Raw genomic sequence first — 57,671 nt, 5'->3', positions numbered from 1 at the left:
TTGAGGTCGCGGCCATAGAGCCGGTTGAGCCCCGCCTGCAGGCGATCGATCTGCGCGCTGGTCAGCGGACGGGTGACGCTGACCTTTGCGATCCATCGCTGCTGGCGCTCGGCAACCAGCTCCGCGAAGCGTTCAATCAGTGCCGTCGGCCGCAGTCCGCGCGGCTGGGCCACAGCCTGGCGGATCAGCGCCTGCGCCTCCTCGGAGGCGTTCGGAACCAGCTTGAGCGCCAGCTCCGTCTTGGCGGCAACGCTTGCCTGCGGTTCTACCAGGGCACGCTGAAGTTCGTGGTTCCCCTCAACGATGCGGGTGAACTTGAAGAGATCATTTTCCAGCTCTTCGAGCTCAGCCCGGCCCCGGTTCTCGGCGACCGCGATGGCAACAGTGGCAGCCAGCGACTCCAGGGCGTCACCGAGATCGCGCGGTGATGCCCAGCGGGAGGAGGCCAGACCGGCGGCAATGGCTTCGGCATCCGACGAAACCTTCCCACCGACCAGCTGCGACAGCAGCGCAGCCTTGTCCTTGCCTTCTCGAGCCGGGTCAGTCAGGGCGCGGCGGAGGCCCGCGGAGCTGTCCAGCGTGCCCAGGATTCCAAAGAGGTCCTCAGCCAGGGGCAGCGAGGCGAAGGGAAGCTTTGCTTCGAGCTCCAGCCGCGCCGCTGTCAAAGACTCGCTCGATACACCTGCCATTACTTCGCAGCACCTGCGCTCTGTGACTCAAGGTCAGCCAGGAAACGATCCACCACGCGGGCCGCACGTGCATCATCGGAGAGGGCTTCGCCAACGATCCGGCTGGCAAGGCTGGTGGCCAGGGTGCCGACCTCGGACCGCAGCGACGCAACAGCCGCCTGACGCTCCGCTTCGATCTGGACATGGGCCTGCTCGGTGATGCGTGCCGACTCGGCGGCAGCCTTCGCCTTCAGATCCGCCAGGATCTGGGCACCTTCGGCACGCGCTTCCTCACGGATGCGGTTTGCCTCGGCGCGCGCGTCGACCAGCTGCTGCTTGTACTCTTCCAGCGCCGCCGTGGCCTCGGCCTGCGCGGCCTCCGCCTTGGCAATGCCGCCTTCGATGGCTTCCGAACGCTCCTGGAAGGTCTTCTCGAACGCCGGGGAAACCTTCTTCATAATGATGAAGAGAAGGATGGCGAAGCCGATCAGCGTTACCAGGATCTCCCACGGGTTGGGAATCAGGGGGTTGGCCCCTTCGGTGGCGGCGAGGATTGCTACGTTGTTCATATCTCACCCGTCCTATCTAGTCGATGTGGAATCTTGCGCGTTCCTTAGAGAACGAACGCGAACACCAGACCAAGGATGGCGAGGGCTTCGGTCAGGGCCAGGCCCAAGAAGGCGATGGGCTGCAGTACGCGCTGTGCCTCGGGCTGACGGGCAACTCCGTTGATGTATGCGGCGAAGACCAGGCCCACACCGATGGCACCGCCGATTGCGGAGAGACCGTAACCTACGAGGTTGAGATTGCCTTCCATTGTATTCCTTTCAAGATGCCACCCACGTTGGTGTGGCAGGTTGTTGGTTCAGGAGTTTCCCCGACGGGGAATTCTAGTGTTCCTCGGCGATCGAGCCTTGGATGTAAATAGCGGTCAGCAGGGTAAAGACGTAGGCCTGCAGGACCTGGATCAGGACTTCGAAGAAGTACATGGCGACGCCGCCTGCCAGCGTCAGCGCGCCGAGGCCCTTGATGATGCCCTCACCCTCGAGAATCAGGAATTCCGTGCCAGCGCCGGCCAGCATGATGATGAGGTGGCCGGCCAGCATGGTTGCGAAGAGACGGAGGCTGTGCGTGACCGGACGGACCAGGAAGTTGGAGATGATTTCAATCGGGACAACGACCGGCAGGATGTACCACGGCACGCCCGCCGGGACCACGGCGAACTTGAAGTAGCCGGGGCCGTGCTTCTTCAGGCCCAGGACGATCCACAGGATGTAGACAATGGCGGCCAGGGCGTAAGGAGTCGCGACGTGGGAACTGGTCGGCAGCTGCAGGAACGGAATTGATCCGAAGAGATTGTTGACCAGGATGAAGAAGAACAGCGCAACGAGGACGGGGACGAACTTCTGGAAGTCCTTGGCGCCGATCACGTCCTTGCCGATGCCGTCGCGGACGAAACCGTAGGTCATTTCACCGAAGAACTGCAGCTTGCCGGGAACGAGCTTGCCGCGGCGGGACGCCGCCACGAAGAACCAGGAAATCAGTGCGACGGACAGCAGCACCAGGAGCATCTGCTTGCCGAAGCCGGTTCCGTACTCCGCACCCCACGGCAGGATTTCGGGGAGGTGCATATCCTCCAGCGTTGGTGGAACGAAACCACCCTCATCAGTAACGGCGGGAAGCGCAAGCGCGATCAACGCGTTTCCTCTCTGCAGTGTCCATCGTTGGGCAGTTCATGATGGGGCGCACAGGCGTCCCAATCCATCAAATTCTTGGATGTCAATGTTGGTTTCCGTCTTCCGGGCGGGGCTTGCCCTTGGACTGAGGCTTTTGGCTGTGGGCCCGCTGAGCGAAGGCGAGATAGAAGCCTCCGCAGGCGCCCAGGAGCGCTCCTGCGAGCACAATCCACCGGGTTCCAAGCAGATTATCCAGGCCCCAGCCTATCAAACTCCACACCAGGATTCCGCCAACCACGTAGCTGAAAACGGCAATGCCGGCATTGTAATCTGAATCACTTGATTGACCCGCCGTACGCGGGTTTTTCGCCGGCTCGCCGCCGGCGCCTGGGTGCGGTTTCCGGGTCATTGATGTGCTCCCGGCGGGACTGCGGCGCTGCCGGTGTCGGGGTCGCCGTAAATCTGGTGGCGGGTGCGCGAGAACGCGAATACTTCGGCTCCCTGCCATAGGATGACGGACGCAACCGCGGCCACGAAGAACCAGGTCCCGTCAAGCCAGACCGGCCGGCCCACGAAAAACAGGACCACGGCAAAGCCCACGACTTTGATGACGTAGGTGGCCAGGAAGACTCCCAGCGCGCCCGACGGATTCCTGCGGCCGATGAAGTGCCCGATCAGCAGGCTGATGGCGAAGAACACGACGACGATGGCGCCGCCCAGCAGGGTGCTCGCCAGGCCCGGTGCTCCGGCGGCGATCAGGGCCGCGGCAGCCAGCACCAGCAGCAGGATCCCCGTCCACCGCAGGCAGACGGTCAGGATCTTCAGCCAAGGCGAGGCGGTTGGACCGGAGGCCGCTACCCGGAATGCGCCGGCCGCCGGCACAGTGCGACTGTGCTTCCTGGCTGCGCTCATGGGGGATCCGATCCGTATCGCTGGGAAGTACTGAGGGCCGCTCCGTAGCGGCCGATAGAATTCTACACGAGATAGAAGTGACTGTTGTCCACCTAGCCGGCGGCCGCTCCTGCACCCGGGAGATTGCTGCGCCGGCGGGCGAAGATCCGGGGCGAGGCGAGGTAGAAGACGACGACGGCCACGGCACCGGCGAGGGCAGCAATCTTACCGCCCAGCCCGCCTTCGGCGGCCAGGAACCCGCAGAGTCCGGTAGCGACGGTGCACGCTGTGACGAAGAGGGCCGCGGTGACGTGGCTCAGGCCGGCGTCGGTCAACCGCTGGTAGACGTGCTGGCGGTGCGCGGCCCACCAGCGCTCCCCAGCCGTGATCCGGCGCACCAGGGTAAAGAACGTGTCCGCAAGGTAAATCGTCACCGGGGCCAGCAGATATTCGGGATGCACGCCGTTCAGGAAGGCTGCTACGCCGGTGGCCGCCAGGACGCCGCCAAGGACATAGCTGCCCACATCACCAAGGAACATCGAGCCGCGGACCACGTTCCAGGGCAGGAAGGCCGCGAAGGCGGCAGCCGTTACCGACCCCACAAGCGTCAGCCACGGCATGTCCGAAACTGTTCCGGCGGCCGCATACAGGACGCCCACTGTCAGTCCGTGGAGCCCGGAAATACCGTTAATGCCGTCCATGAAATTGGCGACGTTGATGTAGCCGGCAATCGCAAAGCAACCGATCGGGATCCAGAGCGGAGACAACTCCGTCATGCTCCACAGCCACGCTGTGCCCGCCGCGCCGATGGCGGCTTGGAGCAGGGCCCGCACGGCGACCGAGATTCCGCGGTAGTCCTCGATCCAGCCCAACAGGGCGGCGGCGGCCGAGATGGCAGCGACCGCGACCAGCACGTCCCGCTGGCCGCTGGCCAATGACGGCAAGCCTATCGCCAGACCGGCCAGCAGCCCTGCGGCCACCGTGATCCCGGCGCCCCTGATGGCGACAGTGGCATGCGAGGACCGCTCGTTCGGCACGTCCAGCACGCCGAGTTTCAGCAGGATTGGTTTGAGCAGGATGGGCAGCCCCAGGCTCAGGAGGAACGCCGCGGCGACCGCGGCAGCCGCGGTCGCCATCAACTGGCGTCCTTCCGGCGGGCGGCAGCACCGCCGTCGACCGCGGCCGCACCGTTCACCGCCGCACCGTTCACCGTCGCAGGGTCAACCCCCCGTGGCCGGGGTACCCCTTCGGGCGGCAGCCCCTGCCGCAGTTTCCATTCAGTACAGCTAAGCCCGGCCGGATCCAGCACCGGAATCCTGGCATGCGAGATCTTCGGATGCAGCGGCCGGGAACCGTCTTCGCCCTCGCCGACCAGTTCCTCGTGCAGCTTCTCGCCCGGCCGCAGGCCGGTGTAGACGATCTCGATGTTCTTGCCGGACATGGCAATCATGCGCTGGGCGACATCGAGAATCTTCACGGGTTCGCCCATATCGAGGATGAGCACCTCGCCTCCCCTGCCGATAGCGCCCGCCTGGATGACCAGCTGGCAGGCTTCGGGAATAGTCATAAAGAACCGGGTGGCTTCCGGATGGGTAACCGTTACAGGTCCGCCGGCGCGGATCTGCTCCGTGAACAGCGGCAGGACGGATCCGCGGCTGCCCAGTACATTGCCGAAGCGGACCGATACGTACCGCCGTCCGGTTTCCTCTGCCACCCAGGCCGTCAGCTTCTCGGCCATACGTTTGGAGTGCCCCAGAACGGTCGTGGGATTGGCTGCCTTGTCCGTGGAGATGTTTACGAAGGTCGAGACGCCGGCCGCGCGGGCGGCGTTCAGCACGTTGAGGGTGCCCTGCACATTGGTCTTCCAGGCTTCCTCCGGATACTGCTCCAGCAGCGAGACGTGCTTGAGCGCGGCGGCGTGGAAGACTACGTCGGGCTGCCGGTCCAGCAGGATGGCTTCGATGGAGGCCGCGTCCCGGATGTCGGCCAGGACCGTGTCCCGGCCGGTGAGCAGCCCCTGTCCGGTGATGGAAAGCTGGGTTTGCTGCAGGCCGGTTTCATCCCGGTCCAGCATGATGAGTTCCCGGGGGTGGAAGTCCGACAGCTGGCGGCACAGCTCCGAGCCGATCGACCCGCCGGCGCCGGTCACGAGCACCCGCTTGTCCGCAATGTAGTGGGCGATTTCCTCCACCCGGCTGTCCACAGGCTGGCGCCCGATCAGGTCCTCGATCGCCACGTCGCGGAAGGAGAAGCCGTTGCCGCCGGTGAGCATGTCCCGCAGCGGCGGCACCACCAGAACCCGGACATTCAGGCCGGCGACGGCGTCGGAAATCCTGCGGACCTGCTTGGCGTCGATATTGGCGATCGCCACGATCAGGACCGTGGCCCGGGTCCGGTGCACGATTTCCGGCAGGTCCTCCATGCGCCCGAGCACAGGCACCGAAGCCAGGCGCAGGTGCTTCTTGGCCGGGTCGTCGTCGATCAGACCCACGGGAAGCCACGGAGAAGCGGAGTCCTGCCGCATCCTGGTCACCAAGGACCTGCCGACAAAGCCGGCCCCGTAGATCAGGGTGCGGGCAGCTTTGTCCCCCGGACCGGCCTTGCTTTCCACGAACATGCGCTTGAGGTACCGGGTGGCCGCCATGATCAGGCAGGCGAACGGGAAGGCGATGAAGCCGGCGCTGCGGGCCACGCCCATGGAGATGCCGAAGAACAGCAGGGTGATGGCCAGGACCAGCGCAACGCTGACGGTGACAATGACCAGCAGCTTCGCTTCATGGAAACTGCCGAAGGGGTAGCGTCCGCGGTACAGCGCCAGTCCGCTGCCGATGGCGAACTGCGCGACGACGGCGACGGTGCACAGGATGAGGATCCCCGGGACCTTGGCTTGGTCGATATCCGCTTCGTACCGCAGGACCAGTGCCAGGAGGATGGAGAAAATCCACGCGAATGCATCCAGCAGGTACTGCGACCAGAGCCATAAGGCCGGCTTGTGCGGCGCCGCGGTTCCCGGCTCCGCACCATGGTCGGGTTCACTATGGGAAAGCATCTGCGCAGATTATCCTTTCGTTGCCCCCGTTCGGCGCCTGCACTGCATCGGCGTCCGCCGTTGCCCGCAGTCCGCTGACGGTTCAGCGGTCCGCGGCCGGCCCCGCGACCAACCGGCGGAAACCCAGGGTTCTGAGCTGTTTCGGCACGAACCGGTATCCGCCTCGGACGAGGACGTTCCGGATCCATTCTAGGTTTGTCAGGTGCCCGATCGCGTGCAGGCGGCGCAGCAGGTCCATTTCCGCTCGGAAAGCCTGCGGACCGCCGCGCCGTTCGTAGGCGCCGTCGCTGATGCGGTAGGACACGAGCGGCTCGTTGACGTTCCGCAGGTCCGCTCCCGCACGCATCATGCGTACCCACAACCAATAGTCCTCCGCCTTGGGGACGGGCTGGTAGCCCCCGACGGCGGCCACCGCCGACCTGCGGAAGACCACCGTGGGGTGGTTGATCGGGTTGCGGATCCGGGACACCCGCTCGATCGCGGCCCGCCCGGTCGGCACTGTCCGGGTGGCCAGCACGAGCGTTTCGTCGTCGCCGATTTCAGTCATCGCCGCCCCGACGACGTCGGCCCCGTCGGCGATCAGCGGAAGCTGGCGTTCAAACCGATCGGGCCGGGACACATCGTCGGCATCGGCGCGCGCCACGACGTCGTACGAGCAGCGCTCCAGCCCGGCGGTCAGCGCTGCAGCCAGCCCGGCATTCCGGTCCAGATCGACCCGGCGGACCGGAATCCGGGACCCACGCACCAGCCGGGCAATCTCATCCTCCAGCGCTGCGCCGACCTTGCCGTCGCGCACCAGGACAACCTCCGACGGTTTGAGCGTTTGCTCCGAAGTGCTCGATTCGAAGGCCCGCCGCAGCCGTTCCGGCGTGTCGGCGTGATAGACGGGCAGCAGCACAGAAAACGGAATCGGCCCCGGTTCCGCCTCCGGGCGGCCGGCGCCGGCGCCGAGGCCATCGTCGAGCCGGTAGACATCCTGCAGCACTGCTTCGTTGCTCCGCGGTGGCCGCAGCGAATCCCGGACGCCGCGGGCCAGCCCGTCCAGCAGCACGCGCCGGTTGCCGGACTTGGCGAAAGTGCGGGCCCAGATGCGCAGCGTCGCACCGGTGTAGAGGACCTTTTCCCACGGAGCCAGGGACCGGGAACGTGTGTAGAGCCAGATCCGGTTGCGCACCTCGTAGTAGAACCGCGGGCCCGGGTCGACGTCGGTCGTGCCCAGCTTCCTGGTGTGGTGGGAGACCACCGAGGCCGGAACCAGGACCGCATCCCGGAACCGCGTCAGCCGGGTTGAATACTCGAAATCGTCGCCCCAGATAAAGTAGTCCGCCCACGGCAGTCCCACACGCCGGATTTCCCGGGCGTCCATAAAGAGGGAGACGAAGGACCCCGAGCGGATGGACATCCCGTCCACAGCGGCGGCGCGGCGCCGCTGGCCCGCCGAGACTCCGATCCGTTCACGCATGGTGTTCATCGGGTGTTCCTGGCCATCGCTCCAGACAACACGGCTGGCCACTGCCGCCGGACGGTCCTCGCGGGCCGGCGCATAGTCGATCCAGGCCCGGACGGCCGCTTCCATCGCCCCGGGATGGGGTTCGGTGTCATCGTCCATGACCCAGACCAGGTCGGCGCCATGGCGCTGCACCGCCCGGTCGATACCGACGGTGAAACCGCCGGCTCCCCCGACATTCTTCGGCAGCACGACGAGGTCGATGTCCAGGGGCGTGTCCAGGTCCGCCACCATCTGCGCCGCACCGTCCGTGGAGGCGTTGTCCACGACCACCACCGCGTCCGGGACGGTGTTGCCCGCGGCGATGCCGGACAGGGTCCTGGCGAGCAGTTCACGGCGGTTGAAACTGACTACTACGGCAATGACTTTGACGTGGGCCGGGTCCTCTCGGGACGTCATACGCTGCGTACCCGTTCCTCTCGTTGATCCGAATCCGCCGTCTAAGCTGGACACTGGCTGTTTTCGCTGGCTGTTCCGTCCAGCTAATTTGGCAATCTGCGTAAGTTTATCCCGAGCGAAAGGTGTGCGTTGACACGGTGGATGGTGCTTGGCGCCAGCGGTTTTGTCGGTTCGGCCTGTGTCCGCGAGCTCGAAAGCCGCGGCGAGGACGTCATCAGCGCAGCCGCTCCGCGGCTGGAGTCTTCGGCCCCGGGCGCAGCGGACCTCCTCCGCGAAGCGCAGGCCCAGGCCGGGATCACCGGCGAACTCGCCGCGCAGATGCAGGCAGTGGACGTCGTCGTCAATGCGGCCGGCCTGGCGACGCCATCGGGCGCGGACTCACCCCGGCTGACCGGGGCGAATGCCCTGCTGCCGAGCGTGCTCCGCAGGGCCGCTGAAGCCGCCGGCGTCCGGCGGTTCATCCACCTCAGCAGTGCCGCGGTGCAGGGACATTCTCCTGTGCTTGATGAATCCGACAGCTATGCGCCCTTCTCCCCGTATTCACGGTCCAAGGCCCTGGGGGAAGCAGCCCTGCGGCTTGCCGCTGCTTCCTCGGGCGAGGGCCGGACGGCGACCACGATCATCAGGGCCACCTCCGTGCAGGGGCCGGACCGGCCGACGACAATGAAACTCGTCCGCCTCGCCCGCTCACCCCTGGCGTCTGTGGCCGCGCCGGGCACGGCACCGACGCCGGTGACCTCCCTGGCTTCCCTGACTGCCCTGGTCCACGGGATCGGTGTTTATGAGGGGGATGTCCCGCCGGTCGTGCTGCAGCCTTGGGAAGGCATGACGGTCAGTTCCGTGCTCGAGGCAGCCGGCGGCAGGCAGCCGGTCCAGCTGCCCGCCGCGGTCTGCAGGTACCTGCTGGCCGCCGGCGGGCTTGCCTCCCGTGCCGCCGGAAACCGGCTCCAGGGTGGACTCCGGCGCGTTGAACTCATGTGGTTCGGCCAGCGCCAGGTGGACGGCTGGGCGCAGCGCGCCGGGCTTACCCTGCCCGCGGCGATCAGCGGGGTTCTTCGCCAGGCTGCTGCGGATCGGACACGGTAGGGGCGGGCTCAGCCGGACCGGTCCCGGCCGGCTCCGGCTCAACCCTAGCGGACGGCGGTTCCTGGCCGTAGCCCAGCACCTCCGGGACAACCTCCCGCAGCTGGTCGAGGGTTATGGCGCCGACCCGGACCACCTTGAGGTGCTCACCGGTAGCATCGACAATCGTCGACGGCGTGCCGTCGCCCTTGCCTGCTTCGGGCCGGTAGCCGCCGTCGAGGTAGACCTCAACGGACTCCCCCAGCTGGGAGCTGGCGGCAGCGGCGGTCTGTGCCGCGGCCGAGCCGGTCCGGTTCGCCGAGGAAACAGCCAGCGGCCCAGTCAGTGCCAGCAGGTCCAGGGCCACCTGGTCGTCCGGCACGCGCAGTGCCACCGTGCCCTTGGTGTCCCCCAGATCCCAGGTCAGCGAAGGCTGCGCGTGGAGGATCAGGGTCAGCCCGCCGGGCCAGAAGGCCTCGGCGAGTTTGCGGGCGTCCGCCCCGACCCCGGTGGCGAGCCCGTCCAGCGTCTGCAGCCGGGGAATCAGCACGGGCGGCGGCATGCTCCGGCCCCTCCCCTTGGCGGCCAGCAGCGTCGCCACGGCCTGCGGCGAGAAGGCGTCAGCCCCGATGCCGTAAACGGTGTCGGTGGGCAGGACAATGCACTGCTTGCTGGCAATGGCGCGCTGCGCGTGGGCCAGGCCCTCGCTGCGCTGTACGTCGTCGGTGCAGTCATAGGTGGTGGTCACGTCATCATTCTTTCATCTGTGCCGCACCGTCCCGGCATCGCCGGCCGCCGGCGCGGTACCCGGTTCAGGTCCGCACCGCGGAGGTGGCGCGCTCCCTGTCGTTCAGGTCGCGGTGCGTGCGCACCTCGGTCCAGTGCGGATCCGCGGACAGCATCGCGGCGATGGTTCCGGCCTGCACCTCCGCATGCTCCATCACAAAGAATCCGCCGGGCTTGAGCAGGCGCGCTGCCGCCCCGGCGGCGGCAGCCGGAAGTTCCATCCCGTCCGCTCCCCCGCCGTACAGGGCCTCGGGCGGATCATGCTCCGCGGCTTCCGGCTCGTTCGGGATCGCCTCGGCGGGAATATACGGCGGGTTGGAGACAACGACGTCGAAGGTTCCGTTCTGGTCGGACAGCGCCTCGCGCAGGTCCCCCAGAATCAGCGTGACTCCCAGCGGCGCCAAGTTGCGCTCGGCCCAGGCATGCGCCAACGGGCTCAGTTCTACGGCATAGACCTCGGCCTGGCGCACTTCCCCGGCCACCGATCCCGCGATGGCCCCCGACCCGGTGCCCAGATCCACCACCTTGGGGCGGTCCAAGGGCGCCGCCCGGTCGATCGCCAGCTGCGCCACCGTCTCGGTTTCCGGCCGCGGCACGAAGACGCCGGGGCCGACCGCCAGCTCCAGATGCCGGAAATAGGCCTTTCCGGTGATGTGCTGCAGCGGGATGCGGCGGGCGCGTTCGACCACGAGGTCATCGAAGCCCGCGGGGGCGGCCGCATCGGAAAATGCCAGGGCCCGGACCCTGCCCAGCGATTCCCCCAGCAGATGGGCAGCAAGCAGTTCCGCGTCTACCCGGGGAGTTGGCACCCCGGCCACGGCCAGCGTCCGCGCTGCCTCTGCCAGCGCTTCAGCCAGCGATCGGGCGGCCACCGCCTAGTGGTCTTCGCCGAGGGCGTCCAGGCGGGACTGCTCGTCCATCTCGATGGCAGACTGGATGACCGGTTCCAGCTCGCCGTTCATCACAGCGTCCAGGTTGTAGGCCTTGTAGCCGGTGCGGTGGTCCGCGACCCGGTTCTCCGGGAAGTTGTAGGTACGGATTCGTTCCGAGCGGTCCATGGTGCGGATCTGCGACTTGCGCATGTCCGAATTGGCGGCGTCGATCTGTTCCTGCTGGTGCGCCAGCAGGCGTGCGCGCAGGACACGCATCGCAGCCTCGCGGTTCTGCAGCTGGGACTTCTCGTTCTGCATCGCCACCACGATGCCGGTCGGCAGGTGCGTGATGCGCACTGCCGAGTCGGTGGTGTTGACGGACTGTCCGCCGGGACCGGATGACCGGTAGACATCGATCTTCAGGTCATTCTGGCTGATCTCGACTTCCTCCGGCTCATCCACCTCGGGGAGCACCAGGACGCCGGCGGCCGAAGTATGGATGCGTCCCTGGGATTCAGTAACGGGTACGCGCTGGACGCGGTGGACGCCGCCTTCGAACTTGAGCCGCGCGAACACGCCTTCGGCGGGGTCGCTGGAGGAGCCCTTGACCGCCATCGACACGTCCTTGTAGCCGCCGAGGTCCGATTCCGTGGCGGAAATGATCTCTGTCTTCCAGCCGCGGGACTCGGCGTAGCGCATGTACATCCGCAGCAGGTCACCAGCGAACAGGGCCGCTTCGTCGCCGCCTTCACCGCCCTTGACCTCGATGATGACATTGCGGCCGTCGTCCGGATCGCGCGGAATAAGCAGCCGGCGCAGCTTCTCCTGTGCTGCTTCCAGCTGCTCGCGCAGCACCGGAACCTCCGCGGCGAATTCCGGATCCTCGTCCGCCATTTCCTCCGCGGCCGCCAGGTCATCCTGCAGTCCGTGCCAGCGGTGGTAGGCCTCGACGATGCCGTTCAGCTGTGCGGAGCGCCGGCCCAGCTTCCTGGCCAGGGCCTGGTCAGCGTACACCGCAGGATCACTTAATTGCGCCTGGATCGCGGAATGCTCCTCCAGCAGCCCCTGAACGGACTCAAACATCTCAAAACCTCTCAACGACTCGTATGAGTCAATTAAACAATTTCAACCGCCGGCGACGGTCAAGGACGCTTAACACAGCGCAAGCCGCTTATTCCTGCCGGCCCGGGAGTGGCATCGGGCCTGGCTGTGCGGGACGGCGAACGACCGAAGGTCGAAAGCCGTCCCGCACAGGGGCGGGGCCGGCAGGAATAAGCGGCGATCCAGCTACTTGTCGTTATCCGACTTGGAACCCAGCGTCGTCTTCTGCACCTGCATCAGGAACTCGACATTGGACTGCGTGTCGCGGATCTTGTTGGTCAGCAGCTCCAGTGCCTGCTGCGTCTCCAGTCCGGAGAGCACACGGCGCAGCTTCCACATGATCTTGACCTCGTCGGGCGAGAGCAGGTTCTCTTCGCGGCGGGTACCGGACGCGTTCACGTCGACCGCCGGGAAGATGCGCTTGTCCGCAAGGCTGCGGGACAGCCGCAGTTCCATGTTGCCGGTGCCCTTGAATTCCTCGAAGATGACTTCGTCCATCTTGGAGCCGGTCTCCACCAGCGCGGTCGCCAGGATGGTCAGCGAGCCGCCGTTCTCGATGTTGCGCGCAGCACCGAAGAACCGCTTCGGCGGGTACAGGGCCGAGGAATCCACACCACCGGACAGGATACGGCCGGAGGCCGGTGCCGACAGGTTGTACGCACGGCCCAGCCGGGTCATGGAGTCCAGCAGCACGACGACGTCCATACCCATTTCGACCAGTCGCTTGGCGCGTTCGATCGCCAGCTCCGCCACCGTAGTGTGGTCGTCCGCCGGGCGGTCGAAGGTCGAGGCAATGACCTCGCCCTTGACAGTGCGCTGCATGTCCGTGACTTCTTCGGGACGTTCGTCGACCAGCACCATCATGAGGTGGACCTCGGGGTTGTTGATGGTGATGGCATTGGCGATCGCCTGCAGGATCAGCGTCTTGCCCGCCTTCGGCGGGGAGACGATCAGGCCTCGCTGTCCCTTGCCGATCGGGGCGACGAGGTCGATCACGCGCGGACCGATCTTCTTCGGCTCAGTCTCCAGCCGCAGCCGCTCCGACGGGTACAGCGGAACCAGCTTGGAGAACTCCACGCGGTCCTTGTGGTCCTCGGGGCTCTTGCCGTTGACGGTGGTCAGGCGCACCAGTGCGTTGAACTTCTGGCGGGAGTTGCCCGGGTTCTCGCCGTCGCGCGGCGCGCGGATGGCTCCGACGACAGCGTCGCCCTTGCGCAGGTGGTATTTCTTGACCTGGGCCAGGGAAACATAGACATCGTTGGGGCCCGGCAGGTAGCCGGACGTCCGGATGAAGGCGTAGTTCTCGAGCACGTCGAGGATGCCGGCCACAGGCAGCAGCACATCGTCCTCGGTGATTTCGACGTCCTCCACGTCGGGGCTCTGGCCTCGGCCGCGGCGGCGCTCGTTGCGGTCGCGGTAGCGCTCGTTCCGTTCGCTGCGGTCGCTGCGGTTGCGGCGGTTGCGGCGGTTGCGGCTGCTGTCCTCTTCATCGCGGTTGTCGCGGCGGTCGCGGTTGTCCGTGCGGTTGTCCGTGCGGTTGTCCGTGCGCTCTCCGCGGCCGCGTTCGCGGCGGCTGCCGGCGTCACCGCGCTGGCGATCGGTCTGCGCCTCGCCCTGCTGGCCGCCCTCGGCCGGCTGCTGGGCTTCGGCGGGCTGTGCCTCTGCCTGCTGGCTTTCCTCGGTGGTCCCCGCTGCCTGGGTCTCGCCGCCCTGCGCGTCGCCGCGCCGTCCCCGGCTACGGCCGCGGCGGTTGTCCCGCTGCTCGCCCTGGGCGGTCTCCCCAGCCTGCTCGCTGCCGGACTGGGCTGTTCCGGACTGGGCTGTTCCGGACTGGGCAGCCTCCGCAGCAGCGGGAGCTTCCGCAACCGTGGGAGCTTCCGCAGCAGCGGGAGCCTCAGTTGCGGCCTGCCCGGCCGCCTCAGGAGCGGTTACGACGCCGTCACTCGCAGCCCGGCGGTTGCGGTTGCGGGTCCGCGGCGCACGGGCGGGTTCCTCCTTGGCAGCACCGGGCTCGGCGGTTTCCTTCGGTGCAGCTTCCTGGCCGGCAGCCGTCGCGGCTGCCGCGGGAGCGGCCTCAGGAACAGCTGCGGGAGCCGTACCGTTGCCCCCTTCGGCGGCAGCGGCTGCCTTGCCGGCCCTGGTGCTGCGCACCGGGCGGTCGGCTACGGCGGAGCCGCGCTGATGGTCGGAGATGGCTGCCACTAGGTCGCTCTTGCGCATCCGCGAACCGCCGGTGATTCCCAGCTGGCCGGCGAGAACCTGCAGCTGGGCCAGCTTAAGCCCTGCCAGACCGGAGGACTTGGAAGCCGGAGCGCCGGAGTCGGCGGCAGCGGCGGTAGCCACTCCTGCAGTCAGGTCAGTGGTTTCTGTCACGAAGGATCCTTCCCCCTCGATAAACGATCCAGCTCGGATGTGGATCGTGCTGATTATGCCCTTGGCCATAGGTCAGACGGATGGCCAAGTGCGGGTTTGCCGAGGCATCGGGCCTGGCAAAGCCGCTTCTTGTATGAAAACCTTGCGTCGGATCCGCCGGTTGTAGCAGTGCACTGCGGCTCTTGGCAGGAGTGACACTGCGCCAAGGCGGCAGGATCCATGAAGGCTGCACCGGGAACTGGAAACTGCTGCGCAGCTGGCGGTCATTGGGAAGGAGGGCCCACGATTCGACGGCCCTTGCATCGGAAGGCCGCCAGTGAAGCAGCTGTCCAACCGGACGAATCTGTTCTTGTAACAAATTGTCCGAATAACCCGGTCCGGAAATCTTCCCCAGGGAACTATACGGATATCCGGATGGTTACTACCGTTGGTGCACTTCTACTTTAGCACCTTCCGTATCCACGTTCAGACGCAGCACACGCCATGAACCGGGGCCGCCTGCGGCTTCGAGGTAATCCGCGATCGCTGCCTGGATCCGCCCCGCCTGCGCCGGGCTGGACGCAAGCGTCATGACCGTCGGCCCGGCACCGGATATCACCGCGGCGTAGCCGAGTTCCCGCAGGTGCTTCATCAGGGCGGCGCTGGCCGGCATTGCCTCAGCGCGGTAATCCTGGTGCAGGCTGTCCAGCGTCCCTTCCAGCAGCAGCTGCGGCTCCTGGACCAGCGCATGGACCAGCAGGGCGGCCCGGCCGGCGTTGGCCGCCGCGCTCTGGTGCGGAACCGAGGACGGCAGCAGGGCGCGGGCCGCTTCGGTGGACAGTTCGACGGCGGGAATCGCCACGACCGGGACAATCTCCGGATGCACTGCAACCCGGGTGCTGCCGAACTCACGGCGGCCTTCCCACGAAATCGCCAGGGCTCCGGACAGCGCGGGAGCGACGTTGTCCGGGTGCCCCTCCAGCGACGAGCAGAGCTGGAGCACCGCCGTGCCGTCCATGCGGACCGGTGCGGGCAGGAGTGCATTGGCCGCCAGCACACCGGTGACGATGGCGGAGGCTGAGGAGCCCAGCCCCCGCCCATGCGGGATGACATTGCGTGCCTGCAGCGCCAGGCCCGAAGCGCCATAACCGGCGCGGTGCAGTGTATCCAGGATGGTCCGGACGACCAGGTGCGAGGCGTCGCGCGGCACATCAGCCGCGCCTTCCCCTTCGACATCGACGGTAATGCCGTCGGCCCCAGTGGTCCGCACCGTCACCGTGTCGTAGAGGCTGACCGCCAGGCCCAGGCTGTCGAAGCCCGGGCCGAGGTTGGCGCTGGTGGCCGGCACGGTGACCGTGACAGCCTGTCCCGGTTCGACCATGTCTGCTGGTCCAACCGCATGTCCGGCCGGCTGCCTGTCCAGGCTCACTGCTGTTCCTTCACTGCTGATAATGGCTAACTCCCGAATCGCCGATGGCCAGGTGCGGTGCGTTGGGCCGCCCTGCGGTGGAAAGCGTCAGCTTTCCAGGCCCAGTGCCCGGGCGACGCTGACGACGTCGTACTCCACCTTGGTGGGCTGGACCTCGGAACCGTCCTCGGTCCGCAGGGCCCACTGCGGGTCCTTCAGTCCGTGGCCGGTCACAGTGATGACGATGATCTTGCCGCTCGGAGCCTCGCCGGCCTTGTGCTTCTTGAGCAGGCCCGCGACGCCGGCCGCGGAGGCCGGTTCCACGAACACGCCTTCACGGGAGGACAACCAGCGGTGGGCTGCGAGGATTTCCTCATCCGTCACCGAGTCGATGAGGCCCCCGGACTCGTCCCGGGCGGCGATGGCCATATCCCAGGACGCCGGGTTGCCGATCCGGATCGCCGTGGCAATGGTGTCCGGTTCCGTGATCGGGTGGCCGGCCACTAACGGAGCGGCGCCGGCTGCCTGGAAGCCCCACATGGCCGGGGTCCTGGTCGCCACGGACGGCAGGACGGCGCCGGCAGCGGTGGTGTAGGGCTGGCTGTACTCCTTGTAGCCCTTCCAGTAGGCACTGATGTTTCCGGCGTTGCCCACGGGCAGCAGATGGTAGTCCGGCGCGTCGCCCAGGTAGTCAACGACTTCGAAGGCACCGGTCTTCTGACCTTCGATGCGTGCGGGGTTGACCGAATTCACCAGGAACACCGGGTACGCCTCCGCCAGTTTGCGGGCGACGTCAAGGCAGTCGTCGAAATTGCCTTTGACCTGCAGCAGTTCGGCGCCGTGGGCGATCGCCTGGCTAAGCTTGCCCATGGCGATTTTTCCGTCCGGCACCAGCACTGCGCACGTGATGCCGGCCTGGGTGGCGTAGGCCGCGGCCGACGCGGAGGTGTTGCCGGTCGAGGCGCATACCACTGCCTTGGCCCCGGATTCAACGGCCGCAGTCATGGCCATGGTCATCCCGCGGTCCTTGAAGGAACCGGTGGGGTTCATGCCCTCGACTTTGAGGTAGACCGTATTGCCGGTCAGCTCCGAGATGGCCCGGGCGTGGACGAGCGGGGTGCCGCCTTCGCCCAGGGTAATGATTTCGGTCCGGTCGGTCACCGGCAGTCGATCGGCATATTCGCGGATGACACCGCGCCATTGATGGGCCACTTAGATTCCCTCTACTCGGATTACGGAGGTGACAGACTTGACGACGTCCAGGCCCCTGATGGCCTCAACGGTGGCGGCCAGCGAGGCATCCGAGGCACGGTGCGTGACGACGCGCAGGAAGGCGCTGTCAGATCCGTTTCCCGGGCCGGCGGCCGGCTGGCCCGCCGCTTCGGCTGCACCGTGCTGCACCGACTGGCGTATGGTCTCGATGGACACGCCGTGGTCAGCGAAGACCTGGGCGATCGTCGCCAGCACGCCGGGCGTGTCCCGGACCTCGAGCCCCAGCGAATAGCTGGTGACCACGGATTCCATGCCCAGCGCCGGAACCTTCGACCTGGCGCTCTCGGTCACGCCGGGACCGCCCAGGACGCGGCGGCGTGCCGCGCTCACGACGTCGCCGAGGATGGCCGAAGCCGTGGGCCTGCCGCCGGCGCCGGCGCCATAGAACATCAGGGAACCGGCGGATTCGGCCTCGACGAAGACTGCATTGAACGCCCCGTGCACGGCGGCCAGCGGATGCTCGCGCGGCAGCAGGGTGGGGTGCACGCGGACGCTGATGCCGGCGTCGTCCTGGCCCTTGGTGCCTCGGATCTGCTCACAGATCGCCAGCAGCTTGATGACGTAGCCTTCATCCTTCGCGGCCGCGATATCGGCCGCGGTGACCTTCGTGATCCCCTCGCAGTGCACCTTCTTCAGGCTGAAGCGGGTGTGGAAGGCCAGGGAGGCCAGGATCGTGGCCTTCGCCGCCGCATCGAGGCCCTCGATATCGGCGGTCGGGTCCGCCTCAGCGAAGCCCAGCCTCTGGGCATCGGCCAGGGCGTCTTCGAACTGGGCGCCGGTGCTGTCCATCTGGTCGAGGATGTAGTTCGTGGTGCCGTTGACGATGCCCAGTACGCGGGTGATCTTGTCCCCGGCCAGGCTGTCCCGGATGGGGCGGATGATCGGGATAGCGCCTGCGACCGCGGCCTCGTAGGCCAGCTGGACCCCGGCGGCGTCAGCCTTCTCGTAGAGCTTCGGGCCGTGCTCGGCCAACAGCGCCTTGTTGCCGGTGACCACAGCGGCACCGTTCTTGATGGCCGCGGTGATCAACGACTTGGCCGGTTCGATGCCGCCCATCAGCTCGATGACGATGTCCGCGCCGACAATCAGTCCTTCGGCGTCGGTGGTAAAGAGGGAACGGTCCAACTGCACTTCGCGCGGCGCATCCGGATTGCGCACCGCAATGCCGGACAGTTCCAGCCGCGCACCGACCCGCTCGGCCAGCAGATCCGCATCCTCAAGCAGGATGCGCGCAACCTGGGAACCTACATTGCCACAGCCCAGCAGTGCTACTTTCAGTGTCTTCATTAAGGTCTTTCAAGCTCCCATATCGCGTGCCAGCAGATCGTCTTCGGTTTCGCCGCGGATGATCAGCCGGGCGTTTGAGTTGCTGACAGCAATGACCGGAGGACGCGCGATGTAGTTGTAGTTGCTGGACAGGGCCCAGCAGTACGCACCCGTTCCCGGCACTGCAAGTAGATCACCGGCTGCTACATCCTCGGGCAAATATACATCTCTAACAACAATGTCCCCGCTCTCGCAATGTTTGCCCACCACACGGGACAGTACCGGGGCAGCCGCCGAGCCACGGGAGGCAAGAACCGCCGAATAATCCGCGTCATAGAGCACCGGACGGGCGTTGTCACTCATGCCGCCGTCCACCGAAACATAACGGCGCGGATACGTAACACCGGCCTCGCCGGCCACCGGGGAATCGACATTCACGGTCTTGATGGTGCCTGCTTCATACAGGGTGAAGGTAGTGCTGCCGACGATGGCGCGGCCCGGCTCGATCGAAATCCGCGGCACCTTCAGGTTGAGCGCGGCACAGGTGGAGCCAACGACGTCGGCCATCGCCTGGGCGATCTCGGCCGGCGGCCGCGGGGTGTCCTCCTCGGTGTAGGCGATGCCGTAGCCGCCGCCGAGATCCAGTTCGGGCAGTTCGACGCCGTGGACGGCCTTGATTTCGGCCAGGAAGCTGAGCAGCCGCTTGGCTGCCAGGGCGAAGCCCTCCGGTTCGAAGATCTGCGAGCCGATGTGGCAGTGCAGGCCGAGCAGGGTGATGCCCGGGTTCGCCAGCGCCGCGGCGACGCCACGGGCGGCAGGCGAGAGGCCGCCGTCGTCCGCTGCCATGGACAGGCCGAACTTCTGGTCCTCATGGGCGGTGGCAATGAATTCGTGCGTGTGCGCGTGGACGCCCGGGGTCAGGCGCAGCATGACATTCGCGGTGGTTCCCCTGGCCGATGCCAGCGCGCCCAGGCGGTAGAGCTCCGCCAGGCTGTCTACGATGATCCGGCCCAGCCCCATGTCCAGCGCGCGGTTGAGCTCGGCGTCGGACTTGTTGTTGCCGTGCAGGCCAAGGTTCGCGCCGTCCAGGCCGGCCCGGGCGGCGACGGCCAGTTCCCCGCCGCTGCAGGTGTCCAGGCGCAGCCCCTCCTGGTCCACCCAGCGGGCAATTTCGGTGCAGAGGAAGGACTTGCCTGCATAGTAGACGTCGACGCCACCGCACAGGTCCTTGAAGGCGGCGTCGAAGGAGTCCTTGAAGGCCCGGGCGCGGGCGCGGAAATCCGCTTCGGAGACAACGAACAGCGGCGTGCCGTACTCCTCGGCAAGCTGCTTGACGGGCAGGCCGGAGACGGTGAGCTGGCTGTCGCCGCCGCGTCCGACGTCCTGGGCCCACATGACCGGCCGCAGCGCATTGACGTCCGCGGGGACGCTGAGCCATTCGGGGGCCAGCGGTGAGGCGGTGGCGGGGGTTGCCGCGATGTCCACGCAGCTCACATCCTTTCCGGGGCGGAAACACCCAGCAGGCCCAGGCCGTTGGCCAGCACCTGCGAGGTGGCGCTGTTCAGCCACAGGCGGGTGCGGTTGAGGTCGGTGATTTCCTCGTCGCCGAAGGGAATGATGCGGCAGGCGTCGTACCAGCGGTGGTAGGCGCCGGCAATCACCTCGAGGTGGCGGGCCACGCGGTGCGGCTCGCGGAACTTCGCCGCCTGGCCTACGACCGACGGATAGGCGCCCAGGTGCGCCAGCAGCTCGGATTCCGTGGGGTGGTCCAGTCGGGCGCCGTCGAAGGCGGACCGGTCGACGCCGGCTGCTTCGGCATTGCGTCCGACGGCGCAGGTCCGGGCGTGGGCGTACTGGACGTAGAACACCGGGTTGTCGTTTGTGTTCTTCTTCAGCAGCTCCGGATCCAGCGTCAGCGGCGAATCGGCCGGGGAGCGGCCCAGCGAATAACGCACGGCGTCCTTGCCGAGCCAGCTGATCAGGTCCCGCAGCTCGATGATGTTTCCGGCCCGCTTGGACAGCTTGGCTCCGTTGACGGACACCAGCTGGCCGATCAGCACCTCGATGTTCTTCTCCGGGTCGTCGCCTGCTGCGGCCGCGATGGCCTTGAGCCGGCCGATGTAGCCGTGGTGGTCCGCACCCAGGAGGTAGATCTTCTCCGGGAAGCCGCGGTCCTTCTTCGACAGGTAGTAGGCTGCATCCGCGGCAAAGTAGGTCGGTTCGCCATTGGCCCGGATCAGGACGCGGTCCTTGTCGTCGCCGAAGTCCGTGGTGCGCAGCCAGACGGCGCCGCCGTCATCGAAAATGTGGCCCTGTTCGCGCAAGCGGGCCACGGCCTTTTCGATGGCCCCGTTGCGGTGCAGGTCCTGCTCGGAGAAGTAGACGTCGAAGCTGACATCGAAGTCATGCAGCGTCTGGCGGATCTCCTCCATCTGGGCCTGATAGGCGGCATGGCGCACGATCGGCAGCGCGGCGTCGTCGGTGAGTTCGCGGATGTCCGGATGCTGCTGAAGCACCTTCCGGCCCAGTTCCACAATGTATTCGCCCGGGTACCCGCCTTCCGGCACCTCCCGGCCGTGGATGCGAGCCAGCACCGACGAGGCGAAGGTGTCCATCTGGGAACCCGCGTCGTTGATGTAGTACTCCGTGGTGACATCCGCACCGCTGGCATGCAGCACGCGGGCGATGGAGTCGCCGAGCGCAGCCCAGCGGGTGTGGCCGATGTGCAGCGGGCCCGTGGGGTTCGCGGAAACGAATTCCATGTTGATGACATGCCCGGCCAGCGAATCGTTGTTGCCGTAGGCGGAGCCGGCCTCCACGATGGTCTTGGCCAGCTCCCCCGCCGCCGCCGCGTCGACGGTGATGTTCAGGAATCCCGGTCCGGCGATCTCGACCTTGGACACACCGGGCATTTCACTCAGCCGGGAGCTGAGCAGCTGCGCAACCTGGCGCGGCGGCACCCCTGCCGGCTTGGCCAGCTGCATGGCGATGTTGGTGGCCCAGTCTCCGTGCTCGCGGTTCTTCGGCCGCTCGACCCGCACTTCCCTGGGCAGTTCGACGGCGAGTTCACCGGCGTCGATGGCGTCCTGGAGGCAGGCGGATACAGCGGCAGAGAGTTCTTCTGGAGTCACCCCCCTAGCCTACCGTCGCCGTATCCACCCGGTTAAATCCCGCCCGCCTGCCGTCCCGGGCCGGTCTTGCAGCACGGTGATCTTCCTCACGGGGAGCACGTATCCGGGATTTCCGTGAACCTTGCACCCTCAAGTAGTCGTTGTAGCGGGTGTCCCGTCCCATTGGCCCCCCCTGACCCGCAATCACGCCAAGGAGCACGACCGTGAACAATTCCACCAAGAAACGCCGGCTTCCGTGGATCATCGGAAGCCTGGCCGCCGTGGCCCTGCTGGTCCTCGGCGGAGTCTTCCTCTACGCCAGGTTCCTCGCCCCGGCACCCGAGGAGGAACTGGCCCTGCCGCAGTCGGCTGCCGCCAGCACCACTGCCGCTGGCACCACCCCATCCGGTACCACCCCATCCGGCACGGATGTCGGCCAAGCCACCGATCTCTCCCAGCTCAACGGCCAATGGAGCATTTCCACCGGCTCGCAGGCCGGCTACCGGGTTGACGAAGTCCTGTCCGGGCAGCCGGTTACCGTCGTCGGCCGCACCTCGGAAGTTACGGGAGATGCCGTCGTCGCCGATGCAGCCCTGACCGACGCCACGATCGAAGTGGAACTGGACAGCGTCGCCACCGACAATGCCTCGCGTGACCAGTTCTTCCACAGCACGCTGCTCGATGTCCCGAAGAACCCGGTAGCCACCTTCACGCTGACCGATCCGGCACCGCTGGCTGCCCTGGCGGACGGAACGACCGCAACGGTTCCGCTCACCGGCGAATTGACCATCGCAGGCGCAACCCGGCCGGTCGCCTTCGATGCCCAGGTCCAGACCGACGGCGACCAAGTCCAGGTGCAGGGCCAGATTCCGATGGTGTACGCCGACTACGGAATCACCGCACCGGACCTCGGCTTCGTGAAGGTGGAGCCGGAAGGGGTCGTGGAGTTCCTGGTGACCTTGGCCAGGTAGTTCCCGCCGGCGCAGCCCGGAGCCAGCCTGCGCCGGCGTATGGCGGCCTCCAGTTTTCGCGTGTGCCGCCGCACCTGCTAAGCTCTATCTGTCCCATTGGGGATCGGCACTTGGAAGTGCCGCCGGATCCCGCCCTCGTAGCTCAGGGGATAGAGCGTCTGCCTCCGGAGCAGAAGGCCGTAGGTTCGAATCCTATCGAGGGCACCCTGGTCCCCCCGCAGCACATGCCGCGGGGGGACTTCGCGTTTTCCTGCTTCAAACACCCCGCGAAACGGGTGATGGTAGAGGCACCTCGTCCGGGTGCACAAAAGCCCGGGTCCACCGGCATTATGCCGATGGACCCGGGCCTGCGTCCCCCGCCGGGGAAAGGAAACTACCGTGCTTCGTCCAGCAGTGCGATATCCGACGGGTGGACTGCCAGCGGCGTCACCTCGATGTCCATGTAGGGGAACAACGGCAGGCCCCACAGAATCTCATGCAGCCGCTCGTTGTCCTTCACATCGAAGATGCTGATGTTGGAGTACTGCCCCACGCAGCGCCAGATATGGGCCCATTCGCCGGCCTTCTGCAGTTCGTGCGAGTAGGCCTTCTCCCTGGCGATCGTGTCCGCCTTGACCTGCGGGTCGAGGTCCTGCGGAATATTGACATCCATCTTTACCGAAAACAGCACGGTTTTCCCTCCTCGTTGGTTGGCTGGCCTTCAGCTTAGGCGTTGGCCGGATCCAGTACGAAGTCGTACGTGACCTCGCGGCCGTCACCATTGCCCGTGGGAGTCGGGTCCAGGACCAGCTCCGGCTTGACGGCGGAAGCGATGTCGTCGGAGAGGTGGGCGTCGCCGGTGAAGTACAGCTGGGCGGTCAGCAGCTGGTGGCCGGGGGCCGAGACCTTCAGGTGGATGTGCGCCGGGCGCCAGGCGTGCCAGCCGGCGGCGGCGATCAGCTTGCCGCACGCGCCGTCGGTCGGGATCTGGTACGGCGCCGGCTGGATGGTGTTGATCTGGAAGTTGCCGTTTTCATCGGCAACGACCGTGCCGCGCAGGTTCCACTCCGGCAGGCCCGGGGCGAACTGCGAGTAGAAGCCGTAGTCGTCGGCGTGCCACATCTCAACATGCGCTCCGGCCAGCGGCTTACCGTCGGTGGACCGGACCTGGCCCTGGAACAACAGCGGGGTGCCCTTCTCATCCTCGCGCATGGGCAGGGTGGCGGGAGTCTCAAGCTTCGGGGACTCCGGAATGTAGTACGGACCCTCGATGGTGCCCTTGTTGCCCTCGCGGTCCTCAGTGGCAACCTCTTCGACCACATGCTCAACCCAGACATCGAGGAACAGCGGCCATTCGCCGTCTTCGCCCACGTTGATCAGCCAGGCCTTCAGGGCGTTGTACTCGTCGTAGGTGACCTTGTGCTTGCGGATGGCCTCGTAGACCGCGTTCAGGACCTCACCGGCCAGCAGGGAGACCCGCTCCTTGGGAACGTCCAGTCCGGCCGTCTTGCCGCTTTCGCGGAAGCGGTCGGTGGCTGCATTGCCGGACTCGGCTGCCTTCGCGTCGAATTCCGTTTGCTGCGTCATTGTCATGCTCCATTCGTAGGTCCTGCCCCCGCCAGTGTTGATGGCGGTAGGGCGGCGGACGGACTTGTACTGCGGATAGGGTTTCGGCAGGGTCAGTTCCCCAAATCCTGCCGGTATCTTGCGAGCTTGTCGGGATCGATATCGATTCCGATGCCCGCGGCCTGCCGGACGGCAAGAGTGCCGCCCGAAATCTGAAGGGGTTCGGCCAGCAGGTCGTCGGACATGTCCAGGAAGTTGGACAGTTCCCCCGCCCGCTGCGTAGTCGACTTGAAGGCGGAGCCAAAGACCACTGAACACAGCGTGCCGATCTGGCCATCGATCTGGTTGCCGATCACGACCTCCACACCGAGTCCCTCGCACTGGTAGAGGACGCGCTGGGAATAGGTGAAGCCGGTACGTGCCGTCTTGATGCTGATGGCGTTCGCCGCGCCGTTGAGCAGTTCGCGCGTGACCTCACCGGGCCTGGTAGCGCTTTCGTCCGCTACGAAGGGGATGGGGCTTTGCTCCACCAGCCATTTGCGTCCGAGCACATCGTCCGCCGGGCACAGCTCCTCAGCCAGCGTCAGGTCGAGGTCGTCCATGGCGCGCAGGGCGCGCATGGACTCGGATGCAGACCACCCCCGGTTGCCATCGATATACAGCTCGACGCCGTCCCCCAGTCCTTCGCGGAGCGCGCGGCATACGTCGACGTCCAGCATGAACGGGCGGCGTCCGACCTTGACCTTGAAGGTGGTGATCCCATATGTATCCCGCATCCGCTCCGCCTCGGCCACCATCTTGGCCGGCTCATCGAAACCGAGCATGTGGGACACGCGCATCCGGTCGGAGTAGCCGCCCAGCAGGCGGGTGACTGGCTGCTGCAGCGACTTGCCGATAACATCCCAGACGGCCATGTCCACGGCGGCCTTGGCCGTGGGATTGCCGACCGTGCGGTTGAGGATGGCGTGGATGGATTCACGGTCCAGGCAGGACAGCCCGACGATTTCAGGGGCGAAGACCTTTTCCACCACCGCGGCGATGGATTCCTGGGTTTCCCCGTAGGTGAAGGGGCGCGGCGGAGCTTCAGCCTGCCCGACAATCCCGTCCTCGCTGTGGACCCTGACCAGGATGTGCGAGGCCACGTGCACCTCGCCGCTGGCGAAGCGCAGCGGCTTCCGGTACGGGATGGCGAAGGGAATCGCCTCTATTCTGGTGATTTTCAAGAGAATCCTCCGGGGAATTTGCAGTAATAAAGACGTTGTTTTCTTCGAGGACGTCCAGGAAGGTCCGCAGCAGCGGTGATTCATCGCCCGCCCGCCAGGCGAGGGCCAGCTCAACGGATTCTGCATCCTGGACCGGCCTGTAGACAACGCCCTCCAGTGCCAGACCCTGCACCGATTCCGGCACCAGCGCGGCGCCAAGGCCGGCGGCAACCAGCGACAACAGCGTGGATGTCTTCGCGGCCTCATGCTCCACTCGCGGATAGAAATCCGCGGCCAGGCAGCTGCGGACAATGGCATCGTTCACCACCGACCGGGAGGAGGCCGGATACATGATGAAGCCTTCCCCGCGCAGGTCTCCCACCGCCACGATCGGCTGTTCCGTCAGCCGATGGTGCTCCGGCAGGGCAAGGATCAATGGCTCCCGGGCGATCGTGCGCCACGAGATCCCGTCTTCACGGGTCGGCGGACGAAGGACCGCTGCGTCCAGCTCCCGGTCCACGAGCGCCAGCTCCTGGGCCGGCGTCAGCATTTCCGTGTGCAGGTCCAGGACGACGCCGGGCATTCGGCTCTTGACCAGGCGCGCAATTTGGGGCAGCTGCCGGTACGACGCGGATCCGGTAAATCCGATCCGAAGCGTACCCAGCTTCCCTTCCGCGAACCGCCGGACCCGGAGCGTGGAATCCTCCACCGCCTTCAGGATCCTGGTCGCGTCGCCATAGAAGACCTCTCCTGCCGCGGTCAGGTTGACCTGGCGGGTGGTGCGGGCAAACAGTTCCACCCCAAGCTCCGCTTCCAGCTGCCGGATCTGCTGGGACAGGGGCGGCTGGGCCATCCGCAGCCGCTCCGCCGCCTGGCCGAAATGACGGGTCTCGGCGACGGCCACGAAGTAGCGCAAGTGCCGTAGTTCCACCGGTCCACCGCCTTCCTGCCAATCCTGCCTGGGTCCTGGCCCGCGTCGAACCAGCCGAACCGGCGGCGCCGGAAGAAGTGATCCCAGCCACACGAGTGTGTGATATCGACCCATCCTAGAGCTCATTTTCAGTCAAAACAAATAGGTAGTCACCCGGTATTGGGATCTATTGCATATCAATCAGGCCCCTAGTCAACCCTAGGCAAATACCTAGTGTGACCGCCGCCACGTCGATGGGAGGGTGGTAGCCAGCCAGTTTTGGCCGACCGAACGTTCGGCGATTCGGGCAAGGCTGCCCGATTTTGATTGGAGTGACATGACTGAAACGTTGGACCACGTGCGCAGCAAGTTGGATGACGCATTGGTGGAAGACCCAGCCAATGGCGTTTTCCGCGCGAACCGGAGCATCTTCACGGATGAGGAGCTCTTCGAGCTGGAGATGAAGTACATCTTCGAAGGCAACTGGGTCTACCTGGCGCATGAGACGCAAATTCCGAACGTGGGCGACTATTTCACCACCTACATCGGCCGCCAGCCGATCGTCATCTCCCGGAGCAAGGACGGCAACCTCAACGCCCTGATCAACGCGTGCAGCCACCGCGGCGCCATGCTGTGCCGGCGCAAGACGGACAACCGCACCACCTTCACCTGCCCGTTCCACGGCTGGACCTTCAACAACACGGGCAAGCTGCTCAAGGTCAAGGACTCCCGCGGTGCCGGCTACCCGGAGCAGTTCAACAAGGAGGGCTCGCACGACCTGACGAAGGTCGCCCGCTTCGAGAACTACCGTGGCTTCCTCTTCGGTTCCCTGAATCCGGATGTCCTGCCGCTGCAGGAGCACCTGGGCGAGACCACCAAGATCATCGACATGATCGTGGACCAGTCCCCCGAGGGCTTGGAGGTGCTGCGCGGCGCCTCGACCTACACCTACGACGGCAACTGGAAGCTGCAGGCCGAAAACGGCGCGGACGGCTACCACGTCTCCGCTACGCACTGGAACTACGCCGCCACAACCTCGCGCCGCAGCACGGGTGAATCCACGAACGAGACCAAGGCTATGGACGCCGGCGGCTGGGACAAGCAGAAGGGCGGCTACTACTCCTTCGAGCACGGCCACCTGCTGCTGTGGACCGAATGGCTGGACCCGTCCAACCGCCCGCTGTTCGACCGCCGGGACGAACTGGTAACCAGGTACGGCGAGGCCAAGGCCGACTGGATGATCAACATCTCCCGCAACCTGTGCCTCTACCCGAACGTCTACCTGATGGACCAGTTCGGTTCCCAGATCCGCCACTTCCGCCCGATCTCGGTGGACAAGACCGAGGTCACCATCTACTGCATCGCGCCCAAGGGCGAAAGCGACGCCGCCCGGGCCAACCGCATCCGCCAGTACGAAGACTTCTTCAACGCTACCGGCATGGCCACCCCGGACGACCTGGAGGAATTCCGGTCCTGCCAGAAGACCTACCTGGCCACCGCCGCCCCGTGGAACGACATGAGCCGCGGCGCCACCCACCAGATCACCGGCCCGGACGAGAACGCCGACAAGATCGGCCTCAAGCCCATCTCCAGCGGTGCCCGCACCGAAGACGAAGGCCTCTACCCGATCCAGCACGGCTACTGGCGCAGCACCATGCGTGCCGCCGTGCAGGCCGAAGAAGCGCTGGCCGAAGCAGAGACGAACCGGTAAGGAAAGACGATGACGACAGCAACCACCCAGACCGGAACCATCACCCTCGAGTCAATCCAGCAGTTCCTCTACCGCGAGGCCCGGTTCCTGGACGACCGCGAGTTCGATAAGTGGATCGACTGCTACCACCCCGACGCCGAATTCTGGATGCCGGCATGGGCCGACGATGACAAGCTCACCGAAGACCCGCAGCGGGAGATCTCCCTGATCTACTACTCCAACCGCGGCGGCATCGAGGACCGCGTCTTCCGCATCAAGACGGACCGCTCCAGCGCCACCAGCCTGCCCGAACCGCGCACCGGACACAACATCACCAATGTGGAGATCATCGAACAGCGCGGGGACCTCGTGGACGTGCGCTTCAACTGGTTCACCCTCTACTACCGTTACCAGAACATCGACCCGTACTTCGGCACCTCCTTCTACACCATCGACTTTTCCGGCACGCAGCCGGTGATCCGGAAGAAGAAGGTCATCCTGAAGAACGACTACATCCACCACGTCGTGGACATCTACCACATCTGACCGGCTCCCACAGCTGACCGGCTCCCACAGCTGACCGGCGCAGGGGCCGGCCACTGGCCGGTCCCTGCCCACCGACCCCTGTAGCCATACTTCCCCGAATTGAGTTTCCCCCATGAACCATCAGGTCGCTTTAAGCTTCGAAGACGGCGTTACGCGCTTCATCAAAGTCGGACCATACGAGACGGTGGCCGATGCCTCCTACAAGGCGCGGATCAATATTCCGCTGGACTGCCGCGACGGTGCCTGCGGCACCTGCAAGGCGTTCTGCGAGTCCGGAACCTATGACGGCGGCGACTACATCGAAGACGCACTGACGGACGAGGAGGCCGAGCAGGGCTACTGCCTGCCGTGCCAGATGACGCCGGAGAGCGACCTGGTCCTGCAGATCGCGACCACCTCCGACGTCGCCAAGACCGAGGCCGCGACCTTCAACGGGACGCTGACCGACATCGCCCGCCATTCGGAGACGACCTATGGTTTCACCCTGCAGGTGGAGAACCGGGACGCCCTGGCCTTCCTGCCGGGACAGTACGTCAATGTCGAGGTGCCCGGCACCGGCCAGGCCCGCTCCTACTCGTTCTCTTCGGGCCCGGCCGAGGAGACCGTTTCCTTCCTGATCCGCATCACGGACAAGGGCCTCATGTCCAGCTTCATGCGGGACACCGCCAAGGTCGGCGACAAGATGCAGTTCACCGGCCCCATGGGCAGTTTCTTCCTGCGCGAACTCAAGCGCCCGGCGCTGCTGCTGGCCGGCGGCACCGGACTGGCCCCGCTGCTGTCCATGCTGGAGAAAATGACCAAGATGGACCTGGAGCATCCGGTACACCTCATCTACGGTGTCAGCACCGACGCCGACCTGGTCGAACTGGACAAGCTGGAAGACTACGCGGAACGGATCGACAACTTCACTTTCGATTACTGCGTCTCTGATCCGAACAGCCCGGCGAAGAACAAGGGCTATGTCACCGGCCTGTTCGAGCCCAAGCACATCAACGACGGCGACGTGGACGTCTACCTCTGCGGTCCACCGGCGATGGTGGAAGCAGTCCGTGGCCACCTGCAGAACGAAGGCATCACCCCGGCGAACTTTTACTACGAGAAATTCGCCCTGGCGAATCCGGCAGGCGAGGCGGCGCAGGCCGGCCAATCGGCAGCCGTCGCCGAAGGCGTCGCGGAAGCTGCCGCCGTCGAACCCGCCCTTGAGGCAGCCACCGGCACCGAACAGGCTGCCGCGGCCCCTGCGGCACCCGCCCAGCCCTACGAAATCGGCGAGGAACACGCGGGCATGGAGGCGCGGTTCGACGCGCGGATGGCGCTGGAACTGGGCGCAATGGAACTGATGATCGGCCGGCTGACGCCGGAGCAGCTGACCGAGTACCGCATCCTGGCCGAGGCCTCCAGCGCCTCGATCGAGCGGGAGCGGTTCGTCGACGCGGCCGCCTTTACCGTCAGCAATGCCGCCTTCCACGACTACCTGTTCAGCTGCACCGGCAACGACTACCTGCTCGAGGCTTACCGCCGCCTGGAAGTGCAGGGCCTGATGTCCCGCGTGCTGCGCGACGAACAGTGGGTGGACGCGAAAGTCACCACCGACCACATCGAACTCGTCGAGGCCTTTGAGAACGGCGACAAGGACGCCGCGCGGCGGATTATTACTGAACACAACGAACACGCCAAGGCCACCATGCGCGCCGCAGCAGCAGAAGGGACCCTGAATGCCTAAGTCCATCCATCCGGACCGCTTCGCGGGAAAGACCGTGATCGTCACCGGCTCCGCCCAGGGCATCGGCCTGGCCGTTGCCGAGCGCATCGCCGCCGAGTCCGGCACCGTCGTTCTGGTCGACCGCTCCGAGATCGTCCACGAGGTCGCTGAGAAGCTGCGTGCCAACGGTGCCGAAGCCCACAGCGTGACCGCGGACCTGGAGACCTACGACGGCGCCCTGACCGCCGTCAACGCCGCCCACGGGAAATACGGGCGCATCGATGTGCTGATCAACAACGTCGGCGGAACCATCTGGGCCAAACCCTACGAACACTACGAACCGGAGGAGATCCAGAAGGAAATCAACCGCTCCCTGTTCCCCACCCTCTGGTCCTGCCGCGCGGTCCTGCCGTACCTGATCGAGCAGCGCAGCGGCGTTATTGTCAACGTCGCCTCCGTCGCCACCCGTGGCGTCAACCGCGTCCCCTATGCCGCGGCCAAGGGCGGGGTCAAAGCCATCACCGCCGCGCTGGCGCTGGAGACGGCCCAGTATGGCATCCGCGTGGTTGCCACCGCGCCCGGCGGAACCGAAGCCCCCGAACGCCGGGTCAAGCGCGGCCCGTCCCCGGAGGGCGAGCAGGAACAGGCCTGGTACCAGCAGATCGTGGACCAGACCATCGATTCGTCCCTGATGAAGCGCTACGGCACGCTCGAAGAGCAGGCCGCAGCCATCACCTTCCTGGCTTCCGACGAAGCCTCCTACATCACCGGCACGGTCCTTCCCGTCGCCGGCGGGGACCTGGGCTAACCGCCACCGGTTCCACCAGATAGCCGCAGGGGTCCCGCAACAAGCCGGACCCCTGCGGACCCGGATCCTGCCGAGGATCCTTCCACGACACGAGCAGTACCCCGCAATGAAGCTACCGGGTACCACTAACGCGTGCCCACATGACAATGGAGTCACATCAATGAGCACAACCGTACTGCCTGCTGCCCTTCAGCAGCAGAAGAAGCAACAAAAAACCGTCCGCTGGGTGGTGGCCATCGCCGCGACCGCGCTGCTGTTCGACGGCTATGACCTGGTGGTCTACGGCACCGTCGTGTCCACCCTGCTGCGGGACCCCAGCCAACTGGGCGCACTCGACCCGGCCCAGGCCGGCGCCCTGGGCAGCTACGCCCTCATGGGCGTCATGGTGGGTGCCCTCGCCGCCGGCGCCATCGGCGACTTCCTGGGCCGCCGCAAACTGATGATCATCAACATCGCCTGGTTCTCCATCGGCATGGCGCTGACGGCCATGGCCACCAATGTCGCGGCATTCGGATTCCTGCGGTTCCTGACCGGCATCGGTGTGGGCGCCCTGGTGGCCACCGCCGGCGCGGTCGTGGCGGAATTCGCCCCGGCCGGCAAGCGCAACTTCTACAACGCCATCGTTTACTCGGGCGTTCCGGCAGGCGGCCTGATGGCTTCGTTGCTGGCCATCGTGCTCTCGGAGGCGGTGGGCTGGCGGGGCCTCTTCATGATCGGCGCGCTGCCCATCATCTTCCTCTTCCCCCTCGCCCTGGCCAAGCTGCCGGAATCCCCGAAATGGCTGCTGTCCCGCGGCCGGACCGCCCAGGCGGAGGCACTGTCCGCCCGCATCGGGATCCCCCTGCCGGCGGCCGGCAGCGGAACGGTTCCGACGGCGGCCGCACCCGCAGCCGGTGAACGGGCAGGCTTCGCCGGCCTTGCCTCGAAGCGCTTCCTGGCCCCCACGATCCTGCTGGGGTTCATGAGCTTCTCCGGATTGCTCCTGACCTACGGGCTGAACACCTGGCTTCCGGAAATCATGACCCAGTACGGCTACGGCAAGACCTACTCGCTGGCCTTCCTGGTCACCCTCAACGGCGGCGCCGTTATCGGCGGCCTCATCGCCTCCCGCTCCGCCGACCGTTTCGGTCCCCGGCAGATCGTAGCCTGCACCTTCGTGCTGGCAGCGCTGTCCCTGGTGCTGCTGACCTTCGGCTTCCCGCTCCCGGTGCTGCTGGCCGCCGTCGCCGTGGCCGGCGTCGGAACGCTCGGCACCCAGGTGCTGGTCTACGGATTCGTCTCCAACTACTACATGACGGCGGTACGCGCCGCCGGGGTGGCCTGGTGCGCCGGCTTCGGGCGGCTCGGCGGCATCTTCGGCCCGCTGATCGGCGGTTTCCTGATGGCAGCGGGAGTGGCAAACCAGGCGGCCCTGTACATCTTTGCCGGCGTGGCAGTTGCCGGTTCGCTGGTGACGCTGTTCGTTCCGAAGCGGCAGGAAACGGCCGAGGCACTTGAGGTCGGGCGGCTGCAGCCGGCCGCAACCACCGGAGCTGGCGTCGGCTGACGAGCGCCGACGTGTGCCACAGCACACCAATGATCTACGCTGAATGGCAATGATCCCGGAAAACACGGCCAATCCTTTAGTGGGCAGGCAGCGCGAATTGGCGGAACTGGAACGGTTGCTGGGCCTGGCCCGCTCCGGCCGCCCCGGCGTCGCCGTCGTCCACGGGCCAAGCGGCATCGGAAAGTCCTCCCTGGTTGAGCAGTTCCTCAGCGCCAGGGAGGACTTCGCCGCGCTTCGGGCCAGCGGCGCCCAGTGGGAAAGCGGCCTCGCGTACGGGGTACTGGAACAGCTTGCCGGCCCCTTCGCCCGCCCTGCAGAAGAACGGCAGGACGGCTATGGCGACACCTCCGACGCCGGCACTGCCGGAAACACGCTGCTGGCGGTTCTGCGCCAGCAGCAGCGGGACCGGCCCGTCGTCGTCTTTGTCGACAACCTCCAGTGGGTCGACTTCGAGTCCCTGCGGGCACTGCTCTTTGCCGTCCGGCGCCTGGGCAGCGGCCGTGTCCTGGTCATCCTCGCGGTCGATGACCAGCAGCTGGGCCGACTGCCGGACGGCTACCGCGACCTGCTGTACGGTCCCCTCACCACGGGCGTCCTGCTGGCTCCGCTGGCCGGGCCGGATGTGCAGCGCCTGGCCGCAACGGCCTCGAACATCGAACTCACGGGACCCGCAGCCCACCAGCTAGCCGTCTTCACCGGGGGCAACCCCCGCTTTATCCGGCAGTTGCTGGAGGAGAACCCCGGCGGATTCGGACGTGGCTGGAATCCGTCCCGGACGGCTCCGCGCATTCTCGCGCAGGAAACCCGGGCCGCATTGTCCGCACTGGCGGCCAGGTCCCGGGCGCTGGTCGAGGCGGCTGCGGTCCTGGGAGTGGAATCGTCCCTGGTCCAGGCCCTTGCCCTGTCCGGAATCGGCACTCCTCCGCCCGGCGCCGCTGGGTTGAGCACCGGTCCGCTCCAGACCCTGGACGAGGCTTCGGCGGCCGGACTCGTCACGCTCACGGGCCATGACGGTGCCATGCGGATCAGCTTCGCGACCCCCCTGCTCCATTCGGCGGTCTATGCCACGATCAGCCCCTCCCGCCGGGCGCAGCTGCACCTGAGGGCGGCCGGAATTGCCGACGATGAGGAAGCCAGCCTGTTCCACCGGGTGGCTGCCAGCCCGTTGCCGGACCGTGCACTGACTGACGAGCTGGATGCCTTCGCTGCGCGGCAGGCCGAGGCCGGGGTCTGGTCTGCGGCCGCGGAGGCACTCCTCAAATCAAGCCAGCTGTTTCCCACCCGGGCCGGGCGCGAACTGCGGCTGCTGCGCGCGTTGGATGCCATGGTGGGCGCGGGTGACCTGCCCCGGGCACGCCTGTACATCCAGGAGGTCGGGAGCTTTGCCCCGAGCCCGTACCGCGATGCTGTCCTGGGTTACGTGGCCATTCTGGAAGGACGCCAGACACAGGCAGAACTGCTCCTGGCCAGGGCGTGGGCCCGCTGCAATCCCGCAACGGACGCAGACACAGCGGCCCTCATAGCGCAGCGGATGGTGCTGCACTCACTCGCCCGCTGGAATGGCCGGGATCTGGTCAGCTGGTCCGAACGGGCCGTAGCCCTGGCAGCGCAGGACAGCCCCGCTGCCCTTGAATCCCAGGCCATCGCGGGCCTGGGGTTCGCGGCGTCAGGCATGGCAGAGGAGGCGGAGGCTTCGTACAGCCGTCTATCAGCCGGCCCGGATCTGGGGGCGCAGCGCCAGCGCGTCCAGATGGGACAAGGCTGGCTGCATCTGGCCCTGGACCGGCCCGATGCCGCACGCGGCGAACTGGCCGGTGCGGTCCCTACCGAGTTCAGCCTGGGTTCCTTCCGGATTTCGCTCTGGGCACAGGCGTGGCTGGCGCGGGCCGAGTTCACCGTCGGCAGCTGGGATGATGCCCTGCGGACAGTGGGCCGCGGCGTCGCGCTGCAGAACAGCGTGGACATGGACCTGGTGCGCCCGCTGCTGCACTGGACGGCCACGCAGATCCACAGTCTGCGTGGCCAGTGGGGCCCGGCCGCCGAGCACCTGCAACGCGCCTTCGCTTCCTCGGAGACTTACCCGATCATGCAGATCCCCGCCTGCCTGGCCAAGGCCCAGTTCGCCGAGGCACGTGCGGACTACGACGGCGTGCTGCGCGCCTTCGAACCGCTGCTGCGGCTTGACCGGACGCACGGCATCGACGAACCGGGCTTCTGGCCCTGGCAGGACACCTACGCGAACGCCTTGGTGATGGTGGACCGGCTCGCTGAAGCCGACGAATTCCTCGCCCCGCTCGAAAGGCTGGCCGCAAAGCGGCAGCACCGCTCCACCATGGCGCGGCTGGCCTACGTCCGCGGGCGTCTCCTCGGGGCGCAGGGCGATGCGGACGCGGCCGGCACCGTCTTCGAGCAGGGCCTGGCGCACCTCGAGGGCCTGCACATGCCCTACGCCCGCGCGCGCGTGAAGTTTGCCTACGGCCAGACCCTGCGCCGCGCCGGCAAGCGCAGGGAGGCGGCCGCTTTCCTGTCCTCAGCCCGCGATCTCTTCGCCGCTCTGGGCGCGCAGTCCTACATCGAGCGCTGCGAGCGCGAACTGCAGGCCAGCGGCCTGGGCTACGCCCGCCGGGATGAACTGGATTTCTCCACGCTGACCCCGCAGGAGCAGTCGGTCGCCGCGCTGGTGGCCCGCGGAAAAACCAACAAGGAGACCGCCCTTGAGCTGTACGTCTCCGTCAAGACCATCCAGTACCACCTGACCCGGATCTACGCCAAGCTGGGCATCAGCTCCCGCAGCGAACTGGCTGCCCGCTTCCGCGAGCCGGACGGTGCGGAGCTGAATGCCTAGCGCCTACCGCCCTCCCACCACTCGCTGCGCTCGCGACGGGTCCCTCGGGCGCCAGGCTGGGCGGCTGCGTCAGTCCTTCCGGTGCGTGTACAGATCGCGCAGCAGTGCCACCTCCGCCAGATGGTGGATGATCTCCCGGTTGATGTGCAGCACGAGCGCGGCCATCGAATGCTGCGCGAACTCGCCCTCGGCCGGCCCGCAGGGACGGTCCAGCCCGTCCTCGCCGAGGGACCGGACGCCGTCGATCCACCGTCCGTAATACTCGTCGAGCAGCTTCAGGGCGCCCACCGCTGTTCCCGGGTACTCGAAACTCTGGTAATCCACGGCCGGTCCGCCGAAATGGGAGGCATTCCGCGCTCCGAGGACGCCCACCAGGATGTGCCCGAGCCGCCACGCGATGGTCGTCAGCGGCGCCGGCACCGGTTCCGGGAACGCGAAGTCGATGGTGTATTCGCCGCCGCCGGCCGCGATTGGCGCGGTTGAGGTTCCGCGCGGCCGGATATTCCACCCGCCCGGGTACGGCTCCCAGAAGTATTCCTCGTCGGTGAGCCCGTCCAGCCGCGGCCTGGCCTGGCTGTCCCAGTGCCACTGCACCTGCCCTATCAGTTCATCCAAGATCTTCATGCCTGCGAGCCTAACCACAATCGAGGCCAGCGGCGGTCCTGATTCCGGGATAGATTTCCACCATGCTGGAAACTTCCGCGCGGCTGCTGCAATTGCTGTCGCTGCTGCAGATGCGCCGCGAATGGACCGGCGCCGCACTTGCCGAGCGCCTGTCCGTCACCGAACGCACCGTCCGGCGGGACATCGGCAAGCTCCGTACGCTCGGCTACCCCATCCAGGCCTCCCCCGGGGTCGCCGGCGGCTACCAGCTTGGTGCGGGCGCCGAACTGCCGCCGCTGCTGCTCGATGATGAGGAAGCCCTGGCAGCCGCGCTCGGGCTCAGCGCCGTGACCGCCAGTCCCGTCGCGGGCATCGGCGAAGCCTCTGTGCGCGCCCTGGCAAAGCTGGAGCAGGTCCTGCCGCACCGTCTCCGGGCCCAATTTGCTGCCATGAAGAACGCTGTCAGCACCATCGCCGTTCCGGTCGCTCCCGTGGATCCAGAGGTGCTCACCGCCCTGTCGTCCGCCATCGCGGACCGGAGGGTGGTGCTATTCCGGTACGCAAAGAACGACGGCGATGCCTCCCGCCGGACCGTCGAACCGTACCGCCTGGTCGACACTGGCAGGCGATGGTACCTCCTGGCCTGGGACACAGCTCGCCAGGACTGGCGCACGTTCCGGGTGGACCGGCTGGAGAACATCCCCTCCCCGCGCGGGCGCTTCGCGCCGCGCCCACTGCCGGAGGGCGACGCGGCAGCCTACGTTCAGCGCTCGATCACCCGGTCTCCGTACCGTTTCGACGTCGTCGTCCGCTTCGCCGCACCCCTGGATGTGGTGGCAGACAGGCTGGGGCCGGATCTGGCAGAGCTGGCTGCCGACGGCGAGACGCATACGATCATGCGCAGCGGCTGGGACTCGATGGACATTCCGCTGGTCCACCTGGCCGCACTCGACCTGGACTTCGAAATCCTGGAGCCGCCCCGGTTCCGCGAGCGCGCAGCCGAACTGGCCGCCAGACTGGGGCGGGGCGGGCAAAGCTAGCGACGAGGGGTCCCCGGCCGGCTACTGGAGCATCGTGCGGTCGTCGAGCTGGCCGCCCTTGATCTTTTCGAACTCGTGCAGCAGGTCCTGCACCGTGGTCTTTTTCTTCCGCTCTGTATCGATATCCAGGATGATCCGGCCCTCGTGCATCATGATCAGCCGGGTGCCCAGGCGCAGGGCCTGTTCCATGTTGTGCGTCACCATCAGCGTGGTCAGGTTGTGCCGCGCCACGATCTCCGCCGTCAGCCGGGACACCAGCTCCGCCCGCTGCGGATCAAGCGCCGCGGTGTGCTCGTCCAGCAGCAGGATCTGCGGACCGCGGAAGGTGGCCATGAGCAGGGACAGGGCCTGGCGCTGACCGCCGGACAACAGTCCGACTTTGGCCTTGAGCCGGTTCTCCAGCCCCAGCTCAAGCGCCTTGAGTTCCTCCCGGAAGATATCCCGCTTCTTCCGGTTCACGCCCCAGGCCAGGCCGCGCGGCTTTCCGCGGCCATAGGCAATGGAGAGGTTCTCCTCAATCGTCATCTCCGGCGACGTGCCGGCCATCGGATCCTGGAACACCCGTCCGATGTACCGGGCCCGCTGGTGGTCCGCCAGCTTGGTGACATCCTGTCCCGCGATCGTCACGGACCCGGAATCCGGCTTCAGCTTTCCGGAGGTGATGTTCAGGACCGTGGACTTGCCGGCGCCGTTGCTGCCGATCACGGTCACGAACTCACCCGGCGCCAGCGTCAGGTTGATGTCCTTCAGCGCCGCCCGCTCGTTGACCGTGCCGGCAAAGAAGGTCTTATGTACATGTGCAATGTCCAGCATGATCAGCCCTTTGCTCCCGCCAGCGACTTCTTCATCTCGTTCAGGGTCGGCACCCTCCGGAACACCTTCCACTGCGGCAGGATCAGCGCCACCACGACCAGGACGGCGGAAATCAACTTCATGTCGTTCGGATCCAGGCCCGCCATCAGGGCGAACTGGATGACGATGCGGTAGAGCACGGACCCCAGCACGACGGCCAGCGTGGCGATCATGATCAGCCGTCCGCCGAAGACGGCCTGCCCGATGATCACCGAGGCCAGCCCCACCAGGATGAGTCCGATACCCATCCCAATGTCCGCAAAACCCTGGTACTGCGCGACCAGGGCCCCGCAGAGGGCCACCAGGCCGTTGGAGAGGGAGAGCCCGAGGATCTTCATCCGGTCAGTGCTGACTCCGAAGCTGCGGATCATTTCCTCATTGTCGCCGGTGGCCTGCATGGACAGGCCCAGATCCGTGTGCAGGAACCAGTCCAGCGCGAATTTCAGCGCCAGGGCGACGGCGGCAAAGGCCAGGATGGCAACGATCCCGCCCAGGTACCCGCCTTCGCGCAGCGGCGTGATGAGGGTGTCCTCGCGCAGCAGCGGCAGGTTGGCCCTGCCCATGATGCGCAGGTTGATGGAGTAGAGGGCGATCATCGTCAGGATGCCGGCCAGCAGGCCGTTGATCTTGCCCTTGGTATGCAGCATGCCCGTGATCCAGCCGGCGACCAGGCCGGCCCCGAAGGCCGCAATGGTCGCCACCAGCGGGGGCACGCCGTTGATGATCATGATCGCCGAAACGGCGGCCCCCGTGGTGAAACTCCCGTCCACCGTCAAATCAGGGAAGTTCAGGATGCGGAAGGTCAGATAGACCCCTAGAGCCATCACCGCGTAGATCAGCCCTAATTCAACAGCAGTAATCATTGGGAATTACCCTCAGTCCCTCAGCGGATCCGGTGTGGATCCTTACTCGATGACCTGGTCCGCCTGCTCCAGCAGAGAGGCCGGGATTTCGACGCCCATCCGCTGCGCGGCAGACTGGTTCACGACCAGTTGCGGCTCCGACTGGCTTTCGACCGGCATCTGGGCGGGATCGGCCTCCTCGTCCAGGATCTGCACTGCCATCAGCCCGGTCTGGAAGCCAAGCTCCTCGTAGTTGATGCCGTAGGTCGCGACGCCGCCCCGTTCCACGCTGTCCCCCTCGGCAGGAATCACGGGAACCTGCTTGGACTCGGCAACCTGGATGAGCGATTCGAACGCGGACACGACGTTGTTGTCGGTCGGTACATAGTACGCGTCGACGTCCAGGGACTGCGCCGCCTGCTGGACCTCGCTGGAGTTGCTGACGGTCGCCACCTCCAGTTCAAGACCCAGTTCCTGGGCAGCTTCGCGGGCGGCGTCGACCTGCACCTGCGAGTTGACCTCACCGGAACTATAGACGATGCCAACGCTTTGCGCGTCCGGGACCAGTTCCTTGACCAGCCCGAGCTGCCGGGCGACGTCGTTCCGGTCCGTCGTGCCGGTGAGGTTGCCTCCCGGCTGTTCCAGGCTGTCCACCAGGCCGGCTTCCACCGGATCGGTCACCGCCGTGAACAGCACTGGAATGTCGACGATGGACTGCGCTGCCGCCTGGGCGGTGGGGGTGGCAATGGCCAGCACGAGGTCCTTCTGGCTGCTGGCGAAGTTGCTGGCGATTGAGGTCGCGGTAGCCTGGTCCCCCTGGGCGTTCTGCTCATCGAAGGTGACGTTCTCGCCCTCGGTGTAGCCGTTTTCGGCCAGCGCGCGCTTGAAGCCTTCGCGAGCGGCATCGAGCGAGGGGTGGGACACGATCTGGGTAATGCCGATGTCCACGCTCTCTCCGCCTCCGCCGGCGTTTGTTCCGCCGGAGTCACCGCCGCCGCACGCGGTCAACAGCAGCGCCGACACCACCAGGCCTGCACCCAGGACGCTCTTGGCCGGACGATTCATGTTGGTTCCCTTCTTCGGAATTCCCGGAACAGGCACACGGGGACATCATCGCCCCCAAGGCACCTGTGATACCTATCACATTGTACGCGACTCAATCCAGCCCGGAGACAAACAACCCAGGCACCGTGAGTATGACTGACAAATTGTCTGCGCTGGCTCCCCCGCTCCGGAGAAATGTCCGGATCGAGCCTGCGACCCATCCTGCACCACCCAGCTACTAAGATAGATGGGTGCCCGTAGAACAGCTCGCCATCACCTATCCCGCGGAGCTGCCTGTATCGGAGCGGCGCGAGGACATCATGGCCGCCATCGCCGCGAACCAGGTCACCATCATCGCCGGTGAAACCGGCTCCGGCAAAACCACCCAGATCCCCAAGATGTGCCTGGAGCTGGGCCTGGCGGAGAACGGCCTGATCGGCCACACGCAGCCGCGCCGGCTGGCCGCACGCACGGTGGCCGAGCGCATCGCCAGCGAGCTGGACGTCAAGCTCGGCGAGGACGTGGGATTCCAGGTCCGCTTCACCGGCGAAGTCAGCCGGCAGACCAGGATCAAGCTGATGACGGACGGCATCCTGCTGGCGGAAATCCAGCATGACAAGCTGCTGCGGCGCTACAGCACCATCATCATCGACGAGGCCCACGAGCGCAGCCTGAACATCGACTTCATCCTCGGTTACCTCCGGCGGATCCTGCCGCAGCGGCCGGACCTGAAGGTGATCATCACCTCCGCCACGATCGATCCCGAACGCTTCGCCAACCACTTCGCAAACGACGCCGGCCCCGCCCCGGTCATCGAGGTCTCCGGCCGCACGTACCCTGTGGAGATCCGCTACCGGCCGCTGAACGAACCTGTGCATGGCAGCGAGGAGGACGAGCTCGAAGAGGACCGGGATCCGCTGGACGCGGTGTGCGACGCCGTCGACGAACTGTCGCGGGAAGCGCCCGGGGACATCCTGGTCTTCTTTTCCGGCGAGCGCGAAATCCGCGATGCCGCGGATGCGCTGCGGAGCACGGTGGCACGCAACCCGCGGCTGGCCGGGGCGGAGATCCTCCCCCTGTTCGCGCGGTTGTCGCTGCAGGAGCAGCACCGGGTATTCAGTCCCGGCGGCGCCAGGCGCATTATCCTGGCGACCAACGTCGCCGAGACCTCCTTGACCGTGCCCGGTATCAAGTACGTTATCGACACCGGCACCGCCCGCATCTCCCGGTACTCGCACCGCACCAAAGTTCAGCGGCTGCCGATCGAACGTATCTCGCAGGCCTCGGCGAACCAGCGCTCCGGCCGCTGCGGCCGCGTCTCCGACGGCATCGCCATCCGCCTCTATTCGGAGGAGGACTTCGAATCCCGGCGGGAATTCACCGACCCGGAGATCCTGCGCACCAACCTTGCCGCCGTCATCCTGCAGATGACGGCGATGGGCGTCGCCCGGGGCCCCAAGGACGTGGCGTCCTTCCCGTTCGTGGAACCGCCGGATGCCAAGGCCATTAACGACGGCGTGACCCTCCTGCGCGAGCTCGGTGCGCTGAATGCGCAGGGCGCAGTGTCCGCCGTCGGACGCCAGCTGGCACAGCTGCCGGTGGATCCACGCCTGGGACGGATGATCGTCGAAGCCGGCACACGGGACTGCGTCCGCGAGGTGATGGTGCTGGCCGCCGCGCTGACCATCCAGGACCCGCGTGAACGGCCATCGGACAAGAAACCGCAGGCGGACGAAAAGCACAAACGCTTCGCCGATGAGAATTCGGACTTCACCGGGTACCTGAACCTGTGGCGCTATCTGCGCGAAAAGCAGCAGGAATTGTCCTCCACCCAGTTCCGCAAGCTCTGCCATGCCGAGTTCATCAACTATCTCCGCGTGCGCGAGTGGCAGGACCTCTTCGCCCAGCTGCGCCAGCTGGCCAAGCCGCTGGGCATCACCCTGGCCGCGGACCAGGTGGACCCGGTAGGCAAGCACGACGCGGTGCATATGAGCCTGCTGGCCGGGCTGCTCAGCCACATCGGGCTGTACGACGAACGCAAGCGCGAGTACGCCGGCGCCCGGGGTATCCGGTTCGCCATCTTCCCGGGCTCCGCACTGTTCAGGAAGTCCCCGGAAGCTGTCATGGCCGCCGAACTGGTGGAGACGTCGCGGCTATGGGCCCGGGTCGCGGCGAAATTCGACCCGCTCTGGGTGGAGCAGGTAGCGCCGCACCTGATCAAGCGCAGCTACAGCGAACCGCACTGGTCCAAGCGTGCGGGTTCGGTGATGGCGTACGAGAAGGTGACCCTCTACGGGGTACCGGTCATCGACCGGCGGCGGATCAACTATGGCCGGGTCGATCCGGAACTGGCCCGCGAGCTGTTCATCCGCCATGCGCTCGTCGAGGGCGACTGGCGGACGCACCACAAATTCTTCCACCGAAACCAGGCGCTGCTGGCGGAGGTCGATGAGCTGGAAAGCCGGGTCCGCCGGCGGGGCCTGCGGGTGGACGACGAGGCGCTCTTCGAGTTCTATGACCAGCGGGTGGGAGCCGAGGTGGTTTCCGAGCGCCACTTCGATAAATGGTGGAAGCATGCCCGACAGGAGAATCCGGCGCTGCTGGACTTCGACCCGGAGGCCCTGCTGGCAGAGGACGCCGCGGACCTCGATGCCGCGGCGTACCCGAAGACCTGGCGCTTCGGCGGCTTCGACCTGCCGCTGAGCTATGAGTTCCACCCCACCGCTCCGGGTGCAGCCCCCGACCCTTCCGACGGTGTCACCGTGGAAGTCCCGGTCCTCTTCCTCAATCAGCTGGATCCGGCGCCGTTCCGCTGGCAGATCCCAGGGCTGCGGGTTGACCTGATAACTGCCTTGATCAAGTCGCTGCCCAAGCAGGTCCGGAAGAATTTCGTGCCGGCTCCGGACGTGGCCCGGACCGCAACGGCAGCGCTGGAGGAGGGCTTCGACCCTGCCGCAGACGCTCTGGAGCCTTCCCTCGAGCTGGTGCTGCGCCGGCTGAAGGGCCACGTCATTCCGCCCGGATCCTGGAACTGGGATGCCGTCCCGCCGCACCTGCGGATGAGCTTCAAGGTGGTGGATGCCCGCGGGAAGGTCCTCGGCGAAGGCAAGGACCTGGCCCGGCTCCAGGAGGAGCTGGCCCCGGCCACCCGCCGGGCCATCGCCGAATCCCTGGGAGCCACGCCGAAGACGGCCAAACCCGGCAAGGCGGGGAAACCGGGAGTACCCGGGAAGCCTGGACAGCCGGACACCCGCGCCGCCGCCGGCGGGCAGGCCTCTTTCGAAGAGCAGTCCGGCCTCACCGGCTGGGCCGTGGGCACCCTGCAGCCGCAGGTCCAGCGGCTGGTCGCCGGGCACATGGTCACGGGTTTCCCCGCGCTCGTCGATGAGGGCAGCACCGTGGGGCTGCGGGTGTTCCAGAATGCCGGCGAACAGGCCGCCGCGATGCGCGATGGCGTCATCCGCCTGCTGGCGCTGCGTGTCCCCTCTCCGGCCCGCTACGTGCTGGAGCATCTGAGCAACACGGAGAAACTGACCTTCACGCAGAATCCGCACGGCAGCGTCGCGTCCCTGATCGAAGACTGCACGCTGGCCGCGATCGACAAGCTCGTTCCGCCCGTCACCGCTGCTGGCGGGAAGCTGCAGCCTGCCACCGAGGCGGAATTCGATGCGCTCTATGAGCATGTCCGCGCGGAACTGATCGACACGGTCTTCACGGTGACCGCCGTCGTCGAAAAGATCCTGTCCAGCGCCCGCCGGATCGAAAAGCGACTGAAGGGCAGCAGCAGCCTGGCCCTGATCAGCGCGCTCAATGACATCAAGAGCCAACTGGGGCAGCTTGTCTACCCCGGTTTCGTGGCCCGCACCGGCTATGCGCAGCTGAGCCAGCTGCCGCGCTACCTTGCCGGGGTAGAAAAGCGCCTGGACAAACTGCCCACGAATGTCCAGCGCGACGGGCTGAACATGGCAATCGTCCAGCGTCTCGAAGATGACTACGACAACGCCCTGGCCGCCCTGGTGCCGTCAGGCAGGCCTCCGGCGGCGCTTACCCATGTCCGCTGGATGCTGGAGGAGCTGCGCATCAGCTTGTTCGCCCAGGAGCTGGGCACGGCCTATTCGGTCTCGGAAAAGCGGGTCCGCACAGCGCTCAATGAGGCCCTCGCGGCGAAATAGCCGCGGGAAACGGCCCCGGAAAACGGTCCGGGCCGGGCAGCTACGCTTCCGGAACGGTCTCCCCATGGCCGGCGGCCCTCAGCGCCCCGCGGATCTTTTCGGCGCTGTCGTCCATGACGGCCGGATCCGGGTTGTTGTCCACCTGCCCGAAATCGAAATCGGCCATTGTGTTGGCCGGGAAGACGTGGATGTGCAGATGATCCACCTCGAAGCCGGCGATCACAAGCCCGGCCCGCTCCGAGCCGAAGGCCTGCTGCTGGGCAGTGCCGATGATCTGGGCGACGCCTGTCAGTTTCGCCAGCAGTTCGGCCGGCGCGTCGGTCCACTTATCGATCTCCTGGCGCGGCACCACCAGGGTGTGTCCGTCCGTGAGCGGACCGATGGACAGGAACGCCACGACATCGTCGTCCTTCCACACAAAGCGGCCGGGGATCTTTCCTTCGATGATCTTGGTGAAGACGGTGCTCACGGTGCTCCTTGGGCTCGGGGGGAAATTAGGGTCGACGGCGCGGGTCTGCACAGGCGGCAGGACCAGCGGCTTTCCGGCCGGCGGGGGCACGGGTCGTCCAAGGCTCATGCCTCGACGCTACCCGGTGGCGTCTTCCGCCGCCAAGCGGCGTTACGGCGCTGGCGGCGCGCTGGCGCCCGGTCCGTCCCCGGCGGGTGTGCTGCCGGTGGCGGCCGGAAGATCTTCGCGGGCGGACCACTGGGACCAGGAGCCGGGAAACAGTGCGGCACGGATGCCGGCCACTTCAAGGGCGGCCACCTCATGGGCCGCCGTCACTCCGGAACCGCAGTAAACCGCGACGTCGGTGTCCTCCCGGATACCCAGGTCACCGAAGCGCCGGCGCAGCTCCGCAGGATCCAGGAAGGTCTGTTCCGGGGACAGGTTGCCGGCGGTGGGCGCACTCAGCGCCCCGGGAATGTGCCCTGCACGCGGATCCACCGGTTCCACCTCGCCGCGGTAGCGCTCGGCGGCCCGGGCATCGAGCAGGATCCCCGCGCCGGCGAACCGCCCGGCATCGTCGAGGTCGATCGTCGGCATCTGCCCTGCCGACAGGTCCACATCCCCGAGCGCCGGCAGTTCATCGCCGCCTTCGACGTCGAATCCGGCCCGGCGCCAGGCTGCCAGGCCTCCGTCCAGCAGACGGACGTCCTCATGCCCGCTGTACCGCAGCAGCCACCAGGCCCGTGCAGCGGCCGTATTGCCGGCGTCGTCGTACACCACCACAGTGTCACCGTTGTTGATGCCCCATTCCCGGGCGGCTTCTTCGAAAGCGTCCGGATCGGGAAGTGGATGCCGGCCCCTGCCGGGGCTGGCCGGGGCGGCGAGCTGTGTTTCCAGGTCCACATAGACGGCGCCGGGAATGTGGGCCGCCAGGTAGTGGTCCCGGCCGTGGGGATCTCCGAGAGCCCAGCGGACATCCAGCAGCACCGTGTGCTGCCCGGAGTCCATCCGCTGCCGCAGTACCTGCACGTCCATCAGAGTCTGCATGCTATTACCCTTCCGCCATATCCGTCCGTCCGCCGGACTGGTTCCTGCAGCTCAGAGCTGGACAGATTCCCCCGGGGCCAGATGCTCGTAGGCAGTGCCGTACAGCCCGCCGATCCGCTTGACGTGACCCTCCACCAGGTTCATGCCGGTCTCGTTGAGCAAGGCGTCATGAATCGGGAACGCCTTGGCGGCGCGGACGGCAATAATGAAGTCGATCACCTCGCCGATTTTGGACCAGGGCGCATGGATCGGCACCAGCAGCGTCTTGGCTTCGAGGCCGTGCGGGACGATGAAGGAGTCCCCTGGGTGGTAGACGTCGTCGTTGATCAGGTACCCAATATTGGCCACCATCGGAATATGCGGATGGATCAGCGCATGCTGGCCGCCGAAGGTGCGGATGTCGAAGCCCGGGACCTCGAAACGGGTCTCCGGCAACGCATCGATGATCCGGGAGCGGACGCTGTCGTCTCCCTGGACCTTGGCGCGCAGGGATTCGGCGACCCCGTGCGGCGCGAACAGCTCCAGCTTCGCGTTGCCGCGCAGGGCCTCCAGCACAGCCGGACCGTCGATGTGGTCCGCATGTTCGTGCGTAATCAGGACGGTGCGGGCCCCGTCCAGTGCTTCGGCCACCTCCGAAAAGGAGCCTGGATCGATCACCAGGGTGTCGTGGCCGCTCTCAAGGCGGACGCAGGCATGCGTGAACTTGGTGAGCTTCATGCGTCCCAGACTACCCCGGGCCGCGCCACATCCGGCCGGGGATAAGGAACGCTGGTAGGCTGGGACACAATCCAAAACCGTCCGCCTGGACCGTCAACCTACCGTCCGCCTGCCAGGGAGAAGTACCGCGGCATGTCCTCCGAAGCCTCCGCCAGGCCACCGTTAGCCGCCCGCCGCGGCTCCGAGCAGCGGATGACCCGGCAACGACTGGCGGTGGGCAACGCACTGGACGCGCTGACCGATTTTGTCAGTACCCAGGAGCTTTACCGCCTGCTCCATGACAAGGGCGAATCAGTCTCCCTGGCCACGGTCTACCGGATCCTGCAGTCGATGGCGGACGACGGCCTGGTCGATGTGCTCCGGAACGGCGAGGGTGAAGCGGTCTACCGGCGCTGCGCAGCGGAGCACCACCATCACCACCTGCTGTGCCGGAACTGCGGCAAGGCAGTGGAAATCGAAGCCCCGGCCGTGGAGAAATGGGCGTCGCGGGTCGCCGAGGAAAACGGTTACACGCAGGTGGCCCACACGGTGGAGATCTACGGCCTCTGCCCGGAGTGTTCCGCCGGCGCCTGAACCTGGAGCCGGTGACCCTGGAGCCGGTGACCGGCGGTGCCGCGCTTCCGCCTCCGGGCCGCGAGCAGGCGGCATGCCGCGTAGATGAGGAAGGAAATCGTCGTCACGTAGGGGCTGATCGGAATCCGGCCGCCGAGCGCCACCAGGATGCCGCCGACGACGGACGTGACCGCGAACAGGACGCTCAGCAGCACCACCAGCCGGGGCGAAGACGTGACCTGCAGCGCCGCGGCCGCAGGGGTGATCAGCAGGGCCAGCACCAGAAGGGCGCCCACTACCTGGATGGACAGCGCCACGGACAGGCCCAGCAGGAGCATGAAGATGATGCTCAGCCCGCGTACCGGGACGCCGCGCGCTTCCGCCAGGTCGGGATCCGCGCTGGCGAACGTCAGCGGACGCCAGATGAGCGCCAGTGCTGCAATGACGACGACAGCGGTCCCCGCCAGCAGATTCAGCTGGACCGTATCGACGGACACGATCTGCCCGGTCAGCAGACCGAACTTGTTGGCCGAACGGCCTTCATACAAGGACAGGAACAGGATGCCCAGCCCCAGGCCGAAGGGCATGATCACACCGATGATCGAATTCCTGTCCCTTGCCCGGATGCCCATGAGTCCAAGGATCAGCGCGGCAACCACGGAGCCCGCCAGGGATCCGAAGACCACGTTGGCACCGATCAGCAGGGCGAATGCGGCGCCGGCAAAGGAAAGCTCAGCGATGCCGTGCACGGCGAAGGCCAGGTCGCGCATCATGACGAAGGTGCCGATGAGCCCGCCGAGGACACCCAGCACTGCGCCGGCGATGATGCTGTTGCGGACCAGTGGGAGCAGCTCTGCGTAGTTGTCGAAGTTGAAGACCGCGTTCAGGAAATCAGTGAAATCCATGCTCAGGACTCCTCCGCATGATGGTGCGTTGTGGCGTCCGGCAGGCCCACGACAATGATCCGGCCTTCGTTGTGGATGACCTCCACATGGCTGCCGTACATATCGGACAGGACCTCGGTTGTCATCACTTCCTGCGGGGTTCCGACCCGGAAACGGCCGCCGGCAAGGTAGAGGACACGGTCGACGTAGTCGATGATCGGGTTGATCTCATGGGTGACGAAAACGACGGCGCTGTTGTTCTCCCGGCACTGGCGGTTCACCAGCGAGCTGACCGCCTGCTGATGGTGCAGGTCCAGTGAGAGCAACGGTTCGTCGCACAGCAGGACTTTCGGATTGTCCGCCAGCGCCTGGGCGGCGCGGAGGCGCTGCTGCTCACCCCCGGAGAGCTGGCCCACCGGGGCCTCGGCGTAGCCGGTGGCTCCGACGAGCTCGAGCAACTCGTCCACTTTCCGGTTGTAGGCCCGGCTGTTCAGCCGCATGCCCCAGCGGTGGCCGTCCAGCCCCATTCCCACCAGGTCCCTGGCGCGCAGCGGAGTCCCCGGCGGAAATGACTTCTGCTGCGGGATATAGCCGATGTCGCGGCTGCCGCGGACCACGGGCCTGTTTCCGACCGCTGCACTGCCGCTGGTCAGAGGCTGCAGGCCCAGCAGCACTTTCAGGAAGCTGGTCTTCCCCGAGCCGTTGGGTCCCAGCACGGCAAAAAACTCCCCGGGATGGATGTCCAGGTCCAGGTCATGCCACAATACCCTGGTGCCGAAGGACAGCGAGGCCTCTTTGAGGCTCACCACGGGCCCGGGCATGCTCACCTGCTGCCCAAGGTGGCGTCGATCGCCTCGACGTTGCCGGTCATCCACTCAATGAATGCCATGCCGTCCGGCAACGTCTCGGTGAAGTTGAGCACGGGCACGCCTGCCTCCTCGGCGATCGCGCGGATCGACTCGGCCTGCGGCCCCTCGGTCTGTTCGTTGTAGGCCAGGAAAGCGATCGACTTCGACCGCACCAGGCCCTGCATCTCCTGCAGGGCCAGAGGCGGAGCATCTGATTCTTCCTCCACCGCCTGGGCGAACTCCGGCGGCGTGGCGTTTTCCAGTCCGGCTGCTTCGAGGAGGTAGCCGGCCACGGGATCGGTGGCTCCCACACTGGTTCCGGCGGCGCGGGCCGCGACCTCGTCCAACCTCGCCTGCAGGCCGTCCAGGCGGGAGGTGAACTGCTCGGCGTTGGCGGCGAAGGTGTCCGCCTGTGCGCTGTCCAGCCTGCCCAGCTTCCCAGCGATGTCATCGGCGATGTCCGACACAGCGGCAAGGTCGTACCAGACATGTTCATTCACGGCATGGTCGTGTCCGGCATGGGCCCCGGCCTCACCTGCCTCGGCCTGGCCTGCCTCGTCGCCGCTATGCTGCGCCTCGATGTCCAGTCCGGCGACCTCGACGGCGGTGACCACGTTGTCATGGTCGATGCCCAGATCGTCGATGAGCACGTGCATGAAGCTGTCATACCCGCCGCCGTTTTCGATTACCAGGTCCGCCTTGGACAGGGCAAGTTTGTCCTGCGCGGTGGCTTCATAGGAGTGCGGGTCCTGGCTGATCCGGCTGATGATCGGAGTCACCTCCACGGCGGCCCCGCCGATGGCGCCGGCGATGTCGCCGTAGATATTGGTCGACGCGACCACCTGGATCCGCCCGTCGCCGCTACCGTCCTGCCCGTCGCTGGCTGCAGGCTGGGCACACGCCGAAAGCACCAAGATCAGTGCGGCAGCACCGGCCGCGGCGGCAGGGAGGCGGAAATGGGGCATGGGTCCTCAATCTGTGGGGTGGAATTCGATGGTTGACGACGGATTACTCTACCGCAAACAGGAATCATTCGCATTACACTCGGGCGGTGAACCTGGTCATGCTGCCGCTCGGAAGCAGGCACCCACGAGCCATGTCAGCTTTCGGTGGCTTCGCCGCCGAGCCGGCGGATGCCTTGTGCCTGAGTGACATCCCGGATCTCCCCGACCAGGAGTTCCAGGACATCCTCCAGGAAGAGCACGCCCTTCGTGACGCCGTTGGCACCGATGACGCGGCCGAGGTGGGAGCCGGTCCGCTGCATGACGGCCAGCGCATCCTCGATCTCATCGTCCAGCCGCAGGTTCGCCAGCGTCCGCACCTTGCCCTCGGGTATTGGCTGCGAGTACTGCTCCTGGGAGATCGTCATGACGTCCTTCAGGTGCAGGTAGCCGGTCAGGTTGTCCTGCTCGTCGGCCAGCACGAAGCGCGAAAATCCGGTCCGGCCCACCGCCCGCTCGAACTGCTCCGGCGTCGTACCCGTGCCCAGCGTGACCAGTTGCTCCCGTGGCACCATGGTGCCGCCGGCGGTGTACTCGGAGAATTCCAGCGCCCCGGAGATCAGGCCCGTCTCGTCCGTCACCAGGCCGTGCCTGGTCGACTCTGCCACGATCGACTGGACCTGCTCGAGCGTGTAGGTGGAAGTGACCTCGTCCTTGGGCTCGATCTTCATGGCCCGCAGAATGTGGTTGGCGCTCCAGTTCAGGCTCACGATGACCGGCTTGACCAGCCTGGCAACCCACACAAGCGGCGCGGCCAGCAGCAGCGCGGCCTTGTCCGCGGCCGAAACGGAGATGTTCTTCGGCACCATCTCGCCGAGCGTCACATGCAGGAACGTCACTATCAGCAGTGCCAGGACGAAGGCCGCCGTGTCGGCTGCCTCGTGGGGCACGCCCACTGACTCGAGCGGAATCGCCAGCAGATGGTGGATCGCCGGCTCCGAGACATTGAGGATCAGGATGGAGCAGACGGTGATGCCCAGCTGGGCGCACGCGAGCATGAGCGACACATGTTCCATCGCCCACAGCGCGGTCTTCGCGCGCTTGGATCCAGTTTCCGCCAGCGGTTCGATCTGGCTGCGCCGTGCGCCCATCACAGCAAACTCCGCGCCGACGAAGAACGCGTTGCCCAGCAGCAGGATAACCAGCCAGAAAATTCCGCTGAGGTCCATCAGCGCGCACCTCCCCCGGCGCCCATGCCCGCAGGCGGGCCGTCGACGGCACCCGGCCTGCCGCCGTCGTCCGGCTGCCCGGCGTCCCCGGATTGCTGCTCCTGCGGGATGAAGCGCACGCGGTCCACCCGGCGGCCCTCCATGCGTTCGACTTCCAGGAGCCCGCCGTGCACCTGTACCCGGTCCCCCACCTCGGCGATCCGGCCTAGTTCGGCCATGATGAATCCGCCTACGGTCTCGTAGCTGGACTCGTCCGGAACGGCCAGCAGGGGAATCTGTTCGGTCACCTCGTCGGGGCGCATGAGGCCCGGGAAATACCAGTTGCCTTCGGCGCTTTGCAGGACGCCGGGCTTGACCCGGTCGTGTTCATCGGAAACCTCCCCGACAATCTCCTCCACCAGGTCTTCCAGCGTGGCGACGCCGGCGGTGCCGCCGTATTCATCAAGCACGACGGCGAGTTGCAGGTTCGCGTCCCGCAGTTCCGTCAGCAGGGAATCCAGATGCACTGTCTCGGGCACCCGGAGCACCTCGCTCATGATCGTGGCGGCCGCCAGTTCAGCGCGCTTGGCCCGCGGCACGGCGACGGCCTTCTTGACGTGCACCACGCCGCGGATGTCGTCCGGAGAATCGCCGATGACGGGAAAACGCGAATAGCCGGTCCGCCGGGCCGCATCGATGACTTCCTCGAGCGACTGGTCCGATTCGATGGTCTCCAGCCGGATGCGCGGCGTCATCACATCGGCGGCCGTACGCTCGGAGAACCGGAGGGTGCGGGAGACAAAGTTGGCGGTACCGGCGTCGAGCGTGCCCATTTCCGCCGACCGCCGCACCAGCGAGGACAGCTCGGCCGGAGTCCGCGCGCCGGAGATTTCCTCCTTGGCTTCAAGGCCGAACAGGTGCAGGATGCGGTTCGAGAATCCGTTGAGCAGCAGGATGACCGGCTTGAACACGGCGGTGAAGACCAGCTGCGGACGTGCCAGCGCCTTGCCGACCGCCATCGGCATGGCGATCGACATGTTCTTGGGAACCAGTTCGCCGATCAGCATCGACAACAGGGTGGCCAACACCATGGCCGCCACCAGGGAGACGGACGAGGCCACCGCTTCCGGCAGCCCCAGCTGCCGCATCGGACCCTGCAGCAGCCGGCCGACCGAAGGCTCCATGACATAGCCGGTCAGCAGGGTTGTCATGGTGATGCCCAGCTGGCAGCTGGACAACTGGGTGGACAGGCTCTTCAGGCACCGCAGCAGCGGTTCGGCGGCCTTGTCGCCGTCGTCGACGGCCCGCTGCACTGTGGGCGGATCCAGTGCGACCAGCGAGAACTCCACGGCAACGAAGAAGCCGGTCCCCAGAATGAGCAGCAGTCCGAAAACGAGGAACAGCCATTCCATTCAGCTGTTCACCGTCCCCGCCGCAGCCGGTGCCGTTCCCGGCGGAGGGTGGTCAGCGCCGCTGGGCATCGCGGCGCCGGAAGTACGATGGGCACGTGTTCGGGGCTTGCCGGCGAGGCGGGCGGATGTGGTGCGGACCGTCGGCCGCCGCCGGCACCTGGATTTACTGTCCATAGGCTCACTATTTTACAGGAGCGCCGCGGTCCGCCCCCGCCCGGGTGGGTCCTACCAGCCCTGCGGCAGCGGACGGCCTTCCTCATAGCCGGCCGCCGACTGCACGCCGACGATGGCCCGTTCACGGAATTCGGCCAGATCGGCCGCGCCGGCATAGGTCATGGAACTGCGCAGCCCGGAAGTGATCAGGTCGATCAGGTCCTCGACACCCGGACGAGCCGGATCCAGGTACATCTTCGACGTCGAAATCCCTTCCTCGAACAGACCTTTGCGTGCCCGGTCGAAGGCCCCTTCGGTCTGGGTCCGGTACTGCACCGCACGGGCGGAGGCCATGCCGAAGCTCTCCTTGTAGTGGCGCCCCGCACTGTCCGTGTGCAGATCCCCGGGGCTTTCGTAGGTGCCGGCGAACCAGGAACCGATCATCACCTGGCTGGCCCCGGCGGCGAGCGCCAGCGCCACGTCCCGCGGATAGCGCACGCCGCCGTCGGCCCAGACGCTGGCGCCCAGTTCCCGTGCTGCCTGGGCGCATTCATGCACCGCCGAGAACTGCGGCCGCCCGACCGCCGTCATCATCCGGGTGGTGCACATGGCCCCGGGACCGACTCCGACCTTAATGATGTCCGCGCCTGCCTCTATCAGGTCCCGGACACCTTCGGCGCTGACGACATTGCCCGCCACGATCGGCACCCGAGGCTCCAGCGAGCGCACGGCTTTGAGGGCTTCGATCATCTTCCGCTGATGTCCGTGGGCGGTGTCAACGACCAGGACGTCGATGCCGGCTTCCAGCAGCGCGGCTGCCCTGGCAGCAACGTCGCCATTGATTCCGACGGCGGCCGCCACCTTCAGGCTTCCCTGGCCGTCCAGTGCCGGACGGTAGATCGTGGAGCGCAGGACCCCGGAGCGGGTGAGCACGCCTTCGAGCAGTCCGTTCCGGAGCACCGGCGCATAGTGGGTTCCGGCTGCGTCCAGCCGGGCGAAAGCGGTTTGCAGCGCACCCTGGAGGTCGCCGCCGTCGAATTGGCCGGCATCGAGCGTCAGCGGATCGGCGTGCATCACCGAGCCGAGCGAAGCAAAGTGGTCCACGCCTTCGCAGTCGGCAGGCCGGACGACGCCGATGCAATGGCCGGCGGGGTCCACGATCGTCACGGCACCGTGGGCGCGCTTATACATCAGGTGCATGGCGTCGATGACGGTATCCTCCGCCAGCAGCTTCAGCGGCGTTTCATAGAGCGGGTGGCGGGCCTTGACCCACTGCGCGACCTCCCGGAGGACCTCCAGCGGCACGTCCTGCGGCAGGACCGCCAGACCGCCGCGGCGGGCCACGGTCTCCACCATGCGCCTGCCGGTCACGGCCGTCATGTTCGCCACCACCAGCGGAATCGTCGTGCCGGTGCCGTCGTCGCTGGCCAGGTCGACGTCGAGCCGGGAAACGACATCGGAATTAGTGGGCACAAGGAACACATCAGCATACGTCAGGTCCGTCGTTGGCTCGTTGATGAAGCGCATTTAATGCTCCTGGCGGTTGGCTGCATGGGGAGTCTACGCAGCCAATATGGACGCAGTGTGGCGTGTGACGCAATTTAGCCGCGAAGATTGGCTACCGGCGTGGATGTATCACTAGACTGGCAAAAGGTCTAAATAGATGTATAGGCCGCACCCGCATCCCCGGCGGCAGCGCCGTATCCAGCGGCGTTCGGGCAAGGTGCACCAGGGCAATCGGCAACTCATGGAAGAGGCGTATAACAAGTGCCAGAGCAACCCACCCACCGTCTACCCGACGAATTCGGCGGCAATGAATGGCTCGTCGACGAGCTGTACGAGCAGTTCCTGCGGGACAAGAACTCCGTCGACAAGAAGTGGTGGAGCATTTTCGAATCCTACGGCGCCGACGCCGGCACCCCCGCGAACAACCGGCAGACCGCAGAAGCTGCAGCGCAGCAGCGCGGCGCCGGTCCTGTAACCCGGCAGCTGCCGGTCGTCCGGACGGAAACCACCACGCCGGAAGCATCCGGTGAGTCCACTGGCACCGCAGCACCGGCAAAGAAGCCGGTACCGTCGGAACAGCAGCCGGCCGAAGCCAAGGCGGCGGAACCGAAGGCCGCCGCCAAGCCGTCGCCGGTCACACAGCCGACCGCGCAGGCCATTCCGGCGCAGCTGCCCAAGTCCGCGCCGAGCACCGCTGCCGCGGAAGAGGACAAGGTCACGGTGCTGCGTGGACCCGCCAAGGCGATCGCGACCAACATGGATGCCAGCCTCACGGTTCCTACCGCCACCACTGTCCGGGCGGTCCCGGCCAAGCTGCTGATCGACAACCGGGTGGTCATCAACAACCACCTGGCCCGGGCCCGCGGAGGCAAGGTCTCCTTCACGCACCTGATCGGCTACGCCGTCATCCGTGCCGCGTCCCAGTTCCCGTCCCAGAACGTGTACTACGACGAGGTGGACGGCAAGCCGGTTGCCGTCCAGCCGGCACACGTGAACTTCGGCCTGGCCATCGACATGCCCAAGCCTGACGGCACCCGCCTGCTGGTGGTGCCGAACGTCAAGAAGGCAGAAACCCTGAACTTCTCGGAGTTCTGGCATGCCTACGAAGACCTGGTCAAGAAGGCCCGTGCCGGCAAGCTCAGTGCGGACGACTACGCCGGTACCACGATCTCGCTGACCAACCCCGGCGGCATCGGCACCAACCACTCCGTGCCGCGGCTGTCCAAGGGCCAGGCCTGCATCATCGGCGTCGGCGCACTCGAGTACCCTGCCCCGTTCCAGGGCGCCAGCGAAAAGACGCTGGCCCTGCAGGCCATCAGCAAGATCATTACGCTGACGTCCACCTACGACCACCGGGTCATCCAGGGTGCCGGGTCCGGCGAATTCCTGAAGCTTGTCCACCAGCTGCTGCTGGGCGAGCAGGGCTTCTACGACGAAATCTTCGAATCGCTGCGGATCCCCTACGAGCCGGTCCGCTGGGCGGTCGACAACCAGATCGATCCGAGCTCCGAGATCAACAAGATCGCACGGATCCAGCAGCTGATCCATGCCTACCGTGTGCGCGGCCACCTGATGGCGGACACCAACCCGCTGGAATACGTCCAGCGCAAGCACGCCGACCTGGACATCAAGACCTACGGCCTGACGCTGTGGGACCTGGAGCGCGAGTGGCCGACCGGCGGCTTCGGCGGCAAGCCCACCCTCAAGCTGCGCGACACCCTGGGCGTGCTGCGTGACGCCTACTGCCGCACCACCGGCTTCGAATACATGCACATCCAGGACCCGGAGGAACGGCAGTGGTTCCAGGAACAGCTGGAACACCCGTATTCCAAGCCCACCCGCGAAGAGCAGCTGCGCGTTCTCAGCAAGCTGAATGCGGCTGAGGCCTTCGAGACCTTCCTGCAGACCAAGTTCGTGGGCCAGAAGCGCTTCAGCCTGGAAGGCGGCGAGTCACTGATCCCGCTGCTGGACACGGTCATTTCCGATGCCGCGGACCACGGCCTGGACGAGGTAGCGATCGGCATGGCCCACCGCGGCCGCCTGAACGTGCTGACCAACATCGCGGGAAAGACCTACGCGCAGGTCTTCCGCGAGTTCGAGGGCACCCAGGATCCCCGCAGTGTCCAGGGCTCCGGCGACGTGAAGTACCACCTCGGAACCGAAGGCACCTTCACCTCGGACAACGGCAATGAGACCAAGGTCTACCTGGCCGCCAACCCCTCCCACCTCGAGGCCGTGGACTCCGTGCTTGAAGGCATCGTCCGCGCCAAGCAGGACCGCCTCGACCAAGGTGACAGCTTCCCCGTGCTGCCGATCCTGGTCCACGGCGACGCTGCCTTCGCCGGGCAGGGCGTTGTCGCCGAGACACTGAACCTGTCCCAGCTGCGCGGCTACCGCACGGGCGGCACCATCCACGTGGTCGTCAACAACCAGGTTGGCTTCACCACTTCGCCGCATGCCTCCCGCTCCTCCGTGTACTCAACCGACGTCGCCAAGATGGTCCAGGCACCGATCTTCCACGTCAACGGCGATGACCCGGAGGCCGTGGTCCGCGTGGCACAGCTGGCCTTCCAGTACCGCCAGCGGTTCAACAAGGACGTCGTCATCGACATGGTCTGCTACCGCCGCCGGGGCCACAACGAGGGCGACGATCCCTCGATGACCCAGCCGATGATGTACAACCTGATCGAGGCCAAGCGTTCCGTCCGCAAGCTGTACACCGAAGCCCTCGTGGGCCGCGGTGACATCAGCCAGGAGGAAGCGGACCAGGCGCTGCGCGACTACCAGGAACGGCTGGAGCGCGTTTTCGCCGAAACCCACGCCGCCCAGACGTCACCGATCCCGATCGTTACGAAGGACTCCGCGGCCATCTCCGACCTCGAACGCCCCATGGCCCAGCAGGCGGACAGCGGCGTTGGAGTTCCGTCCAGCACCGCCATCGCCGCCCAGACCCTGGCACACATCGGCAAGGCGCATGTCAGCATCCCGGAAGGCTTCACCGTCCATCCCAAGCTCAAGGCACTGCTGGAGAAGCGCGAACTGATGTCGCGTGAAGGCGGCATCGACTGGGGCTTCGGCGAGATCGCAGCCTTCGGCTCGCTGCTGATGGAGGGTGTCCCGGTCCGGCTCGCCGGCCAGGACTCCCGCCGCGGCACCTTTGTCCAGCGGCACGCGGTCTTCCATGACCGTGCCACCGGGGACGAGTGGATGCCGTTGTCCGAGCTGGCGGAGGACCAGGCGAAGCTGTGGATTTACGATTCCCTGCTCTCCGAATACGCGGCCATGGGCTTCGAATACGGCTACTCGGTGGAGCGTCCGGATGCCCTGGTCCTGTGGGAAGCGCAGTTCGGTGACTTCGCCAACGGCGCGCAGACAGTCGTGGACGAATTCATTTCCTCCGCCGAGCAGAAGTGGGGCCAGCGCTCCTCGCTGGTGTTGCTGCTGCCGCACGGTTACGAGGGCCAGGGTCCCGACCACTCCTCAGCGCGCATTGAACGCTATCTGCAGATGTGCGCCGAAGAGAACATGATTGTTGCCAACCCGACCACGCCGGCGTCGCACTTCCACCTGCTTCGTCGCCAGGCCTACAGCCGTCCGCGCAAGCCGCTGATCGTCTTCACACCGAAGCAGCTGCTGCGGCTGAAGGCGGCGGCCTCCGCCGTCGAGGACTTCACCCAGGGCACATTCCAGACCGTCATTCCCGACACTCAGGAGCTCAATGCCAGCGAGGTGGAGCGCGTGCTGCTGGTTTCGGGGCGTCTCTACTACGACCTGCTGGCCGCCCGCCAGAAGACCGGAGATACCCGCACTGCGCTGGTCCGCGTCGAGCAGCTGTACCCGCTGCCGGTGGAGGAAATCAGGTCCGCGGTGGCCAAGTACCCGAATGCGGAGATCGTCTGGGCACAGGATGAGCCGGCCAACCAGGGTCCGTGGCCGTTCATCGGCCTGAACCTGCCGGAACACCTCGACCGCGGGCTGCGCCTGGTTTCGCGTCCGGCATCGGCCGCCACGTCTACCGGTTCGGCCAAGCGCCATGCCGTCGAGCAGGACATCCTGATCAAGAATGCCTTCGGCCGCCGGTAAGTAAACTGTCGGGTGGGGGGGTTCGGCGGCCCCCCCCAATGGTTCGTCCGAGCTCTCCCACGAGAGGGAACGAAAGACATGGAGAAAGAGAAACAAGGTCAAAACCGAAGGAGGGGCGGAGGGAACGCAGGGGGA

The 57,671-nt window shown here is 66.4% G+C and carries 47 protein-coding genes and 1 tRNA gene (1 of these 48 running past the window's edge); 14 read left to right on the top strand and 34 right to left on the bottom strand.

The window, feature by feature from the left end:
• From AC5RWU_RS10245 to atpB, 4 genes are all read right to left on the bottom strand, one after another.
• On the bottom strand, positions 1–689 hold the 5' portion of the coding sequence (locus AC5RWU_RS10245) for a F0F1 ATP synthase subunit delta (protein WP_494027870.1). The gene continues 121 nt to the left of window position 1, outside the view; 689 of the gene's 810 nt are visible here — the first part of the coding sequence; its start codon is at positions 687–689; the stop codon falls past the left edge of the window.
• On the bottom strand, positions 689–1,237 hold the full coding sequence (locus tag AC5RWU_RS10240; protein ID WP_494027871.1) for a F0F1 ATP synthase subunit B: 549 nt from the start codon (positions 1,235–1,237) through the stop codon (positions 689–691). Before AC5RWU_RS10240 ends, AC5RWU_RS10245 begins: the two co-directional genes overlap by 1 nt.
• Before the next feature lie 44 nt (positions 1,238–1,281).
• Positions 1,282–1,485 (bottom strand): ATP synthase F0 subunit C, encoded by a 204-nt coding sequence (gene atpE / locus AC5RWU_RS10235; protein WP_005268527.1) that lies wholly within the window; start codon positions 1,483–1,485, stop codon positions 1,282–1,284.
• A gap of 73 nt (positions 1,486–1,558) precedes the next feature.
• Positions 1,559–2,365: a F0F1 ATP synthase subunit A gene (atpB, locus tag AC5RWU_RS10230; protein WP_494027872.1), complete on the bottom strand. Its 807-nt coding sequence runs from the start codon at positions 2,363–2,365 to the stop codon at positions 1,559–1,561.
• Between the two features lie 85 nt (positions 2,366–2,450).
• On the opposite strand from atpB, the gene AC5RWU_RS10225 reads away from it, so the two are divergent.
• Entirely contained in the window at positions 2,451–2,678 is a 228-nt protein-coding gene (locus tag AC5RWU_RS10225; protein ID WP_494036976.1) for a hypothetical protein, read from the top strand.
• Between the two features lie 71 nt (positions 2,679–2,749).
• Here AC5RWU_RS10225 and AC5RWU_RS10220 read toward each other — a convergent pair whose 3' ends face one another.
• From AC5RWU_RS10220 to AC5RWU_RS10205, 4 genes are all read right to left on the bottom strand, one after another.
• Positions 2,750–3,256: a Cg1360 family ATP-synthase-associated protein gene (locus AC5RWU_RS10220; RefSeq protein ID WP_494027873.1), complete on the bottom strand. Its 507-nt coding sequence runs from the start codon at positions 3,254–3,256 to the stop codon at positions 2,750–2,752.
• Positions 3,257–3,348: 92 nt separating this feature from the next.
• Complete coding sequence (locus AC5RWU_RS10215; protein ID WP_494027874.1) at positions 3,349–4,371, bottom strand: MraY family glycosyltransferase; 1,023 nt, start codon at positions 4,369–4,371, stop codon at positions 3,349–3,351.
• Entirely contained in the window at positions 4,371–6,284 is a 1,914-nt protein-coding gene (locus AC5RWU_RS10210) for a polysaccharide biosynthesis protein (RefSeq protein WP_494027875.1), read from the bottom strand. The genes AC5RWU_RS10215 and AC5RWU_RS10210 overlap by 1 nt, the downstream gene beginning before the upstream one ends.
• 82 nt (positions 6,285–6,366) lie before the next feature.
• Complete coding sequence (locus AC5RWU_RS10205; protein WP_494027876.1) at positions 6,367–8,190, bottom strand: glycosyltransferase family 2 protein; 1,824 nt, start codon at positions 8,188–8,190, stop codon at positions 6,367–6,369.
• Positions 8,191–8,319: 129 nt separating this feature from the next.
• Here AC5RWU_RS10205 and AC5RWU_RS10200 point away from each other — a divergent pair, with 129 nt between their 5' ends.
• The gene (locus tag AC5RWU_RS10200) at positions 8,320–9,276 is read left to right on the top strand and encodes an NAD-dependent epimerase/dehydratase family protein (protein ID WP_494027877.1); all 957 of its coding nucleotides are present in this window, start codon (positions 8,320–8,322) and stop codon (positions 9,274–9,276) included.
• Here the strand turns inward: AC5RWU_RS10200 and AC5RWU_RS10195 are convergent.
• The 9 genes from AC5RWU_RS10195 to argS form a co-directional block, all read right to left on the bottom strand.
• The gene (locus AC5RWU_RS10195; protein ID WP_494027878.1) at positions 9,233–10,000 is read right to left on the bottom strand and encodes an L-threonylcarbamoyladenylate synthase; all 768 of its coding nucleotides are present in this window, start codon (positions 9,998–10,000) and stop codon (positions 9,233–9,235) included. The genes AC5RWU_RS10200 and AC5RWU_RS10195 overlap by 44 nt on opposite strands.
• Before the next feature lie 64 nt (positions 10,001–10,064).
• On the bottom strand, positions 10,065–10,910 hold the full coding sequence (prmC, locus tag AC5RWU_RS10190) for a peptide chain release factor N(5)-glutamine methyltransferase (RefSeq protein WP_494027879.1): 846 nt from the start codon (positions 10,908–10,910) through the stop codon (positions 10,065–10,067).
• Between the two features lie 3 nt (positions 10,911–10,913).
• A complete protein-coding gene (prfA, locus tag AC5RWU_RS10185; RefSeq protein ID WP_494027880.1) occupies positions 10,914–11,993 on the bottom strand; it encodes a peptide chain release factor 1 in 1,080 nt (359 codons plus the stop codon).
• A gap of 204 nt (positions 11,994–12,197) precedes the next feature.
• A complete protein-coding gene (gene rho, locus AC5RWU_RS10180; RefSeq protein ID WP_494027881.1) occupies positions 12,198–14,384 on the bottom strand; it encodes a transcription termination factor Rho in 2,187 nt (728 codons plus the stop codon).
• Positions 14,385–14,805: 421 nt separating this feature from the next.
• Positions 14,806–15,744, bottom strand: a complete 939-nt coding sequence (gene thrB, locus AC5RWU_RS10175; RefSeq protein ID WP_494028131.1) for a homoserine kinase — start codon at positions 15,742–15,744, stop codon at positions 14,806–14,808.
• A gap of 135 nt (positions 15,745–15,879) precedes the next feature.
• Positions 15,880–16,983 (bottom strand): threonine synthase, encoded by a 1,104-nt coding sequence (gene thrC / locus AC5RWU_RS10170; protein WP_494027882.1) that lies wholly within the window; start codon positions 16,981–16,983, stop codon positions 15,880–15,882.
• The gene (locus AC5RWU_RS10165; RefSeq protein ID WP_494027883.1) at positions 16,984–18,330 is read right to left on the bottom strand and encodes a homoserine dehydrogenase; all 1,347 of its coding nucleotides are present in this window, start codon (positions 18,328–18,330) and stop codon (positions 16,984–16,986) included.
• 9 nt (positions 18,331–18,339) lie between these two features.
• Positions 18,340–19,788, bottom strand: a complete 1,449-nt coding sequence (gene lysA, locus AC5RWU_RS10160; RefSeq protein WP_494028132.1) for a diaminopimelate decarboxylase — start codon at positions 19,786–19,788, stop codon at positions 18,340–18,342.
• Between the two features lie 11 nt (positions 19,789–19,799).
• Positions 19,800–21,440, bottom strand: coding sequence for an arginine--tRNA ligase (gene argS, locus AC5RWU_RS10155; RefSeq protein ID WP_494027884.1), 1,641 nt, complete (start codon positions 21,438–21,440; stop codon positions 19,800–19,802).
• A 203-nt stretch (positions 21,441–21,643) separates the two neighbouring features.
• Between argS and AC5RWU_RS10150 the strand changes: the two genes are divergently transcribed.
• On the top strand, positions 21,644–22,390 hold the full coding sequence (locus AC5RWU_RS10150; RefSeq protein WP_494027885.1) for a YceI family protein: 747 nt from the start codon (positions 21,644–21,646) through the stop codon (positions 22,388–22,390).
• A 131-nt stretch (positions 22,391–22,521) separates the two neighbouring features.
• Positions 22,522–22,594: transfer RNA gene (locus AC5RWU_RS10145), tRNA-Arg, on the top strand.
• A 169-nt stretch (positions 22,595–22,763) separates the two neighbouring features.
• Here AC5RWU_RS10145 and catC read toward each other — a convergent pair.
• The 4 genes from catC to AC5RWU_RS10125 form a co-directional block, all read right to left on the bottom strand.
• Complete coding sequence (gene catC / locus AC5RWU_RS10140) at positions 22,764–23,060, bottom strand: muconolactone Delta-isomerase (protein ID WP_494027886.1); 297 nt, start codon at positions 23,058–23,060, stop codon at positions 22,764–22,766.
• A 35-nt stretch (positions 23,061–23,095) separates the two neighbouring features.
• The gene (gene catA / locus AC5RWU_RS10135; protein ID WP_494027887.1) at positions 23,096–23,956 is read right to left on the bottom strand and encodes a catechol 1,2-dioxygenase; all 861 of its coding nucleotides are present in this window, start codon (positions 23,954–23,956) and stop codon (positions 23,096–23,098) included.
• Between the two features lie 92 nt (positions 23,957–24,048).
• Positions 24,049–25,104, bottom strand: a complete 1,056-nt coding sequence (locus AC5RWU_RS10130; protein ID WP_494036977.1) for a mandelate racemase/muconate lactonizing enzyme family protein — start codon at positions 25,102–25,104, stop codon at positions 24,049–24,051.
• Positions 25,019–26,068, bottom strand: a complete 1,050-nt coding sequence (locus AC5RWU_RS10125) for a LysR family transcriptional regulator (RefSeq protein WP_494027889.1) — start codon at positions 26,066–26,068, stop codon at positions 25,019–25,021. Before AC5RWU_RS10125 ends, AC5RWU_RS10130 begins: the two co-directional genes overlap by 86 nt.
• 316 nt (positions 26,069–26,384) lie before the next feature.
• Here AC5RWU_RS10125 and benA point away from each other — a divergent pair, with 316 nt between their 5' ends.
• The 6 genes from benA (at position 26,385) to AC5RWU_RS10095 (ending at position 35,184) form a co-directional block, all read left to right on the top strand.
• Positions 26,385–27,758, top strand: coding sequence for a benzoate 1,2-dioxygenase large subunit (benA, locus tag AC5RWU_RS10120; RefSeq protein ID WP_494027890.1), 1,374 nt, complete (start codon positions 26,385–26,387; stop codon positions 27,756–27,758).
• A gap of 9 nt (positions 27,759–27,767) precedes the next feature.
• Complete coding sequence (benB, locus tag AC5RWU_RS10115) at positions 27,768–28,283, top strand: benzoate 1,2-dioxygenase small subunit (protein ID WP_494027891.1); 516 nt, start codon at positions 27,768–27,770, stop codon at positions 28,281–28,283.
• 112 nt (positions 28,284–28,395) lie between these two features.
• Positions 28,396–30,006, top strand: a complete 1,611-nt coding sequence (benC, locus tag AC5RWU_RS10110) for a benzoate 1,2-dioxygenase electron transfer component BenC (RefSeq protein WP_494027892.1) — start codon at positions 28,396–28,398, stop codon at positions 30,004–30,006.
• Positions 29,999–30,793 carry a 1,6-dihydroxycyclohexa-2,4-diene-1-carboxylate dehydrogenase gene (locus tag AC5RWU_RS10105; RefSeq protein WP_494027893.1) on the top strand — a complete coding sequence of 265 codons (795 nt, stop codon included), beginning with the start codon at positions 29,999–30,001 and terminating at the stop codon, positions 30,791–30,793. The genes benC and AC5RWU_RS10105 overlap by 8 nt, the downstream gene beginning before the upstream one ends.
• A gap of 160 nt (positions 30,794–30,953) precedes the next feature.
• Complete coding sequence (locus tag AC5RWU_RS10100; protein ID WP_494027894.1) at positions 30,954–32,339, top strand: MFS transporter; 1,386 nt, start codon at positions 30,954–30,956, stop codon at positions 32,337–32,339.
• 43 nt (positions 32,340–32,382) lie between these two features.
• Positions 32,383–35,184 carry a helix-turn-helix transcriptional regulator gene (locus tag AC5RWU_RS10095; RefSeq protein WP_494027895.1) on the top strand — a complete coding sequence of 934 codons (2,802 nt, stop codon included), beginning with the start codon at positions 32,383–32,385 and terminating at the stop codon, positions 35,182–35,184.
• Between the two features lie 69 nt (positions 35,185–35,253).
• On the opposite strand, the gene AC5RWU_RS10090 is transcribed toward AC5RWU_RS10095, so the two are convergent.
• A complete protein-coding gene (locus tag AC5RWU_RS10090) occupies positions 35,254–35,808 on the bottom strand; it encodes a DinB family protein (RefSeq protein WP_494027896.1) in 555 nt (184 codons plus the stop codon).
• Between the two features lie 62 nt (positions 35,809–35,870).
• Between AC5RWU_RS10090 and AC5RWU_RS10085 the strand changes: the two genes are divergently transcribed.
• Entirely contained in the window at positions 35,871–36,827 is a 957-nt protein-coding gene (locus AC5RWU_RS10085) for a helix-turn-helix transcriptional regulator (protein ID WP_494027897.1), read from the top strand.
• A gap of 21 nt (positions 36,828–36,848) precedes the next feature.
• Here AC5RWU_RS10085 and AC5RWU_RS10080 read toward each other — a convergent pair whose 3' ends face one another.
• Genes AC5RWU_RS10080 through AC5RWU_RS10070 form a run of 3 tightly spaced genes read right to left on the bottom strand, consistent with a single transcriptional unit; the run spans position 36,849 to position 39,586 of the window.
• Complete coding sequence (locus tag AC5RWU_RS10080) at positions 36,849–37,640, bottom strand: ABC transporter ATP-binding protein (protein ID WP_494027898.1); 792 nt, start codon at positions 37,638–37,640, stop codon at positions 36,849–36,851.
• A gap of 2 nt (positions 37,641–37,642) precedes the next feature.
• A complete protein-coding gene (locus AC5RWU_RS10075; RefSeq protein ID WP_494027899.1) occupies positions 37,643–38,542 on the bottom strand; it encodes an ABC transporter permease in 900 nt (299 codons plus the stop codon).
• A gap of 42 nt (positions 38,543–38,584) precedes the next feature.
• The gene (locus AC5RWU_RS10070) at positions 38,585–39,586 is read right to left on the bottom strand and encodes an ABC transporter substrate-binding protein (RefSeq protein WP_494027900.1); all 1,002 of its coding nucleotides are present in this window, start codon (positions 39,584–39,586) and stop codon (positions 38,585–38,587) included.
• A gap of 299 nt (positions 39,587–39,885) precedes the next feature.
• Here AC5RWU_RS10070 and hrpA point away from each other — a divergent pair, with 299 nt between their 5' ends.
• Positions 39,886–43,737 (top strand): ATP-dependent RNA helicase HrpA, encoded by a 3,852-nt coding sequence (gene hrpA / locus AC5RWU_RS10065; protein WP_494028133.1) that lies wholly within the window; start codon positions 39,886–39,888, stop codon positions 43,735–43,737.
• A gap of 40 nt (positions 43,738–43,777) precedes the next feature.
• Here hrpA and AC5RWU_RS10060 read toward each other — a convergent pair whose 3' ends face one another.
• From AC5RWU_RS10060 to AC5RWU_RS10050, 3 genes are all read right to left on the bottom strand, one after another.
• Positions 43,778–44,206 carry an HIT family protein gene (locus AC5RWU_RS10060; RefSeq protein WP_494027901.1) on the bottom strand — a complete coding sequence of 143 codons (429 nt, stop codon included), beginning with the start codon at positions 44,204–44,206 and terminating at the stop codon, positions 43,778–43,780.
• Positions 44,207–44,356: 150 nt separating this feature from the next.
• Positions 44,357–45,232, bottom strand: a complete 876-nt coding sequence (locus tag AC5RWU_RS10055; protein WP_494027902.1) for a sulfurtransferase — start codon at positions 45,230–45,232, stop codon at positions 44,357–44,359.
• A gap of 51 nt (positions 45,233–45,283) precedes the next feature.
• Positions 45,284–45,949, bottom strand: coding sequence for an MBL fold metallo-hydrolase (locus AC5RWU_RS10050; RefSeq protein WP_494002644.1), 666 nt, complete (start codon positions 45,947–45,949; stop codon positions 45,284–45,286).
• A gap of 132 nt (positions 45,950–46,081) precedes the next feature.
• Between AC5RWU_RS10050 and AC5RWU_RS10045 the strand changes: the two genes are divergently transcribed.
• On the top strand, positions 46,082–46,522 hold the full coding sequence (locus AC5RWU_RS10045) for a Fur family transcriptional regulator (RefSeq protein ID WP_494027903.1): 441 nt from the start codon (positions 46,082–46,084) through the stop codon (positions 46,520–46,522).
• Here the strand turns inward: AC5RWU_RS10045 and AC5RWU_RS10040 are convergent.
• The 6 genes from AC5RWU_RS10040 to guaB1 all read right to left on the bottom strand — a co-directional run bounded on the left by AC5RWU_RS10040 (position 46,486) and on the right by guaB1 (position 53,474).
• A complete protein-coding gene (locus tag AC5RWU_RS10040) occupies positions 46,486–47,406 on the bottom strand; it encodes a metal ABC transporter permease (protein ID WP_494027904.1) in 921 nt (306 codons plus the stop codon). The genes AC5RWU_RS10045 and AC5RWU_RS10040 overlap by 37 nt on opposite strands.
• A gap of 2 nt (positions 47,407–47,408) precedes the next feature.
• Entirely contained in the window at positions 47,409–48,206 is a 798-nt protein-coding gene (locus tag AC5RWU_RS10035; RefSeq protein WP_494027905.1) for a metal ABC transporter ATP-binding protein, read from the bottom strand.
• Between the two features lie 2 nt (positions 48,207–48,208).
• Positions 48,209–49,198 (bottom strand): metal ABC transporter solute-binding protein, Zn/Mn family, encoded by a 990-nt coding sequence (locus AC5RWU_RS10030; protein ID WP_494027906.1) that lies wholly within the window; start codon positions 49,196–49,198, stop codon positions 48,209–48,211.
• 134 nt (positions 49,199–49,332) lie between these two features.
• On the bottom strand, positions 49,333–50,406 hold the full coding sequence (locus tag AC5RWU_RS10025) for a hemolysin family protein (protein ID WP_494028134.1): 1,074 nt from the start codon (positions 50,404–50,406) through the stop codon (positions 49,333–49,335).
• A complete protein-coding gene (locus tag AC5RWU_RS10020) occupies positions 50,403–51,794 on the bottom strand; it encodes a hemolysin family protein (protein ID WP_494027907.1) in 1,392 nt (463 codons plus the stop codon). Before AC5RWU_RS10020 ends, AC5RWU_RS10025 begins: the two co-directional genes overlap by 4 nt.
• Positions 51,795–52,019: 225 nt before the next feature.
• Entirely contained in the window at positions 52,020–53,474 is a 1,455-nt protein-coding gene (guaB1, locus tag AC5RWU_RS10015; protein ID WP_494027908.1) for a GMP reductase, read from the bottom strand.
• A gap of 240 nt (positions 53,475–53,714) precedes the next feature.
• On the opposite strand from guaB1, the gene AC5RWU_RS10010 reads away from it, so the two are divergent.
• On the top strand, positions 53,715–57,536 hold the full coding sequence (locus tag AC5RWU_RS10010; RefSeq protein ID WP_494027909.1) for a multifunctional oxoglutarate decarboxylase/oxoglutarate dehydrogenase thiamine pyrophosphate-binding subunit/dihydrolipoyllysine-residue succinyltransferase subunit: 3,822 nt from the start codon (positions 53,715–53,717) through the stop codon (positions 57,534–57,536).
• The last annotated feature ends 135 nt before the right edge of the window (positions 57,537–57,671 follow it).

It is taken from the genome of Arthrobacter sp. B0427-1-12 (genome assembly GCF_059092905.1).
This window is presented reverse-complemented; position numbering and strand designations above follow the sequence as displayed.

Coding starts and splice junctions, on each gene's coding strand:
- benC (WP_494027892.1), top strand. CDS start 28,396: ATGAACCATCAGGTCGCTTTAAGCTTCGAAGACGGCGTTACGCGCTTC.
- AC5RWU_RS10220 (WP_494027873.1), bottom strand. CDS start 3,256: ATGAGCGCAGCCAGGAAGCACAGTCGCACTGTGCCGGCGGCCGGCGCA.
- AC5RWU_RS10030 (WP_494027906.1), bottom strand. CDS start 49,198: ATGCCCCATTTCCGCCTCCCTGCCGCCGCGGCCGGTGCTGCCGCACTG.
- AC5RWU_RS10165 (WP_494027883.1), bottom strand. CDS start 18,330: ATGAAGACACTGAAAGTAGCACTGCTGGGCTGTGGCAATGTAGGTTCC.
- AC5RWU_RS10085 (WP_494027897.1), top strand. CDS start 35,871: ATGCTGGAAACTTCCGCGCGGCTGCTGCAATTGCTGTCGCTGCTGCAG.
- benB (WP_494027891.1), top strand. CDS start 27,768: ATGACGACAGCAACCACCCAGACCGGAACCATCACCCTCGAGTCAATC.
- benA (WP_494027890.1), top strand. CDS start 26,385: ATGACTGAAACGTTGGACCACGTGCGCAGCAAGTTGGATGACGCATTG.
- hrpA (WP_494028133.1), top strand. CDS start 39,886: ATGGCCGCCATCGCCGCGAACCAGGTCACCATCATCGCCGGTGAAACC.
- AC5RWU_RS10075 (WP_494027899.1), bottom strand. CDS start 38,542: ATGATTACTGCTGTTGAATTAGGGCTGATCTACGCGGTGATGGCTCTA.
- AC5RWU_RS10045 (WP_494027903.1), top strand. CDS start 46,082: ATGTCCTCCGAAGCCTCCGCCAGGCCACCGTTAGCCGCCCGCCGCGGC.
- AC5RWU_RS10240 (WP_494027871.1), bottom strand. CDS start 1,237: ATGAACAACGTAGCAATCCTCGCCGCCACCGAAGGGGCCAACCCCCTG.
- guaB1 (WP_494027908.1), bottom strand. CDS start 53,474: ATGCGCTTCATCAACGAGCCAACGACGGACCTGACGTATGCTGATGTG.
- atpE (WP_005268527.1), bottom strand. CDS start 1,485: ATGGAAGGCAATCTCAACCTCGTAGGTTACGGTCTCTCCGCAATCGGC.
- AC5RWU_RS10090 (WP_494027896.1), bottom strand. CDS start 35,808: ATGAAGATCTTGGATGAACTGATAGGGCAGGTGCAGTGGCACTGGGAC.
- AC5RWU_RS10055 (WP_494027902.1), bottom strand. CDS start 45,232: ATGCAGACTCTGATGGACGTGCAGGTACTGCGGCAGCGGATGGACTCC.
- AC5RWU_RS10215 (WP_494027874.1), bottom strand. CDS start 4,371: ATGGCGACCGCGGCTGCCGCGGTCGCCGCGGCGTTCCTCCTGAGCCTG.
- AC5RWU_RS10205 (WP_494027876.1), bottom strand. CDS start 8,190: ATGACGTCCCGAGAGGACCCGGCCCACGTCAAAGTCATTGCCGTAGTA.
- AC5RWU_RS10080 (WP_494027898.1), bottom strand. CDS start 37,640: ATGCTGGACATTGCACATGTACATAAGACCTTCTTTGCCGGCACGGTC.
- AC5RWU_RS10020 (WP_494027907.1), bottom strand. CDS start 51,794: ATGGAATGGCTGTTCCTCGTTTTCGGACTGCTGCTCATTCTGGGGACC.
- AC5RWU_RS10035 (WP_494027905.1), bottom strand. CDS start 48,206: ATGCCCGGGCCCGTGGTGAGCCTCAAAGAGGCCTCGCTGTCCTTCGGC.
- AC5RWU_RS10095 (WP_494027895.1), top strand. CDS start 32,383: ATGGCAATGATCCCGGAAAACACGGCCAATCCTTTAGTGGGCAGGCAG.
- AC5RWU_RS10040 (WP_494027904.1), bottom strand. CDS start 47,406: ATGGATTTCACTGATTTCCTGAACGCGGTCTTCAACTTCGACAACTAC.
- AC5RWU_RS10210 (WP_494027875.1), bottom strand. CDS start 6,284: ATGCTTTCCCATAGTGAACCCGACCATGGTGCGGAGCCGGGAACCGCG.
- AC5RWU_RS10050 (WP_494002644.1), bottom strand. CDS start 45,949: ATGAAGCTCACCAAGTTCACGCATGCCTGCGTCCGCCTTGAGAGCGGC.
- AC5RWU_RS10105 (WP_494027893.1), top strand. CDS start 29,999: ATGCCTAAGTCCATCCATCCGGACCGCTTCGCGGGAAAGACCGTGATC.
- catA (WP_494027887.1), bottom strand. CDS start 23,956: ATGACGCAGCAAACGGAATTCGACGCGAAGGCAGCCGAGTCCGGCAAT.
- AC5RWU_RS10100 (WP_494027894.1), top strand. CDS start 30,954: ATGAGCACAACCGTACTGCCTGCTGCCCTTCAGCAGCAGAAGAAGCAA.
- prfA (WP_494027880.1), bottom strand. CDS start 11,993: ATGTTTGAGTCCGTTCAGGGGCTGCTGGAGGAGCATTCCGCGATCCAG.
- AC5RWU_RS10070 (WP_494027900.1), bottom strand. CDS start 39,586: ATGAATCGTCCGGCCAAGAGCGTCCTGGGTGCAGGCCTGGTGGTGTCG.
- AC5RWU_RS10225 (WP_494036976.1), top strand. CDS start 2,451: ATGTTGGTTTCCGTCTTCCGGGCGGGGCTTGCCCTTGGACTGAGGCTT.
- thrB (WP_494028131.1), bottom strand. CDS start 15,744: ATGGTCGAACCGGGACAGGCTGTCACGGTCACCGTGCCGGCCACCAGC.